Origin of the sequence: Variovorax sp. VaC1 (assembly GCF_043658315.1) — a bacterium.
Lineage (GTDB): Bacteria > Pseudomonadota > Gammaproteobacteria > Burkholderiales > Burkholderiaceae_C > Variovorax.
On sequence record NZ_JBIGLT010000003.1, the window covers coordinates 223,701 to 280,271 of the forward strand.

Genomic DNA, 56,571 nt, shown 5'->3' on the forward strand with positions numbered 1-56,571 from the left:
ATTGCGCACGAGGTTGTTCAGCAGCACCTGCAGTTCATGCGGGTCTGCCAGCACCGAGGCATTGGACGCGGCGGCAGCGCCCAGGTCGATCTGCCTGCGCGAAGCGGCGGCCGCGTGCGCCGACACCGTGTCGCGAACCAGTTGATCGAGGTCCACCGGCTGCAGGCTGTTGTCGTCGCAGCCGGGCTCGGCGCGCGAGAGCGCGAGCAGTTGCTCGACCATGCGCTGCAACCGGTCGATGCCTTCGCGCGCATCTTGGAACGCCGCCACGCGGGCGGGTGCGTCGTGCGTGTGCTCCAGCAGACCGATCTGCAGGCGCAAGGCGGTCACGGGCGAGCGCAGTTCATGCGCCGCATCGGCAACGAACTGCTGCTGCACCGCGAATGCAGCGGCCAGCCGGTCCATCAGGCCGTTGAACGCGCCGACCAGCGGCTGCAATTCGCGCGGCATCTCGGCACCGTCGATCGGCTCCAGCGTGAGCGCATTGCGCTGCGCGATTTGTGTCGTCGCCTCGTGCAGGGGAGAGAGGCCACGGCGCAGCGCCAGCACCAGCAGGCCCGCGATCATCAGCGCCAGAAGGAGCAGGGGAAACAGCAGCTTGGAGGCCGCCTCCACCGCCATTTCCTGCCGGGCCGCGGTGCGCTGTGCGGCGAGCACGACGAAGTCGCCTTCGATCACGGTGCAGGTGCGCCACTCCACGCCGTCGAGGGTTGTGCGGCGGGCGCCCGCGGCCGTGGGAAACGGGAACGCGAAGGCACTGTCGGGCACGGTGACGGGTTGGCCGTCGCGGCGCCATACGCGCGTGATCAGGTCCGATTGATCGGGTGCGCGCGCACGTGGCTGCGTGGCCTGGGAAATCGTCGGAAAAGACTGCCCTTCGGCGTGATAGCGCCCGACCGCCGCGGCGACTTCGCGCAGGTTGTCGTCCAGCACCTCGTTCATTTCGTCGAGCACGAAGACATACGCCACGAGCACCAGCACGATCGAGCCGAACGCCAGGGCGCCGAGCGTCCATTGCAGCAGTCCGCGTCGCAGCGAGCGCAAGATCAGTCCGCGACGCGGTAGCCGACGCCGCGAACATTGACGATGACGGCGGCACCGAGCTTCTTGCGCAGGTAGTGCAGGTGCACCTCGACGGCATTGCTGCCGATCTCTTCGCCCCAGCCGTAGAGCGATTCCTCCAGCTTCTCGCGCGAGAGCACCACGCCGGGCCGCTGCATCAGCGTCTCGAGCAGGGCGAATTCGCGTGCCGACAGCGCCACGGGCTGGCCGCCCTGTGTGACGGTCTTGCGCAGCGGGTCGAGCAGCAGGTCGCCCGCGGCCAGCAGCGAAGAGCCCCTGCCGGCATGCCGTCGCAGCAGGGCGTGCACGCGTGCCACCAGTTCGTCCATGTCGAAGGGCTTGACGAGGTAGTCGTCGGCGCCCGCATTGAGCCCGGCGATGCGGGCCGAGACGGCATCGCGCGCTGTCGCGATCAGCACCGGCAGGTGGTTGCCGCCGCGCCGCATGCTATCGAGCAACGCCATGCCGTCCTTGGTGGGCAGGCCCAGGTCGAGGATGGCCAGGTCGTACACGCCGTTGCGCAGGGCCAGTTCGGCGGCCGGGCCGTCGTGCGTCCAGTCGACGGTAAAGCCCGCGTTGAGCAGGCCCTGGCGAACGGCCTTGCCGATCATGGGATCGTCTTCGACGAGCAGCAGACGCATGGATGGACGGAGCCTTCAGTCGCGGTGCAGGAAGCGGAGCGCGGCGCGCTCGCAGGCATCGTAGCGCTTCAGCAGCGCCACCATCCACTTTCCGAGCCGCTCGCGCAGGCCCCACGCGGCAGCCGCGCCGAGCGCCGCCACCGGCAGCGCCGCGGCCACGTCGAAGGGAAAGTGCACCCCCAGGTAGACGCGGGACCAGCCGACCAGCAGGCCGAGGGTGAGCAGCGGAAACATCAGCCACGACCCGCGCGCGGAAACCAGCGTGGCCAGCGCGACCGCCCATATCAGCGTGACGTGATCGCTGGGCAGGCCCGGGTCGTCGACATGCGCCAGGTACTGGTGGCCCATGTGCAAGGCGAACGGCCGTGGCGAGGGCCATGCCAGGCCCACGAGCTGCGCGAGGCCGAGTGCGATGAATACGGACAGCGCCACATGCAGAAGGTCGAGCCGGGTGCGCTGGCCACCGCGCAGCCAGAGTACGCCGCCGACGAGCGGAAGGGCGACGATCAGCCATTGCGCGACGAAGCGCGCGAACGCGAGCGTCAGCGGCGCCGGTTGCGTGCCTGCGTTGAAGAGTTCGAAAAGGTGTGCGTTGCTCAGGACCATGGGGTCGGGCATCGTCGATGGCCGACCCTTAAGTGCGCCTTAAGCCCTTGCGCGCGTGCCGGCGTTGGCTGACTGCATGGATGACTGCACGGCCGGCGCCACCTTGCCCGCACGCTCCAGCGGCAACCACAGCATGAACCGCGTTCCGGTCGCTCGCGATTCCCATGTCACCGTGCCCTTGATCGCCTGCGCCCGGCGCAACTGGTTCTGCAGGCCGCGGCCCGAGGCGGATGCATTGCCCAGCGCCTTGTCGACATCGAAACCCTGGCCGTTGTCTTCGATGGTCACCTGCACGCCCGATGCCGACAGCGCGGTGCCCACGCGGATCTCGGTGGCGCGCGTGTGGCGCAGGATGTTGGCGATGCTCTCCTGCACGATGCGCAGGATGTGCAGCGCGCTGGACGGGTCGAGCCACGGCAGGTCGGGCAGCTCCTGCACCTCCCATTGCAGCGACACGCCCGTGCCTTCGAGCCGTGGCTCCAGCCGGTAGCGCAAGGTGGCGAGCAGCAGCAGCAGGTCGGCCTCGACGGGCTCCAGCGAATCGAGCGTGAGCTTCAGGTCGTCCAGGCAGCTCTTGAGAATCTGCGAGACCTTGGTGTCGCTCATGCCGCCGCCTTCCACCGAGCGGATGGCGCTGATCAGCGACGAGCCGAGCCCGTCGTGCATGTCCTGCATGAGGCGCTGGCGTTCGTCGCTGATGGTCTGGCGGCGTTCCACCTCGCGCAGTCGGCGGTGGCTGTCTTCGAGTTCGGCTTCGCGCTTCTGCAGGCGCTCGGCCAGGCTGGCATTGAGGTCTTCCACCTCGGCGATGGCATCGACATAGCGCCGGTACATCAGGGCACCGAACACGCTGAACGCCACCGCGCTGGTGTAGGCGCCCAGGTACCAGGATTCGGGGCTGATGAAGTTGTTCTGCAGCAGCCAGTCGGTCACGCCGAGCAGCGTGCATACGCCGATGCCGGCCGCGACCAGCCGGCCTTCGTTGGAACGGCGCCAGGCGCTGATGCCGCCCACCAGGCAAACGGCGGCGCCCATCAGCGCGGCAACGGAGTAGATGAGCGGCGTGACCTGCGGCGTGTTCCGCAGGACGGCGAGGTTGGGCATCGTCAGCACCGCGATGGTGGCCGTGATGCCCACCACGCCATAGGTCAGCCATTTGAGCGGCCGGCCATGCAACTGGCGCAGGAAGAAGTGGACCACCATCACCAGCCAGAACAGCGCGTTGACGGTCAGCCAGGCAAACCAGTCGTTGGCGACCGGCAGGCCCACGTAGAAATGCAGGCCCCGCAGGAAGGACGTGGCGGCGAGGTTGAAGAACAGCAGGTAGCCCATTTCATGCTGCCGCTTGAACCACACGAACAGCGCGAACACGCCCACGGCCATGAAGGCCGCGCCGAGCATCGCGGGCAGCTCCTGCTGGAGCCATTCGCGCAGGCGGTAGCTGCTTCGCAGCGCTTCGGGAGGGCCCAGCCACAGGGAAGACAGCGCCACCTGCGCGCTCTGGGTGTGCTCCAGGCGAAGCAGGATTTCTTTCAGCGGCGTGCCGTCGGCGTTCTTTTCCAGAATTACCCACAGCGGGGTGCGGGTGCTGTTCCACAGCGGGCCCTGTTGCTGCGCGCGGTGCACGAGGTGGCCGTTGGCGTAGACCGCAATGGTGCCGTCCGTCTTGACCCGCACGCCGTACAGCGCCAGGGGGCCCGAAGTGGGCGGCAGGTCGCGCGCGGACAGCCTGATCCACGTGACGCGGGTGGCACCGGTGGAGGCGCCGTCCTTGGCCTGGCGCAGCAGCGCGATGGGCAGCGCCAGCGGCAGTTCCACATGCGCCCAGGTGTCCGGCAGGGCCGTGCTGTCCTGCGTGAGCGGTGGTGCGCTGAAGCCCGATGCATCTTCGACCTGCCAATCGGCCTGCGTCATGTGCAGCAGCGCTTCGGGATGGCGCTCGCCACCGGCTCCGCCGAACAGGGCGCCCATGGCGGCCAGCAGAGCCATGGAAAACACAAGCACCACGATGGCGAGAAAGGGCGCGGGGCGATGGTTCAAGGGGCGTTGGGAAGGGCGCGTTCGGAGTTGACGCACCGCATGTGTAACTTATTTTGTCGCGATGTTACTAATCGGCGAGTATTCCCTGGGTCCTTGCTTCGTAGATCGCTTCTGCCTTGGACGTGACTTTCAGCTTGGTGTAGATGCGCCGCACGAAGGTCCGCACCGTGAAGTGGGACAGCTGCATGAGCTTGGCGATCTCGTGCGCGGTGAAGCCCTTGGTGATGAGGTCGAGCACTTCTTTCTCGCGGGCCGACAGCGGCGCCGAATCGCTGCCCGCAGGCGCTGCCTGTGAACTGGTGGCGGTGCCGCTGCCCGACACGCCTTGCCGGAAACGCTCCAGCACCTGCCGCGCGATGAGCGGGCTGATCGGGCTGCCGCCGCTGGCAAGGCTGCGGATTTCGTCGACGGTCTTGGTGGGGGAGCTGTCTTTCAGCAGGTAGCCGGCGGCGCCGGCCTCGATCGACTGCATCACGTGCATCTCGTCGCCGAAATTGGTGCTGACCATGATGCTGCAGCTGGGCCATTGCTGCGCCGCGGCCCGGATGATGTCGATGCCCGAGCCGTCCGGCAGGCCCAGGTCGACCAGCAGCACATCGGCCGGCGGCCCCTGGAGCATGGCCAGCCCAGCGGCGCGCGTGCTGGCGATGCCTGCCAGGCGCATGTCCGGTGCGTCCCGCACGACCTTGCTCAGCGCATCGCTGAAGCAGGGGTCGTCCTCGACGATGACGACGTGGATGGGGGGCTGGTCCTGTTCGGTGCGCGCGCGTTGCATCGGGGCGCCATTTTGCGACGGATTCAAGAGGGAGGCCGTAGCGCATTCGTTCTACGGACAACCGCTGCTGTCGCTCATAGCATCCGGCCGCAGCCATGGAGCCGACGCCGGCCATGCGCACGACATTGCCGCGCAGCGCCTCGGGCGCCCCCTATTTCCATCTTTAAGTTTCGTTGAGGTCCTGCCTTGAACCACGCCTATCGCCTTGTCTGGAATCATGCGGCCCGTCGCTGCGTTCCCGCGCCTGAAACGGCCAAGGGGCGCGGCAAATCGGCAGGGCGGGGCGCCGTTGTCGTGGCCTTCTGCGCGGCCGTGTGGGGTGCGGGGGCGTGGGCTGCACCCAGCGGCGGCAGCGTCAGCGCGGGCAGCGGGAGCATCACGCAGAACGGCAGCACGACCACCATCGTCCAGGGCAGCCAGAACCTGTCGATCAACTGGGCCCGCTTCGGCATTGCGGCGGGCGAGAGCGTCAATTTCATCCAGCCGGGCAGCAGCGCGATCGCGTTGAACCGCGTCACCGGCACGGAGGCTTCGGCCATCCACGGCAGCCTCAGTGCCAACGGGCAGGTGTGGATACTGAACCCCAATGGCGTGCTGTTCGGCAACGGCGCCAGCGTCAATGTCGGCGGGCTCGTGGCCTCGACGCTGTCGTTGAGCGATGCCGACTTCATGGCCGGCAAGCGCAGCTTCTCGGGTGACGGCACGCAGGGCGCCGTGGTCAACCAGGGCCACCTGACCGGCGGCTACGTGGCGTTGCTGGGCAAGCAGGTGCGCAACGCCGGCACCATCACCACCGCCAACGGTACTGCCGCACTGGCCGCCGGCGACAGGGTGTCGCTGGACTTCAGCGGCAACCGCCTGCTGTCGGTGCAGGTGGACGAAGGCACGCTGAACGCGCTGGCCGAGAACAAGGGGTTGATCCGCGCCGACAACGGCACGGTGATCCTGAGCGCCAGCGCCAAGAATGCGCTGCTGGACACGGTGGTCAACAACGAGGGCGTGATCGAGGCGAAGGGCATCGACAGTAGTGGCGGCACCATCCTGCTGCTGGGTGGCATGAACGGCGGCACGGTCAAGGTGGCGGGCAGTCTCGATGCATCCGCCGCGGGCAGCCGCAACGGCGGCTTTGTCGACACCAGCGGCGCCCATGTGCAGGTGGCCGAAGGCGCAAGTGTCAGCACGCGGTCGGACAGCGGCAAGACCGGCACCTGGCTGATCGATCCGACCGACTTCACCGTCAGCGCGGGCAGCGCCGCCGGCACGACCAGCGGCATCGGCGCCGTCACGCTGGCGAACAACCTCGCCAACAACAGCGTGACGCTGCGCACCAGCAACGGCGCGGGCAGCGACCCGGGCGACATCAACGTGAACGCGGCGGTGAGCTGGAGCGCCAACACGGTGCTCACGCTGGAGGCCTGGCGAAACATCAACATCAATGCGCCCATCACCGCCACCGGCGCCACCGCGGGCCTGGTGCTGAACTTCGGCAACTACGCCAGCACCGGGAGCATCGCGAGCGGCACGGACTACCAGCTGGGCGCGCCGGTCACGCTCAGCGGCGCCAACGCGTCGCTGGTCATCAACGGCAATGGGTACCGGCTGATCCACAGCATGGCCGACCTGCTGGCCATCAACAGCCAGGGCCTGGGCGGGCGCTATGCGCTGGCGCAGGACCTGGACGCGGCCGGGACGACCTATGGCGATGCGCTGGTGGCGTCGGGCGGCAACGCCTTCGGCGGGACCTTCGCGGGGCTGTACCACACCATCTCCAACCTGAAGATCGTTTCGACGAACGGGGCCGTGGGTCTGTTCGGCACCACGGGTGCCGGCTCGATGATCCGAGACATCGGCCTGGCGGGCGGCAGCCTGAGCGCGGGCGGCACCATCGGCGGGCTGGTCGGGCGCAACGGCGGCAGCATCTTCAACGCCTACAACACCGGCACGGTCAGCGGGGCCGCCGATGCGGTGGGCGGACTGGTCGGCGAGAACAGCGGCAGCGGCAGCATCCGCAATGCCTACGCCACGGGCCAGGTGAGCGGCAGCGCGCGGTACGTCGGCGGACTGGTCGGCCGCAGCTACGGCGCGATCGACAGCGCCTATGCCACCGGCGACGTGAGCGGCGACCGCGGCATCGGCGGGCTGGCCGGCGGTGGCGACGGGCACATCGACAACGCCTACGCCACGGGCGCGGTGAGCGGCAACAACTACATCGGTGGGTTGGTCGGCATCACCACCGGCGGCGCCAGCCTCAGCAACGTGCGCGCGGGCGGCCAGGTGACCGGCACCGCCAGCTTCATCGGCGGGCTGGTGGGGCAGAGCGCCGGTGCGATCAGCAACGCCTATGCCACGGGCTTCGTGACAGGCACTGGCAGCAGCGGCAACCACGTGGGCGGGCTGGTAGGCCAGAACTCCGGCAGCGGGTCTGTGCGCAACGCCTATGCCACGGGCGATGTGCGTGCGGCGGGCCATTCGTACGTCGGCGGGCTGGTGGGCTCCAGCCTTGGCACGATCGACAGTGTCTACGCCAAGGGCAACGTCGAGGGCCAGCAACGGGTGGGTGGACTGGTGGGGCAGAACCAGGGGGCCAGCCTCTCCAACGCCTATGCAACGGGCACCGTGACGGGCACTTCCTACGCGATCGGTGGCCTGGTCGGCACGAACACCAGCGGCGGCACCATCACCAGCGCCTTCGCCACCGGCAACGTGAGCGGCCAAGGGGCGAGCGTCGGCGGGTTGGTGGGTGAAAACACGAGCGGCACGATCGACACCGCCTATGCCACGGGCAGCGTGAGCGGCGGGGGCGACGGCACCGGCGGGCTGGTCGGGCAGAACCAGGGCAGTGTCAACAATGCCTACGCCAGCGGCCAGGTCAACGGCCCCTCCGCGACGGGCGGCCTGGTGGGCTGGAACCTGGGGGGAAGCACCAGCAACAGCTACTGGAACACCGAGACCACCGGGCAGGGCGGCAGCGGCGGCGGCGGCACCGGGCTGAGCAGCGCGCAGATGATGCAGGCCAGCAGCTTCGCCGGCTGGAACATGGCAACCACCGGCGGCAGCTCGGCGGTCTGGCGCATCTACCAAGGCAGCACCGCGCCGATGCTGCGCGCGTTCATGACCGGGCTGACGGTGAGCGCCGACAGCGCCACCAAAACCTACGACGGCACCACCGCCTTCGGCAGCGGCAGCGGCTATGCGACCAGCGACCCCGGCGCGAATCGCGGCCTCATCCTCGGCACGGTGGCCTACGGCAACAGCAGCAGCAAGAACGTGGGCAGCTACAGCATCGGCATCGGCGGGCTGTACTCGTCGCAACTGGGCTACGACCTGAGCTTTGCCTCCGGCACGGCCACCATCACCGCCGCCACGCTGACGGTGAACGGCACGACGGCGAGCAACAAGACCTACGACGGCACCACGGCCGCGACCGTCGGCGGCGGCAGCCTGGGCGGGCTGGTCGCCGGCGACAACGTCACGCTGAGCCAGAGCGGCACGTTCAGCGACAAGAACGCGGGCACGGGCAAGTTGGTGAATGTGGCCAACAACCTCTCCGGCAGCGACGCCGGCAACTACATCGTGGTGGCGGGCCTCACGCCCACCACGGCCGACATCCGCGCCGCCACGTTGACGGTGAACGGCACGACGGCCGCCAACAAGACCTACGACGGCACCACCGGTGCCGTGCTCAGCGGCGGCAGCCTCGGTGGCCTGATCGGTGGCGACGTCGTCACGCTGAGCCAGAGCGGCAGCTTCAGTGACAAGAACGCGGGCACGGGCAAGACGGTGACCTACGCCAGCAGCATCGCGGGCGGCGATGCGGGCAACTACGTGCTGGCATCGAGCAGCGGCACGGCCACCGCCAACATCGGCGCGGCGACCTTGACGGTGAACGGCACGACGGCCGCCAACAAGACCTACGACGGCACCACCGGCGCCGTGCTCGGTGGCGGCACGCTGGGCGGCCTGATCGCCGGCGACACCGTCACGCTGAGCCAGAGCGGCAGCTTCAGTGACAAGAACGCCGGCACGGGCAAGACGGTGAGCTACGCCAGCAGCATCGCAGGCAGCGATGCCGGCAACTACGTGCTGGCGTCGAACAGCGGCACGACCACGGCCGACATTGCCCGCGCCGCGTTGAGCGTCAGCGGGACCACGGCCGCCAACAAGACCTATGACGGAACGACCGCTGCCACGCTCAGCGGTGGTACCTTGGGCGGCGTGATTGGCGGCGACATCGTCACGCTCAGCCAGAGCGGTGCCTTCGGCAACAAGAACGCCGGCATCGGCAAGACAGTGACCATTGCCAACAGCCTTGGCGGCAGCGACAGCGGCAACTATTTCGTGGTGGCGGGCAGCACCACCGCGGACATCGGTGCGGCGACCTTGACCGTCAGCGGCACCACTGCAGCCAACAAGACCTACGACGGCACGACAGGCGCTGCGCTGAGCGGCGGCGCGCTGGGTGGCGTGATCGCCGGCGATACCGTGCTGCTCAACCAGAGCGGCAGCTTCAGCGACAAGAACGCGGGCACCGGCAGGACGGTGAACTACGCCAGCAGCCTGTCGGGCGGCGACGCCGGCAACTACGTGCTGGCGTCGAGCAGCGGCACGACCACGGCTGACATTGCCCGCGCCATGCTGTCAGTCAACGGCACCACCGCGGCCAACAAGACCTACGACGGCACGACCGCGGCCACGCTGAACGGCGCCAGCCTCGGCGGGCTCATCGCAGGCGATACCGTCGTGCTCAGCCAGAGCGGCAGTTTCGGTGACAAGAACGCGGGCACGGGCAAGACGGTGAGCTACGCCAGCAGCATCACGGGCAGCGACGCCGGCAACTACCTGCTGGCGTCGAGCAGTGGAACCACCACCGCCGACATTGCGCGCGCCACGTTGTCGGTCAATGGCACTGCGGCGCTCAACAAGACCTACGACGGCACGACGGCCGCGACGTTGAGCGGCGGAGCCTTGGGTGGCGTGGTCGCTGGCGACGCCGTCACGCTGAGCCAGAGCGGCACGTTCGGCGACAGGAACGCCGGCACGGGCAAGACGGTCAACTACGCCAGCAGCATCACGGGCAGCGACGCAGGCAACTATGTGCTGGCGTCGAACAGCGGCACGACCACCGCGGACATTGCGCGCGCCATGCTGTCCGTCAACGGAACGACGGCTGCCGACAAGATCTACGACGGCACGACCGCCGCCACGCTGAGCGGCGGTGCGCTGGGCGGCGTGGTCGCGGGCGACACCGTGGTGCTGAGCCAGAGCGGCAGCTTCGGCGACAAGAACGCAGGCACGAGCAAGACCGTGAGCTACGCCAGCAGCATCACGGGTGGCGATGCCGGCAACTACGTGCTGGCATCGAACAGCGGCACGACCACCGCGAACATCGGCGCGGCGACCTTGACGGTGACCGGCACGACGGCCGCCAACAAGACCTACGACGGCAACACGTCCGTCACGCTCAGCGGTGCAAGCTTGGGTGGCCTGATCGCCGGCGACAGCGTGGTGCTCGGCCAGAGCGGCACGTTCAGCGACAAGAACGCAGGCACGGGCAAGACCGTCAGCTACGCCAGCAGCATTACGGGCGGCGATGCCGGCAACTACGTACTGGCATCGGGCAGCGGCACGACCACGGCCGACATCGCCCGCGCCACGTTGTCCGTCAACGGCACCACCGCCGCCAACAAGACCTACGACGGCACCACGAATGCCACGCTCAACGGTGGCGCGTTGGGTGGCGTGATCGCCGGCGACACCGTCACGCTGAGCCAGAGCGGCAGCTTCGGCGACAAGAACGCCGGCACGGGCAAGGCGGTGAACTACGCCAGCAGCATCGCAGGCAGCGACGCCGGCAACTACGTGCTGGCGTCGGGCAGCGGCACGACCACGGCCGACATTGCGGCAGCCACGCTGATCGTCAGCGGCACGACCGCTGCCAACAAGGTCTACGACGGCACCACGGGCGCCACGCTGAGTGGTGGCGCATTGGGCGGTGTGATCGCAGGCGATACCGTCACGCTCAGCCAGAGCGGCAGCTTCGGCGACAAGAACGCCGGCACCGGCAAGACGGTGAGCTACGCCAGCAGCCTGTCGGGCATGGATGCCGGCAACTACGTGCTCGCGTCGGGCAGCGGAACGACGACGGCCGACATCGCGCGCGCGACCTTGTCCGTCAACGGCACGACCGCGGCCAACAAGACCTACGACGGCACCACCGCCACCACGCTGAGCGGCGGCACGCTGAATGGCCTGATCGCCGGCGACAACGTGGTGCTGAGCCAGAGCGGCGCATTCGGCGACAAGAACGCAGCGATGGGCAAGACCGTCAGGTACGCCAGCAGCATCACCGGCGGTGACGCCGGCAACTACGTGCTGGCATCGAGCAGCGGCACGACCACGGCCGACATCGCGGCGGCCACGCTCACCGTCAGCGGCACGGCTGCCGCCAACAAGACCTACGACGGCACCACCACGGCCACGCTCGACGGCGGCGCGTTGAATGGCCTCATCGCGGGCGACAGCGTGGTGCTGCAGCAGAGCGGTGCGTTCGGCGACAAGAACGCCGGCACCGGCAAGACGGTCCACTACGCCAGCAGCCTGTCGGGCAGCGACGCAGGCAACTATGTGCTGGCATCGAACAGCGGCACGACCACCGCCGACATCGGCCGCGCCGCGTTGACCGTGACGGCCAACGACGACAGCAAGACCGCCGACGGCCGCGCCTACAGTGGCGGCAACGGCGTGCGCTACAGCGGCTTCGTGGCCGGCGAGAACAGCGGCGTGCTGACCGGAAGCCTGGTCTATGGCGGCACCGCGCAGGGCGCGACCGGCGCGGGCAGCTACGGCATCGCCGTCAGCGGGCTCGGCGCGGACAACTACGCCCTGAGCTTCGCGGACGGCACGCTGCTCGTGCGTGCCGCGCCCGTTGTGCCTGTCGTGCCGGCGGTGCCTGTCATGCCGGTCAAAACGACCGATCCGTTGCTGCGCGTCGTCCAGCAGCGCTTGCAGGCCGACCCACCGGGTTCGGTGTTTGAGCCACCGGAGCGCGCCGCGCCGAACAGCCAGACGGCGGTGTTGAACGTGCAGGACTGCGGCCTGCGACTGGCTCCGGGCCAGACCTGCAATTGATGCCCCTTTCGCGAGACACGCCCTGATGCCTTCCATGTTCCGCGCCTGCCGTCTTCCGCAGGCCCTGTTGTCCAGCGCGCTGGCGCTTGCCGCAGCGCAAGCCTTCGCCGCACCGCCCGATGCGGGCCAGATCCTGCAGGAGCCGCGCGGCCCGGTGCCGTTGCCGCCTGCGCCGGCACCCACGCTGTCGGTTGCAGACCCTGTCGCCGGCCGGGTGCCTGAAGGCGGTCCGCGCGTGGCGCTGCTCGCCATCCGTTTCAGCGGCAACACGGCCTTCACCACCGATGCTCTTCAGCGTCTCGTGGCCGACGCCGTGGGCAAGGAGCTGAGCTTTGCCGAACTCACCGGGCTGGCCGAACGCGTCACCCGCCACTACCGGGAAGCCGGCTACCTTGTCGCGCGTGCCTACCTGCCGGCACAGGAGGTCAAGGGCGGCGTGCTCGACATCGCCGTGCTCGAAGGCACGCTGGGCCAGGTCGAACTGCGCAACGCAGCGGGGCTCGAAGCTTCGGCGCTGGCGCCGCTGCAGCGCCTGCCGCTGCAGTCGGCCGTGCAGGAACAGACGTTGCAGCGCAGCCTGCTGGCGCTGGCCGACCTGCCCGGCGTGGCAGTCCAGTCCACCCTGCGGCCGGGCACGGCGGTCGGTGCATCGGACCTGCTGGTCGAGGTGCAGAAGACCCGCTCGTTCCAGGGCAGCGTCGACCTCGACAACTACGGCAGCGTCTACACCGGCCAGTACCGCGTGGGCACCAGCCTGTACTGGAACAACCCGCTCGACCGCGGCGACCAGCTCAGCCTGCGGCTGCAGGCCAGCGACGCGCGGCTGCACTACGAGCGCATCGGCTACCAGTTGCCGCTGGGCGAGTGGGGCACGCGGGTGGGCGTGGCGTACTCGAACATGCACTACCGGCTGGGCAAGAATTTCGAGGCGCTCGACGCGGACGGCAGCGCCCGCATCGCCAGCATCTACCTGCGCCAGCCCTTGCTGCGCAGCCAGACGGCAAACTGGTACGCGCAACTGCAGTTCGACGACAAGACCCTGCGCGACACCGTGGGCCGCACCGCGACCACGACGAAGAGCGATCTGCGCAACGTCGTGCTCGGCCTCAATGGCGACTGGCAGGACGACGTGGGCGGTGGCGCGCGCAACGCGCTGGCGCTGAACCTCACGACGGGGCGGCTCCAGCTCGACGCGGACAGCCTGCTGCAGGACGCGGCGAGTGCAAAGAGCGCGGGCAGCTTCAGCAAGTCCAATTACCAGCTGCAACGCCTGCAGGCACTGACGCCGGGGCTCGCGCTGGCGCTGAACCTGAGCGGTCAGCAGGCGAATCGGAACCTCGCGTCGGCGGAGAAGTTCAGCCTGGGCGGCAGCCAGGGCGTGCGCGCCTATGCGCAGGGCGAAGCGAACGGGGACGAAGGCTGGCTGGCCACGGCGGAACTGCGCTGGCAGGCCGCACCGGGGTGGCAGGTGCTGGCCTTTCATGACTCGGGTTCGGTGAAGACCAACCGCCGCCCCTGGACCCGCGACAGCAATCGCCGTCACCTCGAAGGCGCGGGGATGGGCGTGCTCTGGAGCACGGAGCGGCTGAGCTTTTCGTTCACCGCGGCGTGGCCGATGGGGCGTGATGCGGCCCAGCCCGATATGAACCGCGGGCCGCGCCTGTGGGGTCAACTCGCCGCCATGTTCTGAATCTGCCGCTGGTCGAGCCGCCGGCTGCTGCCCAACTTCCACAGGCGCAGCGCGATGACATATTCGTCATGTTCACGACGGATGACTGTCAGTTGCCTTTCCTAGAGTCGCGTCGCTCCCTATCGACGCCGTTCCGCATACCGTGACTGGCGTGCAAATGGCGGATCGGGGGCCATCGATGCCGTCCCGGTATCGCAGCGCCTCCCGGACTTCAATGAACCTGCTCTCATCGCAACTGCTTCGGTCGTCGGGTGGCCCGCAGCCGTCGGTCTCGCTCAGTGTCGTGGTGCCTGTCTTCAACGAACAGGCGGTGCTCGCCGAGTTCCATCGGCGATTGCGTCGTGTGCTCGAAGGCATCGGCTTGCCGTATGAAGTGGTGTATGTCGATGACGGCAGCGACGACGATACGCCGCGTTTGCTGCAACAGCTGCACGCGAGCCATCCGGAGATCGCATATGCACGCCTGACCCGCAATTTCGGCAAGGAAGCCGCCATGAGCGCCGGCTTGGAACTGGCCAGGGGCAGGGCGGTCGTCGTCATCGATGCCGACCTGCAGGACCCGCCCGAGCTGATTCCCCTCATGGTGGAGGCATGGCAGGACGGCTTCGATGTCGTCAACATGCGCCGCCGCAGCCAGGACGGGGTGTCCTGGCTGCGGCGCGGCATTGCCAGGGCCTTCTATCGTTTCATCGAACGCATCAGCGAGGTGTCGATTCCTCGCGATGTGGGCGACTTCCGCTTGCTGAGCCGCCGTGCAGTGGACGCGTTGAACCGGCTTCCGGAGCGCGGGCGCTTCATGAAGGGCTTGTTCGCGTGGATCGGATTTCCGCAGACGACCCTCGACTTCGACCGCGATGCGCGCGCGGCCGGCACCACCAAATGGCCTTTCCTCAAATTGGTCGGTCTTGCTGTCGAAGGCGTCACTTCGTTTTCGGCCATGCCGCTGAGGCTCGCCACCTGGCTCGGACTGGCCACTGCTGGTGGCGCCTTCGCCTATGCCTTCTACTTTTTCGTCAAGGCCCTGATCGTGGGCGACTCGGTGCACGGGTTTCCTACCCTCATCGTGAGCCTGCTTTTTCTTGGCGGGCTGCAACTGCTCTGCATCGGTGTGCTGGGCGAGTACGTCGCGCGAATCTTCACCGAGGCGAAGCATCGCCCGATCTTTCTCATCGATGTCTTCCTGCCGGCGAAAGCACCGAAGATGGACAGCCACATCGCCAGCAGCCCGTGCTGACCCCGGTCGTCCGTGCCTGGCGCGTCGCACGCCTGTCTCTCGGCGGCGGTGTCGCCGGCCTGCTGGTCGTGCTGGCCTTGCTGCGCCTTGCATCGCTGGGTGCCTATCCGTTGATGGACACGACCGAGGGGCGCTATGGCGAGATCGCGCGCCGGATGGTCGAATCCGGCGACTGGATCACGCCTTGGATCGCGGACGGCGTGCCGTTCTGGGGCAAGCCGCCGCTGTCGTTCTGGCTGTCCGCCGGCAGCATGCGGGTGTTCGGCATCGACGAGTTCGCGGTCCGGCTGCCGTATTTCCTGATGGCCGTGGCGATTGTGCTGCTGGCCTTCGACTGGGCTCGCCGCACCGGCATGCGTCGCGCCATCTACGTGCTGCCTGTTCTTGGAAGCACTGTTCTTTTCTGGGTATCCGCCGGGGCCGTGATGACCGACATGGTGCTGTGCTTGGGCGTGCTGCTGTCGACGCGCAGCTTCTGGCTGGCATTGCACGGATTGTCCGAAGACAGGCGGCGCGAAAGCTGGCTGTTCTTTGTCGGGCTCTGGATCTCTGCCCTGGCAAAGGGGCCGGTGGGGTGGGTGCTGGTGCTTCTGCCGCTCGGGGCCTGGTCCTTGTGGACGGGCAATGTCCGGCTCGCATGGCGCGCGATGCCATGGCTGCGAGGTGGCCTCCTGCTGCTCGCCGCCGTTGCTCCGTGGTATTTGCTGGCCGAGTGGAAGACGCCGGGATTCCTGTCGTATTTCTTCGTCGGCGAGCATTGGAGCCGCTTCGTGGTGGCCGGTTGGCAGGGCGATCGCTACGGTTCGGCGCATGCCTTTCCGCGCGGAACCATCTGGCTCTTCGGCCTGATCGCCAGCTTGCCGTGGAGCATCGTGTTGCCGTGGGTCGTATGGCGGGCGAGAAGGCAGGGGCGGTCCGTTGCGCAACAACATGGGCGCGAGTCGGCGCAGCGTTCCTTTGGCCTCTACTTGTTGATGTGCGGTATGGCGTCGTGCGTCGTCTTCACCGCGGCCGGCAACACCCTCTGGACCTATGTGCTCCCCGGCCTGCCGCCCATGGCACTGTGGGCCGCGCGGTACCTTGGCAGCCTTGATGCGCGGCTCGCGCGGCGGGCATTGTTGGCCGGTACGCTGGCCAGTACCACGCTGCTCGGCGCAGGACTGACGGCACTGACTCTGGGTGGCCGCGCCGACAGCGAGTCGGCGAAAGCGGTGGTGCAACTCCACGCCGCGCAACGGCGTCCCGACGTTCCGTTGGCATTCATGCAGGCGCACATGCTCTCGGCGTCTTTCTATTCGAGCGGGCGTGCGCTGCAGATTCCAGATGTCCGGCAACTGGCCACTGTGCTTGGCGAGCCATCGCCAGCCCCCTTGTTCATTGCGGTGCCGCTTTCCGTTCTGCCGCGCCTGCCGCCGCTTTATATGCATGGCCTGCGGACCGTGGGCGATGCGGGAGCGTATCGCCTGTTCCTGCGAGAGGGCGTATCCGGCGGCTGATGCCGCCGGGCAAAAAAATACCCGCCGAAGCGGGTATCGCGAAGAGCGGGCGAAGGTACCGCAAAGGCGCGGTACCCGTCCGGCTTCATCAGAAGCTGAAGCTGCCCGTCAACGAGGCCGAGCGGCCTGCGCCCACGGTCGCGTAGTGCGATGCGTACGCCTTGTCGAAGTAGTACTTGTTGGTCAGGTTCTGGATGTTCAGTTGCAGGCTGAAGTTCTTGTTGACCACGTAGCTCACCATGGCGTCGTACTTCACGTACGACGGAATCCACTTGGTGTTGTTGACGTTGCCGTACTGCTTGCCCATGTACGTGGCGCCGCCGCCGATCGTCAGGCCCGGCATGATGGTGTAGGTGGTCCACAGCGTCGCGCTGTTCTTCGGCGTGTTCGGGAAGAAGTTGCCGTTGAAAGGCGAGGGCGTGCCCGTTGCCGTGTAGCCGTTGTCGGTGAGCTTGGCGTTCAGGTGCGTGAAGCCGCCGAAGACCTGCCAGTCGCGCGTGATGCTGCCGGCCACGCCGAACTCGATGCCTTGCACGCGCTTCTTGCCGACGTTCTGCGTCGAGCCGTCCGCGGCGGTGGTGCGGGCATTGTTCATGTCCGTGCGGAAGATCGCCGAGGTCAGCACGAGGCGGCGGTCCAGCACTTCCCACTTGGTGCCGATCTCGAAGCTGCGGCTGTCTTGCGGCTTCAGGTTGCGGATGGCGGCGGAAATGCCGTCAGCGCCGTCGCCACCGTCGGTGCCGGGCGGCGTCGACGAGGTGCCGTAGGACACGTAGATGCTGCCGTTGGGCGCCGGCTTGTAGACCGCGCCGACCTGGTAGTTCAGGAACGAGGCCTTGTTAGCCAGTTCGATGCCGGGCACGAGACCACGGGATGCGACATCCACGTTGGTCGATCCGCTGGCGGCGAGGCTCGGTACTGCGGCCGTGATCTTTGTCGTGAAGGGGTTGAAGTAAGCCGGCGTGACTGCATTCGTCCTGTAGTCGTCCCAGCGCAGGCCCAGGTTCAGCGACCACTGCGGGTTGAACTCGATCGTGTCGAAGGCGTAGATCGAGGTGGTTTTGGTCTTGACCTCGGTCACGGCTGGCGAGCGCACGATGCCGCCCATCCACGGGTCGTAAGGCGTCGGGCTGTAGGCCGAGGTGCAGTTGAAGTCGCTGCGGATGCCCGAACCCACGGCGCAGTTCAGCGCGCCGGCGGGTGCGCCGGGGACCGTTGCTCTCGGGTAGCTCTCGAAGCCCGTGCGGGCGTTCTGCAGGAACAGGTAGCTGGCCTTGGTCGTGGCTTCCTTGCCGATCTCCAGGCCCGCCACATAGGTGTGCTTGATGCCGGCGGCTTCGAACTTGCCCGACAGGCTGGTCTGGTTGACCAGCGATTCGGAGTCCGACACGCGGCTGTTGGGCCGGCGCCAGACCGTGCCGTTCAGCAGGAAGTTGCCACGGCTGTCGTCGGGCTGCGTCCAGATGTAGTCGTTGCCCGACTTGCTGGAGCGCGTGACGTTGCGCAGCACCAGGCCGCCGCCGAAGTCGTGCTTCACGTCGACCGTGCCGGCATCGACCTTGGTGCGCTGGTAGTCGCGGTTGACCACGCCGTAGTAGGTGCCGCGCGGCACCACGATCGGCTGGCCGTCGCCGTTGCGCAGTTGGTTGACGCCGGAGGTGAACGGGTTGTTGTACGGAATGCCCGAATCGGGCAGGTCGTTGGTCTCGTAGTGGTAGTAGCTCAGCGTGACCTGGGTCGGCGTGCCGAGGCCGAAGGTGACGCTCGGCGCCACGCCCCAGCGCTTGACGTTGACCGGGCCGCGGCCGGCGACGTCCGACTTGAAGTTCATCACGTTCAGGCGGGCGGCGATCGTGTCGGACAGCTTGCGGTTGATGTCCAGCGTCTCGCGCTGGTACGAGTCGGTGCCCAGGCCGATGCTGCCGCTGAAGAAGTTTTCAGCTTGCGGCGTCTTGCTGATGATGTTGACCGAGCCGCCGGCCGAGCCACGGCCGCCGAACGCGGAGCTGGGGCCCTTGACGACCTCGACCGACTCCACGTTGAAGATTTCGCGCGTCTGCGCGGCGCCGTCGCGCACGCCGTCCACGTAGGTGTCGCTTTGCGAGTCGAAGCCGCGGATGAAGGGGCGGTCGCCGACGGGGTTGCCGCCTTCGCCTGCACCGAAGGTGATGCCGGGCGTGGTGCGCAGCGCGTCGACCAGCGTGGTCGCGCCGGTCTGGCGGATGACTTCCTGGGGAATGACCGTGACCGACTTGGGCGTGTCCAGCAGCGGGGCGGTGAATTTCGGGGAGGCGGACTTTTCGACCTTGTAGTCGGTCGTGGCTTCGACGCGGACTTCGTTCAGCGTGCTTTGCGCCTGGGCCGACATGGAGGCGCCGAGCGCAACCAAGGTGGCAGTGGTGGCCGCGCGGCCAGGAATGTAACGCGCAGGCGAATGCTTGCGGCTCTTGATGTACGCCATGAATGCTCCAGAAGACAGGATGAGGTCGTGAACCTCTTGAATGGCTGTCCGGCGCGGAGCTCGGAGTGGCTAGAGGCGTGGCCGTGGGGCCAGACGACACGGAATGATAATGACTAGCATCTGACTTGCTCTCTGATTTTTGAGAACTTTACAATTCAGACGCAAAAAAACTGGAACCAAACATCCAAATTAAGACAGCAAGCGCTACTTGTTTGCCATTGCCGCAGGGATGCGAACCTTCTTTTGCGATTGACAACATCCTGGCCGCACGCGCATCGTCGGCGCCCGAACTACCTGCAAAGCGAGGGCCTCCATGACACACAACGATGTGCGCCGTTCGAGAACCCGGGCCAGCGCCCCGCGCCTTCCCTACGACGGCATCGCGCTGTTCGCCGTGCTGGTTTCGCTCGGTTCCTGGCTGTTCTTCTGGTTCGGGGACTGAGCCGGCAGTGACTGACGCGCCACGGTGACGAGCCGGTTGCCGGCCCGGTTCAACCCGGCGATGGCTGCGACAGCACCCAATGCGCCAGGGCCTGCGCGTCGGCAGGCGAGACCTGCGTTTGCCGCGGCATGATGACCCGCCCCCACGTGCCGACACTGCCATCGCGGATCTTGTCGGCGAGCCGTGCGGGCGCTTCGGCGTCTTTCCGGTAACGCTGCGCGATCTGCGCAAAGCCCGGCCCCACCTGCTTGTGGACCAGGCCGTGGCAGGCCATGCAGCCGTTCTTTCTGGCCAGTGCCTCGGGTGCAACCTGGGCCGTGGCCGAGAGCGAGAACGCAGCGAGCATTGCCGCGATTGCGATGAAGTGCCCCTGAAAGCGTGGGAACTGCGCCGCCATCACGCAACCCCCGTCTTTTCGTTTTGCCCGATCTTCCTGAGGAGCCATGCGAAGCCGAGGAACACGGCACCGATGACACCCGCGATGGCCGCGCCGCCCCACAGTTCGAACAGGTCATTGAGCAGTGCATTGTTCGGGTTCGATGGCTGATAGAACACATCGACCTTCTCGCCGATCTCGTAGCCCGGCGAGCCGCTGCTGCTCGAAGTCGTGAAATCGACGATCGCGCCCGACGGCAGCCGGAACTGAACGACCGGCCGCCACGTGCCGTCGGTGTTGTTCTTGTTGGTGCTGCGCACGTGCTGTAGATCGGTCACCTGGCCCTGCACCGGCTGGGCCGATGCAATGAAGGCCACCCGCTGGTAGAGCAGCACGGCGCACAGCGCGAGCAGCGCAATGCCGATGAGTCCGAAAAGGAATTTGGCGAGGGTCTCGAACTTCATGCGGCAGGCTTCGGCACTTTCTTTTCTTGTCCGAGGCCGCAGGGCGCGGCCGGCCGCCGCATCGTCGCATGGCTTTGCTGGAGGGCCTGAAACAGCCTCCGTTCGCGCCAACGCGGGCCGTCGTGCATTCGCGACAAGGCGATTCAAGAGTAACTATATGTATGGTTAAATCCCCGCAACTATCGCGAAGAAGACGAGGGAATTCCATGAAGCTGATGCTGAGCGTTGCGTTCGCCGCCATGGCGCTGGTGGGCTGTGCAAGCACGCAGCCACCGACCGAACCCGGCACGGGCTCCGGCAAGTCCTACGTGCCCATGGTCGCGATGCAAGGCGTCGACAAGGTCCGCTACGACAACGACGTGGCCGAATGCCGGGTCGCGGCGAACCGCATCGAGGCTCGCAGTGACACCAACGATGGCGGCTGGGCTGCATTGGGCCTCGGCCTCGTGACCTGGTACAGCCGTGGCCTGGCCACGGGTGCCGCGGTGGCCGGCATCGGCGCTTCGATTGCCGACTGGGTCGGCCGCCCGCCGGACAGCGTGATCGCCGAGCACCAGCAGATCGCGATCGTGCATTGCATGGCCAAGCGCGGCTACCGCAACCTCGACCCGAACGTGCGGGACACCTTCTACGCGCACAACAACTTCGACCCCGCCGCCGTCACGGCCAAGCCGCGCCGCACCGGCGTCGACACGTACAACGTCGAGACCCTGGCCAAGGCCGGCCGCTGCAACCTGCAGCCGCGCGCCGAGCTCACGGCCAAGGGGCCGGGCTTCGAAAACTACAACGTGCCTTGCGACAACGGCGGCACCTGGGCCGTGCGCTGCGAATTCGGCAAGTGCCGCGTGCTGGCGCAGGCGGTAATTCGCCGCTCGTGAACTGAGTGAATCAGCGACGCCGCGTCTTCACGCACTTCGCGTCGCTTTCACCGGGCCGGGTCACCCGCGCCGGGCTCACTTGACGATCATTCCCTTCAGCGCCGGGTCTGGCGGCGGCGCCTTGAGCTTCATCTGCCGCAGAGTCTTCACGAGCAACTGCGCAACCATCACATTGCGATGCCGCTTGCTGTTGGCGGGCACCACGTGCCAGGGTGCGTGGTCGGTCGACGTCGCGCCGAGCGCGTTCTGGTACGCCTGCTGGTAGGCGCTCCACTTGGTGCGCACCTCCAGGTCGTCCATGCTGAACTTCCATTGCTTGCCCGGCGTGTCGATGCGGGCCTGCAGGCGTTCGCGCTGCTCGTCCTTGTCGATGTGCAGCATGCACTTGACGATCACCGTGCCGGTCTCGGTCAGCAGCCGCTCGAAGTCGTTGATCTGCGCATAGCGGCGCTTGGCCTCGGCCTTGTCGATCCAGCCTTCGACCACGGGCACCAGCACGTCTTCGTAGTGGCTGCGGTTCCACACCATGATCTCGCCGGTGCGCGGCACCGCGGCATGGCAGCGCCAGAGGTAGTCGTGCGCGCGCTCCAGGTCGTTGGGTGCCTTGAAGGCCGTCACGCGCACGCCCAGCGGCGAAGTCCGCGAGAACACCCAGCGCACCGTGCCGTCCTTGCCGCTGGTGTCCATGCCCTGCAGCACCAGCAGCAGCTTGCGCCGGCCTTCGGCGTGCAGCAGGTCCTGCAGTTCATCGAGTTCGACGGCCAGTGCGTCGACCTCCGCACGCTGCGATGCCTCGTCGCCCTGGCAGAAAGGCGTGTCGTCAGGATCGATGTGCGAGAGCTTGAACTTGCTGCCGACGCGGTACTTCTTGAAGCTGGCCATGTCCCGGATCTCCGTGAGAAAGGAAAGCCGACAGCGTACGCGAATCAGCGATCGGCTTCGTCAGGGTCGAGCGATGCGCTCCAGCGGTTGTCCCATTCGGCATGGCGCACCGCGCCATCGAGGTCGCGCCGGTCGCGCTTGGTCGGGCGGCCTTGTTCGATGGCCAGCGCCGGTTCGCTGCCCATGCGGCGCTGCTCGCGAATGGCGGCCTGCGCCGCGATGCTCTCGGCGGTTTCTTCATAGAGCAGTTGGGCGACGGGTGCCGGCCCGCGCTGGGCGCTGATGCCGCGCACCGTCACGGTCCGCGTCTGCACGCCCTGGCGCATCGTCACCGTGTCGCCGGCCTTGACCTCGCGCGAGGCCTTGGCGATGTCGCCGTTCACCTGCACGCGGTTCTTGCCGATCTCCTCCGCGGCCAGCGAGCGCGTCTTGAAGAAGCGGGCGGCCCAGAGCCATTTGTCGATGCGCAGACGTTCCAGAGGTTCCATAGATCAGGAATTGTGCCGCCAGAGCGGCAGGTGCACCACGGCATCGAGCCCGATGACCCGCGCGGCGTTGTCCGGCGCCGTGCGGTTGTCCAGGCTGATGCGTCCGTTCAGCGCCAGGACGATCTCGCGGCAGATCGCCAGCCCCAGGCCCGAACCGCTCGACGTGCTGCCGGCCGAGAAGGGCGCGAACAGCCGCTGGCGCAGCTCGGGCGAGATGCCGGGGCCGCCGTCGCGCACGGTGAGCACCGCGTCGTCGCCCACGGGGCGCACCGAGATCGACAGCGCCGCGCCCGTGGGGCTGAGCTTGATCGCGTTGTGCAGCAGGTTGCGCGTGAGTTCCTGCAGCATCCACTGGTGCGCGCGCACTGTCACCGGCTCGTCGATCGCCAGCTCGAAATCGAGCGCCTTGTCGGCCACCAGCGGCGACAGGTCGAGCGCGATGTGGCGCACCACCTCGCCCAGGTCGAGCGCCACCGACTCCGGCTGCTGGCGCAACTGCTCGACCTTGGCGAGCGACAGCATCTGGTTGGCGAGCATGGTGGCGCGCTCGACCGTCTGGCTGATCTCGCGGAATGCCTGCTCGGGCGCGACGTCGCCGCGCCGCGCCGACTGCACCTGCGCCTTGAGCACCGCCAGCGGCGTGCGCAACTGGTGGGCGCTGTCGCGCACAAAGCGCTTCTGGTGATCGAGCAGCCGCTGCAGCCGCCCCATGACCTCGGTGGTGGCGTCGATCAGCGGGCGCAACTCGCGCGGCGCATCGGGCGCGTCGATGGGCGAAAGATCGTCGGCCGCGCGCTTGCCGATGGCTTCGCCCAGCTCGCGCACCGGCCGGGTGGCGCGCTGCACCACGAACACCGTCACCAGCGCGATCACGCCCATCAGCAGCAGTTGCCGCCACAGCGTGTCGACCAGCAGCTTGCGCGCCAGCGTTTCGCGGATCTCCAGCGTCTCGGCCACCTGCACCACGGCCATGCCGCGCCCGCGCGCGCTGGACACGGGCTGCAGCAGCACCGCCACCCGCACCGGCTGGTTGCGGAACTGCGCGTCGTAGAAATCGACCAGCGCCGCGTAGGCGCTGCGGTCCGGGATGCGGCCGCGCCAGAACGGCAGCTCGGCAAAGCCCGAGATCATTTCGCCGTCGAGCGCCGAGACCCGGTAGAACAGGCGGCTGCGGTTGTCGGCCTCGAAGGCTTCGAGCGCGGAGTAGGGCACGATCGCGCGCAGGTGCGCCAGCTCGTCGTAGCCCTCCACGTCGAGCTGCTCGCCGATGGTCTTGGCCGAGGCGAGCAGCGTGCGGTCGTAGGCCGTGGTGGCCGCCGCCAAACTTTGGCGGTACAGGCTCACGCTGTTGATCACGATGAACACCGCAATCGGCGCGAGGATGCCCAGCAGCAGCCGCGCGCGAAGCGACAGGATGCGGGTCATGCTTCCGGTCGCACCAGGTAGCCGAGCCCGCGCATCGTCATCAGCACGGCCCCGGTGCCCGCGAGCTTCTTGCGCAGGCGATACACCACCACCTCGATGGCCTCGTACTGCACCTCGGTCTCGCCCGGAAACACCAGCTCGAACAGGCGTTCCTTGGTGACCGCATGGCCCGGTTTCATCATCAGCGCCTTCAGCAGCGCCAGCTCGCGCGGCGTGAGTTCGAGCAGCTCGGCGCGGTTGTAGATGGCGCCGTTGTCGGGCTCGAAGCGCAGCCCGCCGATCTCCTGCGGGTTGAGCCCGGCGTCCGGCCCGATCGCGCTGTGGCTGCGGCGGCGCAGCGCGCGGATGCGGGCTTCGAGTTCGTCCAGGTCGAAGGGCTTGGGCAGGTAGTCGTCGGCGCCGGCATTCAGGCCGACGATGCGGTCGCCCACCGTGCCGCGCGCGGTCAGCAGCAGCACCGGCGTGCGCAGCCCTTCCGAGCGGGCCTGGGCCAGCACCTGCAGGCCGTCGAGGTTGGGCAGGCTCAGGTCGAGCGCCACCACGTCGGGCTCGATGGCGCGCCACTGGGCGACCGCCTCGGCCCCGTCACCGCAGACGCGCACGTCGATCCGCCGGCGCCCCAGCGTGCGCTGCAGGGTGATTTGCATCGAGGGGTCGTCTTCGACCAGCAGCAGCTTCATACGGTGGCGGCAGGGGTGTGTACTTTGGTGTTTTCCCCAGTCTGGCGGACAGCCAACTGACAGCGGGGCGGCGCATGATAGCGCTCAGGTTCAAGTCAGGTTCCTTTCAAGTTCCTTCCAGTTTCAGGAGACAACAATGCGTCGCGACACCTTTTTGAAGTCATTGGCCGCACTGGCCGCCGCCGGGGCGCTGCCGCTGTCGGCCCGGGCCGCCGCCAACGTCAAGATGATGATTCCCGCCAACCCGGGCGGCGGCTGGGACACCACCGGCCGCGCGCTGGGCAAGGCGCTGAACGACGCCAAGGTGGCCGACACCGTCACTTATGACAACAAGGGCGGCGCCGCCGGCGCGCTGGGCCTGGCCCAGTTCGTGAACGGTTCCAAGGGCGACGCCAACGCGCTCATGGTGATGGGCTCGGTCATGCTGGGCGGCATCATCACCGGCAAGCCGCCGGTCAAGCTCGAGCAGGCCACGCCCATCGCGCGCCTGACCACCGAATACAACGTGTTCGTGCTGCCATCCAACTCGCCTTTCAAGACCATGAAGGACGTGATCGACCAGCTCAAGAAAGATCCGGGCAGCGTCAAGTGGGGCGGCGGTTCGCGCGGTGCCACCGAGCACATCGCCGCGGCCATGATCGCGCAGAAGGTCGGCGCCGATCCGTCCAAGATCAACTACGTGGCCTTCCGTGGCGGCGGTGAAGCCACGGCCGCCATCCTGGGTGGCAACGTCACCATCGGCGGCAGCGGCTACAGCGAATTCGCCGAATACATCGCCGCCGGCAAGATGAAGGCCATTGCCGTCACCTCCGGCCAGCGCCTGCCGGGCATCAACGTGCCGACCCTGAAAGAGCAGGGCATCGACGTCGAGATCGGCAACTGGCGCGGCGTGTACGGTGCGCCCGGCATCTCGGCCGAGCAGCGCAAGGCGCTGACCGACATGGTGCTGGCCGCCATGAAGAGCGCGTCGTGGGCCGAGTCGCTCAAGAAGAACGACTGGACGCCGGCCGTGCTGTCGGGCGACGCCTTCGCCAAGTTCGTCGACGACGACTTCGCCAGCCTGCGCGCCATCATGACCAAGTCCGGCATGGTTTGAATTGGGCTCGCCCCCAGGCTGCGCGCACTTCGTGTCGCTTCGCCAACCCCCTACCGGGGGCAACACCTGAGGCCCGGCAAAGCCGGTTCCTCGGTGTTTCCCGAGGGGGATCACCTTCCCCTGACTCCGGGAGCAAAAAATGACAACTCCAGATTCCTCGGCCTTGCCGCAACCCGCGGTCACGTGGCCGCAAACCCTGGTCGGCGCCGGCGTGCTGCTGACCGGCCTGGCGCTGGCCTTCGGCGCCATCGGCATTTCTTCCGAGGCCGGCTACGGCGGCGTCGGTCCCAACTTCCTGCCCTGGCTGGTGTCGGGCGTGCTCATGCTCTGCGGCGCATGGATCCTGTGGGAAGCGCGCACCGGCGGCTTTCGCGAGCTCGATGCGCCTTCGGGCGCCGCGCATGCCTACTGGCCCGGCTTCATCTGGGTCTCGGCGGGGCTGCTGCTCAATGCCGCGCTCATCACCACCCTGGGCTTCATCCTCAGCTGCACGCTGTGCTATGTGCTCGCGGTGCAGGGGCTGCGCCGCGCCAGCGGGCAGACGGGCGCGAACGCGCCGCGCACCTGGCTGACCGACTTCATCGCCGGCGCGCTGATCTCCGCGCCCGTGTTCTGGACATTCACGCAATTCCTGGCGATCAACCTGCCGGGCCTGACTTCCTCCGGCTGGTTCTGACATGGACATCTTCAACGCACTCATGGCGGGCTTCGCCACGGCGATCACCCCGATCAATCTGCTCTGGTGCCTCGTGGGCTGTGCCCTGGGCACCGCCGTCGGGGTGTTGCCCGGCATCGGCCCGGCGGTGGCCGTGGCGATGCTGCTGCCCATCACCGGCAAGGTCGACATCACGGCCTCGATGATCTTCTTCTCGGGCATCTACTACGGCGCCATGTACGGCGGCTCGACCACCTCGATCCTGCTGAACACGCCCGGCGAAACCGCCAGCATGGTGACCGCGATGGAGGGCAACAAGATGGCCAAGAGCGGAAGGGCGGGCGCAGCGCTTGCCACGTCCGCCATCGGCTCCTTCGTGGCCGGCACCATCGCCACCGTCATCGTCACGCTGTTCGCGCCGTTCGTGGCCGAGTTCGCGGTCAAGCTCGGCCCGCCTGAATATTTCCTCTTGATGCTGCTGGCCTTCACCACGGTGAGCGCGGTGCTCGGCAAGAGCACGCTGCGCGGCATGACGGCGCTGTTCGTCGGCCTGGCGGCCGGTTGCGTCGGCCTCGACCAGATCTCGGGCCAGGGCCGCTACACGGGCGGCGTGCCCGAGCTGCTCGACGGCATCGAGATCGTGCTGGTCGCGGTCGGCTTGTTTGCCGTGGCCGAAGTGCTCTACGCCGTGCTCTACGAGGGCCGGGTGGTCGAGGGCCAGAACAAGCTGAGCCGCGTGCACATGACCAAGCGCGACTGGAAGCGCTCGATTCCCGCATGGCTGCGCGGCACCGCCATCGGCACGCCGTTCGGCTGCATCCCGGCCGGCGGCACCGAGATCCCGACCTTCCTGAGCTATGCGATGGAAAAGAAGCTCGTGAAAGACCCCGAGGACAAGGCCGAGTTCGGCACCAAGGGCGCCATCGAAGGCGTGGCCGGCCCCGAGGCCGCCAACAACGCCACGGTGACGGCCGCGCTGATTCCGCTGCTCACGCTGGGCATTCCGACGTCGAACACCACGGCCATCCTGCTGGGCGCGTTCCAGAACTACGGCATCCAGCCGGGCCCGCAACTGTTCACCACCTCGGCCGCGCTGGTGTGGGCGCTGATCGCCTCGCTCTACATCGGCAACGTCATGCTGCTGGTGCTGAACCTGCCGATGGTCGGCCTGTGGGTCAAGCTGCTGAAGATTCCGAAGCCGCAGCTGTACGCCGGCATCCTGATCTTCGCGACGGTGGGTGCCTACGGCATGCGCCAGAGCGCGTTCGACCTGTTCCTGCTGTATGCCATCGGCCTGCTGGGCGTGGTGATGCGGCGCTTCGACTTCCCGACCGCGCCCGTGGTGGTCGGCATGATCCTCGGCCCGCTGGCCGAAGCGCAACTGCGCAACGCCATGTCGATCGGCGAAGGCAGCGCGGCGGTGTTCTTCCAGCGGCCGATGTCGATCACGCTGGTCGTCATCGTGGTGGCTGTGCTGGTGCTGCCCCGCGTGGCCAAGCGCATGAGCGAACGCAAGGTGGCGAGGCTCGCGGCTTCCACCTGACGACGGCAGCTTCCGGAACGAAGGGCGCGACGCGGAAAGGCATCGCGCCCTTTTTGCTTTTTCGACGCCAGAGTTTTTCGGGCCAATGGATGGATCGAATCGGTGTGTTCACCGGCTGTCGCCTGGATGCGGAGAGGGCTGCATCGGCATCGCTTGCCCCAGGAACCGCACGGGGCGCCCCGCCGGCGCGGCGGACAACTCGCCATCGCGCATCACGACCCTGCCGCGCACGACGGTGGCCATCGGCCAGCCGGTCACCCGCAGCCCGTCGTACGGCGTCCAGCCCACCACGCTGGCGATCCACCGGTTCGTGATTTCCCGGCGCGCCGCGAGGTCGACCAGCGTGAGGTCCGCGTCGAAGCCCACCGCGATGCGTCCTTTTCCCTCGATGCCGAAGACGCGGGCCGGCCCCGCGCTGGTCAGGTCCGCCAGCCGCTGCAAGCTCAGGCGGCCGTGGTGCACGTGATCGAGCATCACCGGCAGCAGTGTCTGCACACCCGTCATGCCGCTGGGCGAGCGCGGATAGGGCAGTGCTTTTTCCTCGCGCGTGTGGGATGCGTGATCGCTGCCGAGCACGTCGACCACGCCATTGCGGACCGCTTGCCAGAGCGCCTCCTGGTGGCGTGCGCGGCGGATCGGCGGATTCATCTGCGCCAACGTGCCCAGGCGTTCATAGCACTCGGGCGCGCTCAGCGTCAGATGGTGCGGCAGCACCTCGACGGTCACGCGCGCCTTGTGCTGCGCGAGAAACTCGATCTCTTCGGCCGACGAGATGTGCAGCAGATGAAGGCGTCGGCCGCTTTCCCGCGCCAGCGCCACGATGCGCCGGGTGGCGCGCAGCGCGCTTTCGATATCGCGCCAGACCGGGTGGTTGCGCACATGGCCCAGGGTCTCGGCGATGCTCCTGCGCTCGCGAAGGCGCGCCTCGTCCTCGGCATGCACCGCCATGCGCCGGTGGCCGTGGCGCAGGATGCGGCGCAGCACCGCGTCTTCATCGGCCAGCAGGTCGCCGAACGAGCTGCCCATGAAGACCTTGACGCCGGCGCAGCCCGGCAGCATTTCGAGCGACGCCAACTGCTCGGCGTTGACGCCGGAACCGCCGATGTAGAAGGCGTGGTCGCACCAGGCTTGCGCCTGTGCAATGGCGAGCTTGGCGTTCAGGTCGGCTTCGTGCAGCGTCAGCGGATGCGTGTTCGGCATCTCGAACACGGCGGTGACGCCACCGAGCACGGCGCCGCGCGTGCCCGCTTCGATGGTTTCCTTGTGCGTGAGGCCCGGCTCGCGGAAATGGACCTGGCTGTCGATCACGCCCGGAAGCACGTGCAGGCCCCGTGCATCGAGCGTTTCATCGGCGCTCCAGCCGGTGGCGTCGAGCGCCGCGATGCGGCCGTCCACGCAGGCGATGTCGGTCGTCTCCGCGCCGTTGGGCGTGAGGACCGTGCCGCCACGAACCAGCAATTCGGCGTGACGCGTGCGCAGGCGCAGGCGTTGCTGCGCATCGAGGGGCATGGCGCGGCGTTCTTCTCCCGCGCCGCAGAAGCGTTCGCGCTCAGAACTCATTCTGGATTCGCTTGTAGCCCTCGACCAGGCGGTTGTTGGTGCGCGCCACGTCCTCCGAGAACTCGGAAGCCCTCGCGGTGACCTTGGGGATGGTTGAAAGATCGGTCTTCGCGCCGATGCGCTCGGTCGACGGGACGTAGAAATCCGGCGGCAGATGGCAGTCGTCGAGCACCGCGTTGTGCCGCACCACGCAGCCGCGCGCGACGGTGCAGTTGAAGAGCACGCTGTTGAATCCGATGAAGACGCCGTCGCCCACGGTGCAGGGGCCATGCACGATGGCGCGGTGCGCGATCGAGGTCCGCTCGCCGATGGTCACGGCGGCGCCGGACTTGGAGTGGATGACCACGCCGTCCTGGATGTTCGAATGCGCGCCGATCACGATCGGGTCCATGTGGCCGTCCTCGTCGACCTCGTCGGCGCGGATCACCGCGTATGGGCCGATGAAGACGTTCTCGTGGACCACCACGCGGCCGCACAGGATGGCGGTGGGGTCGACAAAGGCGCTCGCATGGACCTGGGGCAGGTCGCCTCGTGGGTTGCGGCGGATCATGCAGACACCTCCCCGGCGGATGCGTTGGAAACCCGCGCGAAGGCATCGTGCGGATGCAGGCTCTCCAGGTGGCGCACGTCGATGCGCGTGACCGCGAAAGACCCGGCGAGCGCCGCCTGCAGCCTGCGCGCCGCGTCCTCGACGTACATGAGGTTCTGGCCGTTCAGCCGAGCGAAGGCCTGTTCGTCGGCACGTTTCACGGCCGCTTGTGCCGGCGTGCCGAGCGCGGCTTCCGCAAGGTCGATGAACCGCAGCAGGCCCAGGTCGGGCGCATCGTGCGGCAGGCGGACCCGGATGTCGGCAATGCTTCGCTGGCTGTGCGGCGTTGCCAGGGTCGCGTTGTCTTGCAGCCAGGTCAGGGCATCCGCTGTCGCCACGGTCTTGTGCGTGGCGAACTGTGCATCGAAAGCCTCCGCGATCAGTTGCCGGGACAGCGCGGCCGAGCAGGGGCAGGTGGAGGCGTAGGTGACGCGGACCTGCGCGTCGAGCGTGAAGCTTCCGTTACGCCAGAGGGCCTCCAGCCGCACCGGATAGGCGTTCCAGCCGTGAAGCCCCGGCGTGACGAGCGCGGGGCGCTTGCACAGGAGCTCGAACGACAGCACGAGGCGCGCACGTGCCGAGCCGCAGTCGGCGTGGCTCTCGACCATCGCCCGCAGCAGTTTTTGGAGCGAGGGCGCGCCCAGCTTCTGGCTTTCGGCGCTGTCGCACAGCAGGCGGTACAGGCGCGACATGTGGATGCCTTTGACCTGTGGGTCAGGCAGGTCGACTTCGACGTCGGCGCGCGCATGGACCGGGTGGCGCACGCCGGGATCGTCGGGCCAGACTGGCAGTTCGATACCCCGCATGCCGACTCCATCGAGCGGCAGGGGCATGGGGGAGGCTTCGGTCAGGGCAATGTCGGGTAGTCGCGCGGTCATGATGAGGTGTCGTCAATTAATGCAATTATGTTGCATTAATCGACGGCGGCGCAACGAAGCTCCTTTACCCGGATTCGCGCTGCTCGAGTGCGAGCGCGAGTCCCCTCATCAGTGCTGAGGCGTTTCGACCAGGTCGTCGTCGATGTGTGGATCGGCCGGCTGCCCGCGCAGCTTGCGCACGGTGCGCCGCAGCCAGTGCTCGATGTCGTCCACGTAGGTGAACACGGCCGGCACCACCAGCAGGCTCAGCACCGTCGAGGTGATCAGCCCGCCGATCACTGCCATGGCCATCGGCGAGCGGAAGCTCGAATCGGCGGAGCCGAAGCCCACGGCGATCGGCAGCATGCCGGCGCCCATGGCGAGCGTGGTCATGATGATCGGCCGCGCCCGTTTGTGGCAGGCGTCGCGCAGCGCGTCCCAGCGGTTCATGCCGTGGTCGCGGCGCGCCACGATGGCGTACTCCACCAGCAAGATCGAGTTCTTCGTCGCGATGCCCATCAGCATGATCAGGCCGATCAGCGAGGGCATCGACAGCGCCTTCTGCCCGATCAGCAGGCCCACGAAGGCTCCGCCCAGCGCGAGCGGCAGCGCGCACAGGATGGTCACCGGGTGCAGGAAGTCCTTGAACAGAAGCACCAGCACGATGTAGATGCACAGCACGCCGGTCAGCATCGCCAGGCCGAAGCTGTTGAACAGTTCGGTCATCACTTCGGCGTCGCCCACTTCGGCCACGCGCACGCCGGGCGGCAGCTTCTGGATCGAGGGCAGCGCCGCCACCGCGGTCTTGGCGTCGCCCAGGCCCACGCCCGACAGTTCGATCTCGAAGTTGACGTTGCGCGAGCGGTCGTAGCGGTCGATCACCGCCGGGCCGCCTTCCATGGTGAGCGAAGCCACCTGGCTCAGCATCACCGGGCCGCGCGCGCCGGGCACCGAGAGCCGGCCGAGCAGGTCGAGGTCTTGCCGCGCCGAGTCTTGCAGCTTGACCACGATGGGCACCTGCCGCTGCGCGAGGTTGAGCTTGGCCAGCGCCTGGTCGTAGTCGCCCAGCGTGGCCACGCGCAGCGTCTCGGCGATGGCGGAGCTGGTCACGCCCAGGTCGGCGGCGCGCGCGAAGTCGGGGCGCACCGCGATCTCGGGCCGGATCAGGCTGGCGGTCGAGGTGACGTTGCCCAGGCCGGGGATGGTGCGCAGGTCTTTCTCGACCGCGCTGGCGGCAGCGGCCAGCGCCAGCGGGTCTTCGCCGGTCAGCGCCAGGATGTACTTTTCGCCCGAGCCGCCGAGGCCCACGGTGCTGCGCACGCCGGGCAGCGTTTCGAGCGCGGCGCGGATCTGGTTTTCGATCACCTGCTTGCGCGGCCGGTCGCCGCGCGGATCGAGCTTGATGGTGAGCGTGGCCTTGCGCGTCTCGGGCGTGCCGAAGTTCGCGAACGGGTCGCCGCCCGCGCTGCCGCCCGCCACCGTGGTGTAGACGCTCTTCACGTGGTCGAGCTTCATGACCCGGTTGCGCGTTTCTTCCGCCGCGGCAGTGGTCTGCGCCAGCGTGGAGCCGGGCGCGAGCGACAGGTACACCTGCGTCTGCGAGTTGTCGTCCGGCGGAATGAAGCCGGTCTTGAGCAGCGGGATCATGGCCAGCGAACCGAAGAAGAAGAGGGTGGCCAGCACCATCGTCTTGAAGCGGTTGTGGGTGCTCCACGTCACTGCACGCATGTACCAGCGCAGCCAGCCGGGCTCGGTTTCCTGCGTGACGATGGGCTTGAGGATGTAGGCCGCCATCATCGGCGTGAGCACCCGTGCCACCACCAATGATGCGAACACCGCGAGCGACGCGGTCCATCCGAACTGCTTGAAGAACTTGCCGGCCACGCCGCTCATGAAGGCGGTGGGCAGGAACACCGCGATCAGCGTGAAGGTGGTGGCGATCACGGCCAGGCCGATCTCGTCGGCCGCTTCCATGGCCGCCTGGTAGGGCGTCTTGCCCATGCGCAGGTGGCGCACGATGTTCTCGACCTCCACGATGGCGTCGTCCACCAATATGCCCACCACCAGCGAGAGCGCCAGCAGCGAGATCACGTTGACCGAGAAGCCCAGCAGGTACATGCCGATGAAGGCCGGAATCGCCGACATCGGCAGCGCAATCGCCGAGACGAAGGTGGCGCGCCAGTCGCGCAGAAACAGCCACACCACGATCACCGCCAGGATGGCGCCTTCGTACAGCAGGTGCAGCGAGCCGTTGTATTCCTCTTCCACCGGGTCGACGAAGTTGAAGGCCTCGGTCAGCTCCACGTCGGGCCGCTGCGCGCGCAGGTCGGCCAGCGCCTTCTGCACCGCGTGGCCCACTTCCACCTCGCTGGCGCCGCGGCTGCGGGCCACCTCGAAGCCGACCACCGGTTTGCCGTTGAGCAGCGCGGCGGCGCGCGGCTCGGCGATGGTGTCGCTGATGCGCGCCACCTGGTCGAGCCGAACGCGGCGGCCGTCGCTCAGCGCGATCTGCATGTCGGCGAGCTGGTCGGCCGACTGCACCGTGGCCATGGTGCGAACCGGCTGCTCGCTGCCGCCCAGGTCGAAGCGGCCACCCGCGCTTTCGGTCTGCACCTGGCGCAGCTGGCGCGAGATGTCGGCCGCCGAGGCGCCCAGCGCCTGCAGCTTGGCCGGGTCGAGGTCGACGTGCACCTGGCGCGTGACGCCGCCGACGCGGTTCACCGCGCCCACGCCGGGCAGCGCGAGCAGCTTCTTGGTGACGTCGTTGTCGACGAACCAGCTCAGCGCCTCGTCGTCCATGCGCGACGACGCGATGGTGAATGCCAGCACCGGCTGCGCCGCGAAGTCGAGCTTGGTGACAACGGGGTCGCGCACGTCGGCCGGCAGGTCGGCGCGCACGCGCTGCACGGCGGAGCGCACGTCGTCCACGGCCTCCTGCACCGGCTTTTCGAGACGGAATTCGACGATCAGCGTGGCGGCGCCGTCCTGCACCTTGGTGGTGATGTGCTTGAGGCCCTGCACGGTGGCGATGGAGTTCTCGAGCTTGCGCGCGACGTCGGTTTCGAGCTGCGAAGGCGCGGCACCGGGCAGCGACGCCGAGACCGTCACGGTCGGCAGGTCGATGTCCGGAAAGTTCTGCACCTTCATCGCGTTGAACGACAGCAGCCCACCGAAGGTGAGCAGCACGAACAGCATCACCGCCGGAATCGGGTTGCGTATGGACCAGGCGGAAACGTTCATGGGCGAGTCCTTGTTGTCTTACTTGGCTGCATTGGCCGCGGCGGCGGATGCGGCAGCCTTGGCGGGCCGTACCCCGGCGGCGGGCGCGTCGACCACGCGCACCAGGTCGCCGTCGTTCAGGAAGCCCGCGCCCTGCACCACGACCTGCGCGCCGTCGGGCAGTGCGCTGGTGATCTCGATGCGGTCGTTCAGGCGGCGGCCGATCTGTACCTTCAGCTGCGACACGTGGTTGTCGGGGCGCAGCAGGAACACGTTGTTGAAGCCGTCGCGCGGCACGATGGCGCTTTGCGGCACCGTGGGCGCCGAGCTGCGGCCGAGTTCGAAGTCGCCGCGCGCGAACATGCCGGCCTTGACGCCGGTGTTCTGCAGCACGTTCGGCAGGTCGACATAGACCAGCGCCGCGCGCGTCTGCGGATCGACCGTGGGCGCGATGCTGCGCACGGTGCCGCGCACCTGCGCGCCGGCGGCGCTGACCACGAAGGCCGGCGTGCCCACCGAGATGCGGCCGAGTTCGGCCGAGGTGACTTCGGCGCGCCATTCGAGCCGGCCCTGGCGGATCAGGCGGAACAGCTCCGTGCCCGCCGAGACCACGCTGCCCACCGTGGCGGTGCGCGCCGAGATCACGCCGTCGTCGGGTGCCAGCACCTGCGTGTTGCGCCCGCGCACCTGCTGCGCGGCCAGCACCGCTTCGGCCGCCTCGACGCGCGCCTTGGCGGTCTGTTCGGTGGTCTGGTATTGGTTGATCTGCTGCTGGCTCAGTGCGCCGGTGGCTTCCAGCGTGCGGGCGCGCGCGGCGTTGCCGGCGGCGTCGGCGGCGGTGGCGCGGGCTTCCGCCAGCGAGGCGCGCGACTGCGCGATGTCGGCCTGCACTGTCTCGGGCGAGAAGACCGCGAGCACCTGGCCCTTCTTGACCACGTCGCCCACGTTCACCCGCACTTCGGCCAGCTTGAGCCCGTTGGATTCGGAGCCGACCACGGCCTCTTGCCAGGCGGCCACGTTGCCGTTGGCCGCGAGCGTGAGCTGCAGTTCGGTGGCTTCGGGCTTCGCCACGGTGACGGTCAGGGCCGGCTTGGGCGGATGGGCGCCGTCCTTGGCCTTGTTGTCCGCCGTGGCGGATTCGGCGGCCTTGTCGGCGGGCTTGCGCGACATCCACGTGGCCGCGCCGCCGACGACGAGCAGCGCCAGCAGCGCGATGACGAGAGTGGAGCGTTTCATTCTTTTCATGGCGACTTCGCAACCTTGGCGGCCGGTGTGAGGGTCATGGGGGACGATTCGGGGCGGCTCCAGCCGCCGCCCATCGAGCGGTAGAGCGCAACCCAGGCTTCGGTGCGCTCGCGTTGCAGCGAGACGCGCGCGGTCTGCGCGGCGTACAGCGTGCGGCGCGAATCCTCCAGCTCGAACAGGCTGGCCAGGCCACTGCTGTAGCGGGCCTGCGTGGCATTGAACGAGGCCTGGTAGTTCTGCACCGCGCTGTCGGCGTCGGTGGTGCGGGCGGCGGTGGCGTCGAGGTTGACGAGGGCTTCTTCCACCTCGCGCACCGCCTGCCGCACGCTCGCACGGTAGGTCGACACGGCCTCGGCGTAGCGCGCCTTGGCCGCCTCGCTGTTGGCAATGCGCGAACCGCCGTCGAGCAGCGGCACGCTGAGCGACAGCGGGCCGATGGTCCAGGTGTCGAGCGACTGCCTGAAGCCGTCGGTGCGGTACTGCAGGCGGCCGATGGAGCCCGACAGCGTGAGCTTAGGGTAGCGCTCGGCCTCGGCGGAGCCCACGTCGGCGCTGGCCGATGCCACGCCGAGCTCGGCCGCGTACACGTCGGGCCGCTGCGAGATGGCTTGCGCCGGCACGCTGGCGATGCTGCCCACGACCGGCAGCACGCGCTGCGCGGGCGAGGCCGCGAGCTTTTGCTCGAGTGCGGTTTCGTCGATGCCGCTGAGCGCCACCAGCGCCTTGCGCTGCACCGCGCACTGCGCGCGCTGCTGGATGAGCCGGCCCGACGCATCCGAAGCGCTGGCACGCGCCAGCGCCGCATCGGCCGGCGAGGTGAAGCCGGCGCGCGCCGACAGCTCGGTCAGCCGCGAAGTCTCGGCGCGCGAATGCGCGTCGGCCTGCGCCACGCGCAGCTGCTCCTGGCAGGCGCGCTCGGCGAAATAGGCATTGGCCGTTTCGGCCGCCACCGACACGCGCGCGTCGTGCCACTTGGCGTCGGCGCTGTTCTGCTTGGCCTCGGCGGCGTCGCGGTCGGCGCGCAGGCGGCCGAACAGGTCGATCTCCCACTTGGATTGCAGGCCGGCCTGCAGCGTGGTGAGCGGCGCCACGGCCACGCTGCTGCTGCTCGTGGTGCTGCCGGCGCCGCCCGCGCCGAGCGCCGAGCCCGAGACGCCGCGGCTGGCCGACGCCGTGCCGTCCAGGCTCGGCAGCAGCGCGGCACCGGCCTGCACGCGGGTCGAGCGCGCTTCGGCCACGCGCGCCGCGGCGCTTGCGACATTGGGGCTGACGGCTTCGGCCGCGGCGATCAGCTCGACCAGCAGCGGATCGTTGAGCTGGCGCCACCAGTCGGCCAGCGAGGCGAGCGAGCCGCCGTGGGGCAGGGGGGCGTGCCATTGCGCGGGCACGGGCGCCTCGACCTGCGCGGGCGGGCGCGTCAGGGCGCAGCCCGAAAGGCCCAGGCCCAGCCCGACCGGCAGGCAGAGGGTGGCGATCAGTCGGAGTCTTCTCATTTCTTCTTTCTCGCAGCAGGTGCGGGAGCCGGAATGCTGGCGGCGGCCGCGGTGCGGCGGCGTGCCTCTTCGGCCTGTACCAGTGCCAGCGCATAGCCCGTCAGGCGGTCGGCCCAGGTGTCGACGCCGCGCGCCGTGCGAAGCAGCGAAGGGCGGATCGCCTCGATGAAGTCCTGGCTCACGTAGAGCTGCATCGACAGGCCGGTGATGGCGAAGGTCAGGCGGTGGATGTCGTCGTCGGCCCGGTCCACCTTCAGGTGGCGGCACAGCAGGTCGGCAATGGCGCGGTGCGGGCCCTTGATGTCCTGTTCGAGCTCTGCGGCCCAGCGGCTGGAGGGCTCCAGCATCTCGCGCATGTGCAGCTGGATGCATTGCCGCACGATCTCGCCCTGCTTGAGCGGGTCGATCATGGACGACATGCAGATGCGCAGCGTGGTTTCGAGCGACTGGCCGGGCACGTTGCAGGCGGCCACGAGATCGCTCGAATCGCCGCCCATCGGCTCGTTGAAGGTGGCGGAGTAAAGCCCCTCCTTGTCGCCGAAGTAGTAGCTGATGGCCGAGATGTTGACCTCGGCCTCGCGGGCGATCTCGCGCGTGGACGTCTTGGCAAAGCCCTTTTGCGCGAACAGCCGCAGCGCGGTGTGGAGCAGCCGGTGGCGTGCCTCGGCGCCGTCGCTGCGCGGTGCGCGGCGCGGGGCCTGGGTGATGGTGGCTCTCGCATTCATGGGCGGCATTACACCACGCGGGAAATCAAACGATTGATTAACTTAAGGCTTTATGAAGGCTTTGTTGCAAGGCTTGCAACCTGAGCATTTCATGAACGCCGGCAGTGCCCGGTTTTCCCTGTGTGAGGGCGCGCTACGATCCGCGCATGCCAGCCGCCCCCACAGTCGCCGCACCGCCCGCCTTGCCCCTCGATGCAGAGGGCATCCTCGCGCTTGCCGCGCGCTCGATGTTTCATTTGTTTTCCAGCATCAGCCAGGGCATGTTCCTGGTGGACAGCAGCGGGCGCATCGTGTGGGTCAACGAAAGCTACCGGCGCTTTCTTCCGGCGCTGGGCTTTTCGTCCATCGACCAGTTCATGGGCCACATGGTCGAGGACGTGATCCCCAACACCCAGATGCGGCGCGTGCTCGAAACCGGCGAGCCGATATTGATCGACCTGCTGACCAACAAGGCCGGCACCTTCGTCGTGAGCCGCATCCCGCTGCGCGAGGAGCGCGGGGGCGGCGAAGGCGGCATGGGCGAGGTGATCGGCGCCATCGGCATCGTGCTGTTCGACCAGCCCGAGACCACGCTGCAGCCGCTCATCAGCAAGTTCGCGCTGCTGCAGCGCGACCTCGACGATGCGCGGCGCGAGCTGGCCAGCCAGCGCAACAACCCGCTCTACCAGCATGCCGACGGGCAGCGCCGTTCCAAGTACACCTTCGCGAGCTTCATCGGCAGCAGCCCGGCGGCGGTGGAGGTCAAGCGCCATGCGCGCCGGGCCGCGCAATCGGCCAGCCCGGTGCTGCTGCTGGGCGAGACCGGCACCGGCAAGGAACTGCTGGCGCATGCCATTCATGCGTCGTCCGCGCGTGCCAAGGGCCAGTTCGTCAGCGTCAACATCGCGGCCGTGCCCGACACCTTGCTGGAGGCCGAGTTCTTCGGCTTCGCACCCGGCGCCTTCACCGGAGCGGACCGCAAAGGCCGCGAAGGCAAGTTCAAGCTCGCCGATGGCGGCAGCCTGTTCCTCGACGAAATCGGGGACATGCCGCTCGGCCTGCAGGCCAAGCTGCTGCGCGCGCTGCAAGAAGGCGAGATCGAGCCGCTCGGCTCCAACAAGCTCGTGCCCTTCGATGCCCGCGTGATCGCCGCCACCTCGCGCGACCTGCCGGAGCTGGTGCGCCGCGGCCTGTTTCGCGAAGACCTTTATTACCGCCTCAACGTGCTGCCGCTGCGCGTGCCGCCGTTGCGCGAACGGCGTACCGACATTCCGGCGCTGGTCGAAGCGCTGGGCGAAGACATGGCCCTGCGCAGCGGCGAGGCGCCGCCCGAACTCACGCCCGACGCGCTCGCGCTGCTCGCCGGCCAGCACTGGCGCGGCAACATCCGCGAGCTGCGCAACGTGCTGGAGCAGGTGACGATGCGCAGCGATTCGCAACGCATCGACGCCGCGCAGCTCGAACGCATCCTGCGCGAAGCGGGGCTGGAGCAGATCGAGCTGCCGGATACCTCGTTGAACGCGCCCGATGCCGATGAAGAAGCGGCCCTGTTGCGGCCCCTGGCGCAGCAGGTCGCGGAGTTGGAGCGCAAGGCCATTGCCGCAGCGTTGGCATCGACCGGCGGGAACAAGCTGGCGACCTCGCGGCTGCTCGGCATTTCGCGTGCGACCCTGTACGAGCGGATGACGAGCCAGGAGCGGCCGGCGTGACGATGCAGGGCCACTTGCGCCAGATCGATCTGGCCGACATCGGAGTCGGCGAGCCCGTGATCAGCGTCAAGATGCCGTACGAAGCGTTCGTGACGCGATTCGGCGAAAAGCACTCGGACCATCCGGCCGACTGGGATGCCCCCGGCCCGGTGGAGCTATGGTTCTTCGAGCTTCCATGGGGACACAAGATCATCCTGGAATACCACTTGGCCATCAGCCACTTCAGCATCCATCTCGAATCTCTTGAGGTCGATGCGGTGCTCGACTTCCTCGATCTGAGAGGCTTTGAAGTTCACGTAAGTGCATTCGTGGGGGACTTGTTGAGAGAGCAGGGCACCAAGCGATACTCCGGCCCCTGAACGCAACCCAACCCCCACGACCCATGAAAGCTCTTGCCCGTATCGCTGCCTGCCTCGTCCTTTGCTCCGTGGCAGGCATCGCCAGCGCAGCGCCGCCGCAATGCGCGAGCGAAGCCGTCGTGCAGGCCAAGAAGCTCCTGACCTTTCACTTCGGGCCCGACGACCGCATCCAGATCGACCCCGAGGTCAAGGAGCTTGCGCCCATCCGCAACCCGGCTGACAAGAAGCAGCAGTTCAAGGTGCTCGAGGTCTGGGGCTCGATCTACAAGGGCAACTACCGGATGCGGCTGATCTACTTCCCTATGGACAAGAGCTGCGTGCTGATGGGGCAGGAGATCCTGGAGCTGGCGCGGCTGTGAGCGTCCGGGCCCTCCGGTCGAGCTTCGGCCCCAATTGCCACTGGTGCGGCCTGCCCATGGATTTCGACGAGCCCTGCGGCCGCTCCGAGTCCGCGACCATCGAACACCTCATCGATGCCACGCTCGGTGGCGTGCGCACGCAGAAGCACCGGCGCCTGGCCCATGCGATCTGCAACCACACGCGCAACGAATTCCGGATGCAGGCCGAGCGCGAGTTCCAGCGCTGGATCGCCGCGCGGCAGGGTGCTAGTAAACCCTGACTGATAAAAATACAGTTGTCCGAAAATTGAACACACGAAGTGTTCTGAAATAAGGCGAATCGGGTTTCTCTCCAATGAAGAAACCTTTGTTATCAATGAGTTGGGCGGGTGGCACGAACTGTGCAATATTCAGTCACCATTTTCAGGAGACAAAGAATGAACCGTCGCCACCTCGTCGCCCTGGCCGCGCTCGCCACGTGCGCTGCCGCCGCTCCCGCCTGGGCCCAGTCCAACGAAATCCGCATCGCCCACGTCTATAGCAAGACCGGCGCGCTGGAGGCCTACGGCAAGCAGACCCAGACCGGCTTCATGATGGGCCTGGACTACGCCACCGGCGGCACGATGATGGTCAACGGCAAGAAGCTCGTGGTCATCGAGAAGGACGACCAGGGCAAGCCCGACCTGGGCAAGTCGCTGCTGGCTGCCGCGTACTCCGACGACAAGGCCGCGCTGGCCGTCGGCCCGACCGCCTCGGGCGTGGCGCTGGCCATGCTGCCGGTGGCCGAGGAATACAAGAAGATCCTGATCGTCGAGCCCGCCGTGGCCGACTCGATCACGGGCGACAAGTGGAACAAGTACATCTTCCGCACCGGCCGCAATTCGAGCCAGGACGCCATCTCGAATGCGGTGGCTGTCGACAAGGCCGGCGTCACCGTCGCCACGCTCGCGCAGGACAACGCCTTCGGCCGTGACGGCGTGAAGGCCTTCGGCGCCGCGCTCAAGAAGGCGAAGCTGGTGCACGAGGAATACCTGCCGCCCGCCACCACCGACTTCACCGCGGGCGCGCAACGCCTGATCGACAAGCTGAAAGACCAGCCGGGCCGCAAGATCATCTGGATCGTCTGGGCCGGCGCGGGCAATCCGTTCAAGATCGTCGACCTCGACCTGAAGCGCTACGGCATCGAGATCGCCACCGGCGGCAACATCCTGCCGGCCATGACGGCCTACAAGGCGCTGCCGGGCATGGAAGGCGCGGCGTACTACTACTTCGGCATCCCGAAGAACCCGGTGAACGAAGCGATGGTCTCGGCGCACTACAAGCAGTTCAAGGCGCCGCCGGACTTCTTCACGGCCGGCGGTTTCTCCGCCGCGATGGCGGTGGTGACGGCGCTGAAGAAGACCAACGGCGACACCAACACCAACAAGCTCATCAGCACGATGGAAGGCATGAGCTTCGACACGCCCAAGGGCAAGATGACCTTCCGCAAGGAAGACCACCAGGCCATGCAGTCGATGTACCACTTCAAGATCAAGGTCGATCCGGCGTTCGCTTGGGGCGTGCCCGAGCTGGTGCATGAGATCAAGCCCGAAGAGATGGATATCCCGATCAAAAACAAGCGCTGACCACGGCGCAGATCGTCACCTGAACCCCGCGGCGCAAGGAAAGGCGCCGCTCCCTTTTTCGCCCCGGATGGCCGCCGGGCGAAGCGCCAGCCTGCGCTCATTTCTTTCTGCATGAGCGCGGGCCGGAGCGATCCATGGCCGATTCGTGAGCAAGCAAGCGTTCGACAAACCACAACAGAAGGAGACAGCGATGCCAGCGATGCGATTGAACTGGAAGGGCCTTGCCGCAGCGGCGGCGATGACGGTGGCGGCGCACGCCGCAACGGCGGCGGTGCCGCTGCCGGCGCTCGGCGCCAACCCGGCGGAGGTGAGCGTGTCCGGCCTCTCGGCCGGCGGTTTCGCGGCGGTGCAACTGCACGTGGCTTACTCGGCCACCTTCAAGCGCGGCGCCGGCGTGGTGGCCGGCGGTCCGTACTACTGCGCCGAGGGTTCGGTGCTCAATGCCACCGGGCGCTGCATGACGCACAGCACGAGCATTCCGGTGTCGTCGCTCGTGAGCACCACCAACAGCTGGGCCGCCAGCGGTGCGATCGATCCGGTCTCGAACATGAGCGGATCGAAGGTGTACATGTTCTCGGGCACCTCCGACAACACCGTCAAGCAGCCGGTGATGGACGACCTGAAGACCTACTACCAGAGCTTCGTGCCCGCGGCCAACATCGTCTACAAGAACAACATCGGTGCGGGCCATGCGATGGTCACCGATGACTACGGCAGTGCCTGCAGCACCACCGCCGCGCCCTACATCAACAACTGCGGCTTCGACCTGGCGGGCGAGATCCTCACGCAGCTCTACGGTCCGCTGAGCCCGCGCAACAACGGCACGCTGGGCGGCACCTTCACCGAGTTCAACCAGTCGGAGTTCATCACCGGCCACGGCGTGGCCGCCACCGGCTGGATCTACGTGCCGCAGGCCTGCACCACCACCTCGTGCCGCGTGCACCTGGTGCTGCACGGCTGCAAGCAGAACTACACGGACGTGGGCGACCAGTACGTGAAAAAGACCGGCTACAACCGCTGGGCCGACACCAACAACATCATCCTGATCTACCCGCAGACCAGCACCGCTGCCACCAACAGCTGCTGGGACTGGTGGGGCTACGACAACGCGAACTACGCGAAGAAGTCGGGGCCGCAGATGGTGGCGCTGAAGGCCATGGTCGACCGCGTGGTCAGCACCGGCGGCGGTTCGTCGCTGCCGGCCCCGACCGGCGTGGGCACCTCGGGCGCGACCAGCAGCAGCATGACGATCGCGTGGACCAGCGTGTCGGGCGCCAGCGGCTACAACGTCTATCGCGGCGGCAGCCAGGTCAACAGTGCGGCCGTCACCGGCACCAGCTACACCGACACCGGCCTGGCCCCGTCCACCAGCTACAGCTGGACCGTGGCCGCGCTCGACGCCAACGGTGCCGCGGGCGCGATGTCGGCCGCGGCCACGGGCACCACGTCCGCGGACAACGGCGGCGGCGGAACCTGCTATACCGCGAGCAACTACACGCACACCATTGCCGGGCGCGCCTATGCGCTGTGGGGCCTGACCTATGCCTACGGCTCGGGGCAGTCGATGGGCCTGTGGAACATCTACGCCATCACCACGCTGAAGCAGACCGGCCCCAACTACTACGTGATCGGCAGCTGTTGACGCCGATCGTCATCGACACACTTTTCCATCTGCAATGACCAACGATGCTTGAGACCCGAGACCTGACCATCCGCTTCGGAGGGCACGTGGCCGTCAATGGCGTGAGCTGCGCTTTCGCGCCGGGCACGCTGACGGCCATCGTCGGCCCCAACGGGGCGGGCAAGACCACTTACTTCAACCTGATCTCGGGCCAGCTCAAGGCGAGCGCGGGCACGGTGTCGCTCGACGGGCAATCGCTGTCGGGCCTGTCGCCGTCGGCGCGCACGCACGCGGGGCTGGGGCGGGCCTTCCAGCTCACCAATCTGTTCCCGAACCTTTCGGTGCTGGAGAACGTGCGGCTGGCGGTGCAGGCCACGCGCGAGGGCGCGCACCGGCGCGGGCTCAATCTGTGGAGCATCTGGAGCGACCACAAGGCGCTGACCGAACGCGCGGACCAGATCCTGGCCGACGTCGCGCTCAAGTCGCGCGAGCACGCGACGGTGGCGAGCCTGCCGCACGGCGACCAGCGCAAGCTCGAAGTGGCATTGCTGATGGCGCTGGAGCCCAAGGTCTTCATGTTCGACGAACCCACGGCCGGCATGAATGCGGCCGAGGCGCCGGTCATCCTCGACCTGATCCGCAAGCTCAAGCAGGACAAGACCAAGACCATCCTGCTGGTCGAACACAAGATGGACGTGGTGCGCGAGCTGGCCGACCGCATCATCGTGCTGCACAACGGCACGCTGGTGGCGGACGGCGAGCCGGCCGAGGTGATCGCCTCGCCGGTGGTGCAAGAGGCCTACCTGGGCGTTGCGAAGGAGGCCGCTGCATGACCCGCCCGACGATGAATTTGAATTTCTCCCTCCCCCGCTGGGGGAGGGCCGGGGTGGGGGCAAGCGGCCTTCACGTCGCCGCAGCCCTTCAAGCGCTGCTCGCCCCCATCCCGACCTTCCCCCGGAAGGGGAAGGAGCAAGACCGATGACTGCTCAGAACCTCCTGACCCTCGAAGGCGTGCAGACGCACATCGGGGCGTATCACATCCTCCACGGCGTCGACCTCGCCGTGCCCCGCGGCCAGCTCACGATGCTGCTGGGCCGCAATGGCGCGGGCAAGACGACCACGCTGCGAACCATCATGGGCCTGTGGCATGCGTCGCAGGGCAGCGTGCGATTCGGTCACGACAAGGCCGTGGACATCACCGCGCTGCAAACCCCGCAGATCGCCAGCCTCGGAATCGCCTACGTGCCCGAGAACATGGGCATCTTCTCGGACCTCACGGTGAAAGAGAACATGCTGCTCGCCGCGCGCAGCGCCAAGAACGCCGCGCAGATCGACGACACGCGGCTGAAGTGGATCTTCAAGCTCTTCCCCGCGGTCGAGAAGTTCTGGAACCACCCGGCCGGCAAGCTGTCGGGCGGGCAAAAGCAGATGCTGGCCGTCTCGCGTGCCATCGTCGAGCCGCGCGAGCTGCTGCTGATCGACGAGCCCAGCAAGGGCCTGGCGCCCGTGATGATCAACAACATGATCGACGCGTTTGCCGAACTCAAGCGCAGCGGCGTGACGATCCTGCTGGTGGAGCAGAACATCAACTTCGCCCAACGCCTGGGCGACACCGTCGCGGTGATGGACAACGGCCGCGTGGTGCACAGCGGTTCGATGGCGGCGTTCTCCGAGGACGCGCAATTGCAGCAATCTCTCCTGGGTCTCGCGCTATGAAGTATTCGACGTTTTTCTCCCTCCCCCTCTGGGGGAGGGTTGGGGTGGGGGCTCGCGGCCTTCGATGCAGCGCGGGCCTGCAAGCGCCGTCAGCCCCCATCCCTGCCTTCCCCCAGAGGGGGAAGGCGCAAGAGAAGGGGGCGCTGCAATGAAGGCTCTCGACTTCGACTGGAAGCCGCTGCTGCTGGCCCCGGTGCTCGCGCTCATCGCGCTGCCGCTCACCGGCTCCTTCTCGACCTGGCTCACGCTCACGGTCGCGGGCCTGGCGATGGGCATGATCATCTTCATCATTGCCTCGGGCCTCACGCTGGTGTTCGGCCTGATGGACGTGCTGAACTTCGGCCATGGCGTGTTCATCGCGCTCGGTGCCTTCGTGGCGAGCAGCGTGCTCGGCCTCATGGGCGACTGGACGGGCTCGGGCGAACTCTGGCGCAACCTCGTGGCCGTGTTCCCCGCGATGCTGGTCGCGATGCTCGTGGCCGGTGCCGTGGGCCTCGCGTTCGAGCGCTTCATCGTGCGGCCGGTGTACGGCCAGCACCTGAAGCAGATCCTCATCACCATGGGCGGCATGATCATCGGTGAAGAGCTCATCAAGGTGATCTGGGGCCCGGCGCAGATTCCGCTGCCGCTGCCCGAGGCGCTGCGCGGTTCGCTGCTCGTCGGCGACGCCGCCATCAGCAAGTACCGCCTGCTCGCGGTGGCCGTGGGCGTGGTGGTGTTCGGCCTGCTCGCATGGACGCTGGGCCGCACCAAGATCGGCCTGCTCATTCGTGCCGGCGTGCAAGACCGCGAGATGGTCGAGTCGCTCGGCTACCGCATCGGCCGGCTCTTCGTCGGCGTGTTCGTGGTCGGCAGCGCGCTGGCCGGCCTGGGCGGCGTGATGTGGGGGCTGTTCCAGCAGAACCTGGTGCCGCAGATGGGCGCGCAGGTCAACGTGCTAATCTTCATCGTCATCATCATCGGCGGGCTGGGCTCGACGGGCGGTGCACTCATCGGCGCACTGCTGGTGGGCCTCATGACCAACTACATCGGCTTCCTGCTGCCGACCCTCACGCAGTTCGCGAGCATCTTCCTGATGGTGGCCGTGCTGTTGTGGCGTCCGCAGGGTGTGTACCCCGTGGCGAATCGTTGAGAAAGAGAAAGCCGTCATGTTCCTGAAACGACTTCTCTCCAACGACACCCCGCGCAGCCGCCTGCTGGCGCTGCTGCTGGTGGCCGTGTTCCTGGCGCTGGCGTTCGCGCCTTTCATCTTCCCGGGCGTCAAGGCGCTCAGCGTCGCGGCCAAGATCCTGGTGTTCGTGGTATTGGTCGCCAGCTTCGACCTGCTGCTGGGCTACACCGGCATCGTGAGCTTTGCGCACACCATGTTCTTCGGCATCGGTGCCTATGGCATCGCGATCTCGGCTTCGCGGCTGGGCCCCAACTGGGGGGCAGTGCTGGTGGGGTTGGGCGCATCGCTGGCGGTGTCGCTGGTGCTCTCGTTCGCCATCGGCCTGTTCTCGCTGCGGGTGCGCGCGATCTTCTTCGCGATGATCACGCTGGCCGTGGCCTCGGCCTTCCAGACGCTGGCCTCGCAACTGTCGGACTTCACCGGCGGCGAAGACGGCCTGACCTTCAAGCTGCCCGAGCTGATCTCGCCGAGCTTCGAGTTCTCGGAAGAGCCTTTCCTCGGCGTCTCGCTCGACGGACGCCTGCTCTGCTACTACCTGCTGTTCGTGGCGGCCGTGGTGCTGGTGCTGGCGTTGCTGCGCATCGTCAACTCGCCCTTCGGCCGCGTGCTGCAGGCGATCCGCGAGAACGAGTTCCGCGCCGAGGCCATCGGCTACCGCGTGGTGGTGTACCGCACCACGGCCGCCGTGCTGTCGGCCCTGTTCGCCACGCTGGCCGGCGCGATGCTGGCGATCTGGCTGCGCTACAACGGGCCCGACACCTCGCTGAGCTTCGAGATCATGATCGACGTGCTGTTGATCGTGGTGATCGGCGGCATGGGCACCATCTACGGCGCGGCCATCGGCGCGGTGCTGTTCGTGGTGGCGCAGAGCTATCTGCAAGACCTGCTGCGCCTTGGCAACGAGGCCGCCAGCGGCCTGCCGTGGCTGGCGGCGCTGCTGTCGCCCGACCGCTGGCTGCTGTGGCTGGGCGTGCTGTTCGTGCTCTCGGTGTATTACTTTCCCACCGGCATCGTGGGCAAGCTGCGGGCGAGGGCGGCACGATGAGCGACAGCAACGTCATGACGCCCCTGTCGCGCTATGCGCAACTCGCGGGCCGCGAGATCCACTGGCTCGAATGGGGCGCACCCGAGGCGCCGGTGGTCATCGCCTGGCACGGCCTGGCGCGCACCTGCCGCGACATGGACGAGCTGGCGCAGCACTTCGCGTCGCGCGGCTTCCGCGTGATCTGCCCCGACACCATCGGCCGTGGCCTGAGCCAGTGGAGCCCGCTGCCGGACGAGGAATACCAGCTGTCGTTCTACGCGCGCATCGCCAATGCGCTGTGCGACGAGCTGCGTATCGGCCGCGTGCACTGGGTCGGCACCTCGATGGGCGGCGCCATCGGCACGGTCTGCGCGTCGGGCCTGTTCGAGCCGCGCATGAAGGCGCGCATCGCGAGCCTGGTGCTCAACGACAACGCGCCGCAGCTGGCGCAGGCGGCCATCGAGCGCATCCGCGCCTATGCGGGCCAGCCGCCTGCGTTCGACACCGTGGCCGAGCTGGAGGCCTTCTTTCGCACCGTCTACAAGCCCTATGGCTGGCTCAGCGATGCGCAGTGGCGCCGCCTGACCGAAAGCTCGACGCGCCGCCTGCCCGATGGCCGCGTCACACCGCACTACGACCCCGCCATGGTTCGCCAGTTCAGCGCGCACGACAACGACTACCTGATCTGGCCGCACTACGACGCCATCGAGGTACCGGTGCTGTGCCTGCGCGGCGCCGAGTCCGACCTCGTGCTTCCCTGCGTGGTCGAGGAGATGGCGCGGCGTGGTCCCGGTGCGGCCGGGCGGCTGCAGGTGATCGAAGTGCCTGACTGCGGCCACGCGCCCGCGCTCAACGTGCCGGCACAACTGGAGCCGATCGAAGGGTTTATTCGCGCCGCCAGTCGTTGAAGACACGGCGGCGAGACAATCGCCGCCGACTCCAACCACCACAAGGCTCACCTCCCATGGCGCTCTCGATGTACGACCTGTCCGTGCCGGTCTTTGCACGCGGACTCGGACAACTCACCCACCTGCTCGACAAGAGCCTTGCGCACGCACAAGCCAACGGCATCGACCCGGCGACGCTGGTCGAGGCGCGGCTTGCGCCCGACATGCTCACGCTGGCCGGCCAGATCCAGCGCGCAAGCGATGCATCGAAGCTCGGCGTGGCGCGCATCGCGGGCATCACGGCCCCCAGCTTTCCCGATGAGGAGAAGACCTGGGACGACCTGCAGGCCCGCATCGCGAAGACGCAGGACTTCCTGAAGACCGTCGAGCGCTCGCAGATCGAGGGCCAGGAAGAACGCGCCGTGGTCATCAAGCAGCGCGAGGGCGAAGCGCATTTCACCGCGCAGCGCTACCTGCTGCAGTTCGCGCTGCCGAACTTCTTCTTTCATGTGACCACCGCCTACGACGTGCTGCGTCACAAGGGCATGCCGGTCGGCAAGATGGATTACCTCGGCAAATTCTGAGCCGGCTACCCGGCCTTCACAGCGCCGGGACAAACTTCAAATTGCCGTGACACATGCGCGCATGCGGGGCGCGCGGCAAACAATCGCGCCTGACCGCTGTCGGTCTGACATGCACGAGGTTCGCGATCATGAAGATGTTGTCCAGAAGGGCGTTCTCGGGGCTGGCCGTGGGGTCGTCCGCACTCGTTGCGGCGGCTGGTGGCGGCTGGCCCGTGCGCAGTGCTTTCGCCGCGTCGCCGGGCTTGCAGGACTACGGCCGCGCGCCCGAGTTCGCGGGCATCGACAAGTGGCTCAATTCGGAGCCGCTCACCATGCAGGGGTTGGCCGGCAAGGTGGTGCTGGTCGACTTCTGGACCTACTCGTGCATCAACTGCATCCACACGCTGCCGCACGTGGTGCGCTGGTACGAGAAGTACAAGGACCAGGGCTTCGTGGTGGTGGGCGTGCATTCGCCCGAGTTCGCGTTCGAGAAGTCGACGCGCAACGTGCAGGACGCGATCGGCCGCTTCAACATCCGCTACCCGGTGGCGCAAGACAACAGCTTCGCCACATGGAACGCCTACAGGAACCAGTACTGGCCCGCGTTCTACCTGGTCGACAGCAAGGGCCAGGTGATGCGGCAGCACTTCGGCGAAGGCGAATACGCGGAGATGGAAGCCGCGATCGAGGCGCTGCTGGCGCGCAAGGCTGCGGTCTGAGACGGGGCCTGCAGCTTATCGAGTGCGGCCTATCGCGTGCGAGCCACAGGCGGTGACGCCAGGATGCGCCGCACGGCCGCCTTGCCTGCGGGCGTGAGCACCGGGTCGAGGTCCGCGTAGGGCACTTCGACCGTGATCTCGCAGCCGTCGCCGTTCGCGGGTTGAGAAAAGCTCATGCCTTTGGTCTCCAGCGTCAGGTCGTACGGGTTGCCGTCCGCGTAGTTGTCCTTGCAGTTCTTTTCCGCCTGCGAGGGATCGATCTTTCCGTAGGCGAACAGAAAGCGCCGCAGCTTCGGAGTGAGCATTCCGCGGCCCGTGCCGCTCTTCTCGTGCGGGTCGCTATGTTTCTGTGTGCGTGCGCCGAACCATGTCCACGGGTCGACCTGCTTGCCGGTCTTCAGGTCCCAGGTCCGAAAAAACCACGAGATGCCGCGGCTGCCGGTGCCCGCCGTCCAGCTGTAGTTGCGGATGCTGAGCCATTCGGAGGTCCAGTGATCGGGCGAGGCGGTTTTCTCGTCTTCGGCCGGCACGCCGACCTGGCCGAGGAACTCGCGCCGCGTGTCGAAGTAGGCCTTGACCGCCTCCTTGCTGGTGTCGAAGTCGCCGCGAAGCTCGCGGTTGATGGCGGCGAGCGTGGGCTCGGGGCCGAAGAGTTCCAGGGTTTCCTGTCCCGCGAAGCGGAGCGCGCGGAAGCTGCGGCCTGGCGCGTACTCCTCTTTCTTGCCGGTCTCGATCTTCGGCGGTGCTTCGAGCAGGCCCGCATAGCCGTCGGTGCCGCAGGCCGTGTCGCCGCCCGTTGCGTCGGCCAGGTTCAGCTGGATGGGCAGCGTGACGGGCTTGCCCTTCGCGCTTTTCCAGGTGCCCGTGAGCGTGGAGCCCTTGGCGGGGTCGAGCGACCAGAGGCCGGTGTCGTCGGCCTCGTGCCAGAACTCGTCCTTCTCGAGGCGGCGCAACTGGATCGGCTTCTTGTACTGCCGGTAGAAGTAGCTGCCGCTCGCAAACTGCGCGTTGAAGCAGGCCACGATGGCCTTGGTACCGAGCGTGCCTTCCCAGATTCCCTTGGGCACGTCGACCGTCTTCGCGAAAGCAGCGAACGGCAGCAGCAGGCCGCAGATGCAAAGTGCGGGAAGGCGGCTCATGGCTTGCGCGCGGCGAGCGAGTACATCAGCGGAATGCGGGCCATGCCCTCGGGCGCTGCCATGCGGCGGCCACCGATGTCGCGCATGCCTTCGAAGGGCTTCCAGCCGTTGGCGTACGGGTACTCGCCGAGGTGCTCGACGATCAGCCCGGACTGCCCGAGCGCGGTCGTCACCTGGCCCACGCCCCATGCGAACTCGAAGCTCGGATGCGGGTTCTTGAAGTCCTGCACACCGGTCTGGTAGCCATCGGGGACGAGGCCATCGCCCGACTGGGCCACGTAGTCGCCCACGCCTTCTTCCGGCACCGGCGCGTCGTTGAAGTAGTCGTAGTGAAACTTCCACGACGGGTCGAACACCATCGCGACGGGATGGAAGTCGATGAAGACGAAACGCCCGCCGGGCTTGAGCATCTGCGACACGCCACGCGCCCAGGCCGACAGGTCGGACAGCCAGCAGAGCGTGCCATAGGAGCAGAAGACGATGTCGTAGCGCTCGCCGCGCGCCTGCGCATCGCGAAAGTAGTCGTAGACATCCGATCGCTCGAAGCGCGCCGGAATGCCCGACTGCGTCGAGAGCTGCTTGGCGAAAGCGATGGCTTCGTCGGAGATGTCCACGCCCGTCACCTGCGCGCCGAGGCGCGCGATGCTCAGGCTGTCTTGCCCGGCGTTGCATTGCAGGTGCAGCACGGCCAGGCCCTTCACGTCGCCGAGCAGTCCGGTTTCTTCAGGGAAGAGCGTGGAGCCGCCGTTGCGGAAGAAGGCGGCCTGGTCGCCCTTGTGGCTGTTGTGCGCGACGGTTGCCGCGTTCCACGAGAGCCGGTTGGCTTCGTGCAGTTCTTTCTTCATGGTGTGGGTGCTTGTGTGGGCCAGCCCGCCAGGTTGCGTTCGGCAATGCCCGCGAGCGCGGTGATCCATGCCGGGCTGTCGTTGAGACAGGGGATGTAGCTGAAGGCCTCGCCGCCCGCATGCAAGAAAGCCTCGCGGCCTTCCATGGCGATTTCTTCCAGCGTCTCGAGGCAGTCGGCCGGAAAGCCCGGGCACACCACGTCGACCCGCTTGACGCCGGCGGCGCCGAGTTCGCGCAGGGTCGGTTCGGTGTAGGGCTCCAGCCATTTGGCGCGGCCGAAGCGCGACTGGAAGGTCACGCGGTATTGCGTGTCCGACAGGCCGAGCCGTGCCGCGAGCAGCCGCGCCGTGGCAAGGCACTGCGCCTGGTACGGATCGCCGAGCGCGATGTTGCGTGCGGGAATGCCGTGGAAGCTCATCAGCAGCACCTGGCCGCGGCCTTCGGTCTTCCAGTGGCGCTCGATGCCTTGTGCGAGCGCTTCGATGTAGAGCGGATCGTCGTGGTACTGGTTGACGAAGCGGAACTCGGGCACGCGGCGCTGGCGGCGGCTCCAGTCGTTCACCGCATCGATCACGCTGGCCGTGGTGGTGGCCGAATACTGCGGATAGGCCTGCAGCACCAGCACGCGCGTCGCGCCCTCGGCCTGCAGTGCATCGAGCCGCGAGGCAATGGACGGGTTGGCATAGCGCATGGCGTCGCGCACCATCACGCGGTGGCCGCGCTCGCCGAGCCAGCCGGCCAAGAGCGTCGCCTGCTTCTGCGTCCACACCTTGAGCGGCGAGCCTTCGGGCATCCAGATGCTGGCGTACTTGGCGGCCGACTTGGCGGGCCGCGTGCGAAGGATGATGCCGTGAAGAATCAGAGCCCAGAGCACCTTGGGAATTTCAACCACGCGCGGGTCGCCCAGAAAGTCGGCGAGGTACGGGCGCACGGCCGCGGCGGTGGGCGCATCGGGCGAGCCCAGGTTGCACCAGAGCACGGCGCTTCGTTCGACGGTCGATGCGACCTTCTCGTTGTCTTGAGGCATGCGATATTCTCAGGCAAATGACTTCCGCTCCTACGGCGCCTGCGAGCCCCGCGCCTCTCGATCTCTCTCGCATCTCGGCCATCTCCCTCGACCTCGACGACACCCTCTGGCCGATCTGGCCGACCATCGAACGCGCCGAGGTCGCGCTGCAGGAATGGCTGCTGCGCGAGGCACCGAAGACGGCCTCGCTGCTGCTGAAGCCGGGCATTCTTCGCGAGCTGCGCGAAGCTACCGCCAAGGAGCGCTCCGACCTCGCGCACGACCTGAGCGCGCTGCGCCGTGAATCGATCCGCACCGCACTTACACGCGCGGGCGAAGACCCGGCGCTGGCCGAGCCGGCCTTCGATGTCTTCTTTGCCGAGCGCCAGCGCGTGACGCTGTACGACGACGCGCTGCCGGCGCTCAAGTGGCTCAGCGAGCGCTATCCGCTGGTCGCGATCTCGAACGGCAACGCCGACATCCACAAGACCGGCGTGGGCCGCTGGTTTCGCACGGCCTTCAATGCGCGCGCCTTCGGCAGCGGCAAGCCGCATGCGCCGATCTTTCGTGCCGCCGCGGCCTCGATCGGCCTGTTGCCGAAAGACGTGCTGCACGTGGGCGACGACGCCGAGCTTGACGTGGTGGGCGCGCTCAACGTCGGCATGCAGGCGGCGTGGCTGGTGCGCGACGAGCGGCCCTGGGTGCATGGTGCACGGCCGCAACTGATCGTGCCGAACCTGCACGCCCTGTGCGTGGCACTGGGCGCTTGATAAGGCGCCGCCTTACTTGAAAACAGGCCGGAAGAAGCTGCGCTCGTAGCTGACGATGCAGCGGGTTTCTTCTGCATAGCGGAAGGCCGCCTGGCACTCGGCGTCCTGCATCGAGTCGGCGCGGTAGCGTTCGTACGCGGCGAGGCTGGGGAAGGTGAACATGGCCAACGCCACGTTGTTCGTGCCCTCCGAGGGCAGGAAGTAGCCATGATGCTGGCCGCCGAACTTCTCGACCAGCGGAATCCAGAGCTTGCCGTAGTGCTCGAACTCCTTGAGCTTGTAGGCATCGACGATGTAGCGCAGGTAGCAGGTGACCATGTTCTTTCCGTAGGTGAGGGGTAATCGGCGCGGCCCCGGCGGGCGGCGGGCCGTCGGACTATAGTTTCCCGCTCTCCGTCTTGTTCTTCCTTTCGCGCAGGAAATCCGAAAGTGCATCTCTCCAACTGGCTTATCTTCTGCGGCGTGACGCTGCTCGTCGCCTTCACACCCGGTCCGGCGGTGCTGCTCGCGGTGTCGAATTCGATCTCTGTCGGGCCGCGACGCGCGATGATCAGCTCGCTGGGCAATGCGATGGGGCTGTTCATGGTGTCGGCCGCTGCCATGGCGGGGTTGGGCGTGGTGCTGACCACGTCGGCCCATGCCTTCATGGCGCTGAAGCTGGCCGGCGCGGCCTACCTGATCTACCTGGGCATCAAGCAATGGCGCAGCCGGGGCAGCGTGTTCTCGGACCTGAGCCCGTCCGCCGCGATGGGTGCGAACCGCTCCTCGTCATGGCGCCTGTTCGGCCACGGGGTGACGGTGGCGCTGACCAATCCCAAGGGCATCCTGTTCTTCTCGGCGCTGTTCCCGCAGTTCCTGACGCAGGACGCGCCGATCCTCGAACAGTTCGCGGTGCTCACGACCACCTTCGCCATGGGCTCGGTGCTGTCGCATGCGTTCTACGTGCTGCTGGCGCGCATGCTGAAGAAGCAACTGGGCGACCCGCGCCGCTCGCGGATGTTCAACCGCGTGTCGGGCGGTGCATTCGTGCTGCTGGGCCTGAGCCTGCTGCGGCTGCCGAACAAGGCGGCCTGACGCGGGCGCGCTGCGGCGCCTTCCTCAGTCGAGCGCGAACCGTTCGCGCAGCGCGGCGCAGAAATCCTCGGTGCCGACCAGCGAGAACGTGACCGTGTCGAAGCGCGGCGTTTCGCGCGTCTGCTGCAGGTCGTAGTCCCACGTCGCGCCGTCGTCGAGCGCACCGCGCCCGTCCGGGAAGGTGGCTTGCGCCCAGGCCAGCACCTGCTCGATTTCCGCGAGCACCTCATGCGTTTTTTCTGGCGCGGTCGACGCCATGGCGTCGAAGGTGCCGTGGCCTTCGGTGTCTTCGCTGTAGTCGAAATCCAGATAGCGCAATTCGGTCATGGTGTCTTCTTCAACGCCTGGGCGACGGCGAGCCCGCCGAGCACCGCGCCTTCGAGCGTGGCGGGGTAGGGGCCTTCGGTGTAGTCGCCGCAGGCCAGCAGGCCGGGCGCGATGGATGTGGGTGGCCGCGCGAGTGCGGGCGTGCAGGCGAAGGTGGCGCGCTTCTCGACCACGGTCTGTATCAGTTCCAGCCCGGTCTGCCCCAGTTGCGTGGCCGCCTGCGCGATGACCTGCCGCTCCAGGGTTTCGCGCGAGGCTTCATTGGCGCTGATGACCAGCGCGAGCACGCCTTGCGGGCCGCCGAGTTGGCTCCGGTCGAAGACGAACTGCGCGGGTGCCGTGGCCGGGTTGCTGCGTAGCGCCAACATAGGTTCGGCCATCGGCGACGCGCCACGCACGTAGACCGTGGCGATGGCTTCGAAGCGCAAGGCCTCGGTGGTTTCACACCACGAATCGGCCGGCACGCCCGAGGCCCGGACCAGTCGCGCGGCGTCCCATGGCGCGCAGGCCAGCACGACCTGATCGAAGGCTTCTCCGTCGACATGCCACTGGTCGCCTTTATGCGCGATGGCCCGCACGCGGGTGCCGATGCGCAAGGTGGCATCGTGCGCGGCGAGCCAGCGGATGGCCGCATCTGGAAACAGCGCGCCCAGATCGACCCGCGGCAGCAGCAGGTCGGCGCCGCCGCTGCCGCTGAAGAGGGCGTCGTTGAGCACGCGCAGGAACACCTCGCCGCTCGATTGGGCGACCGGCGTGTTGAGCGCGGAAACGCACAGCGGCTCGATCAGCTCCTGCATGACGCGCGGTGTGAGGCCCGCGCAGAGCGCGGCCACGGTGGTGTCGCTGGCGCAGCGGAATCCGGCAAGGCGCCATCCGATGGCCGTGCGCAGCAGCGAGGACTTGTCGCGCCACGTCCAGCCGCGGGCCGTGAAGATGCCTGCCAGCAGGTCGAGCGGTGCAGGCAGTCGCGGCAGCTTCAGCCCGCCGCCGTCGGCGAACCGCAGCGAGAGCGGGAGGCGCTGCAAGGCGGTGTCGATATCGACGCCCACCTCGCGCATCAGCTTCAGCGTGGCGGTGTAGGCGCCGATCAGGATGTGCTGCCCGTTGTCCAGCGCCAGGCCGTGGATGTTGTCGACCCGCCGCGCGCGGCCGCCGGGCATGTGCGCGGCCTCGAAAAGCGTGACGGTGTGGCCCAGGCGAGTGGCTTCGACGGCGCAAGCGAGGCCGGCCCAGCCGGCGCCGATGACGGCGAGCTTTTTCATCCGGGGATGCGGGGAAGCCGGACTCGGTCGCCGTAGGGATACAGGTCGTCGTCCGGCTTCTCGCAGCGGATGAAACACCTGTGAGTGAGCAGCTCGATGCGCTCGGCAACTGTCAGGTCATCGTCGGAGGCCGGCAATCCGGGCGCGGCCAGATCGTGCTTGCCGTCCGCATTGAAGAGCAGTTCGTCGCCAACGACATAGTCGCGGCGAAAGGTCGTTCTCCATTGCGAGTTGGAGCCCCAGCCATCCGACAGGTCCGAGGTGCGCCGGTGCTTGCGTCGGCATGCCCAAAAGAGAGTCGAGGACGTGGCGATCTCGGAATGCAGGGCGCCAAAGGCACAACTGACGGCGACGCCCGCGCGCGAGAACAACATCGTGCCCAGCATCAGCGCGGGCCAGTCGACCCTTGCCAGTTCAACGGCCTTGCGCCGCGACGAGCGATTTCTTTCTTCGCTGACTTCGACAATTTCATGGAAGAACGGCGAGTAGTCCGCTTCATCGGCCACGCGGCAACCCAGTCCGGTCATGAAGGCCAGGTAGTCCGGCAGGCTCAGGGCCGGGCCTGCCCAGCCTTCGCCTTCATCGCGTTGAAAGGCCAGCAGCAAGACCTGGTTGACGCGCGAGAGTGCGTAGAGGCGCCACGAGTCCTCGATGGCGATGGGGGCGTGCGAGGTGCTGTGCGCGAA

The 56,571-nt window shown here is 67.5% G+C and carries 50 protein-coding genes (2 of these 50 running past the window's edge); 24 read left to right on the forward strand and 26 right to left on the reverse strand.

Going from position 1 to position 56,571, the window contains the following annotated elements; genetic code table 11:
* The 5 genes from ACGLHS_RS13180 to ACGLHS_RS13200 form a co-directional block, all read right to left on the reverse strand.
* Nucleotides 1-1,044, reverse strand: partial view of a sensor histidine kinase gene (locus ACGLHS_RS13180; RefSeq protein ID WP_394480260.1) — the 5' portion only. Its footprint begins 318 nt before the window's first position; the window shows 1,044 of its 1,362 coding nt (coding positions 1-1,044); it begins with the start codon at nt 1,042-1,044; the stop codon falls past the left edge of the window.
* 2 nt (nt 1,045-1,046) lie between these two features.
* Nucleotides 1,047-1,703 (reverse strand): response regulator, encoded by a 657-nt coding sequence (locus tag ACGLHS_RS13185; protein WP_394480262.1) that lies wholly within the window; start codon nt 1,701-1,703, stop codon nt 1,047-1,049.
* Nucleotides 1,704-1,718: 15 nt separating this feature from the next.
* Nucleotides 1,719-2,309, reverse strand: coding sequence for an undecaprenyl-diphosphatase (locus ACGLHS_RS13190; protein WP_394480264.1), 591 nt, complete (start codon nt 2,307-2,309; stop codon nt 1,719-1,721).
* Nucleotides 2,310-2,348: 39 nt separating this feature from the next.
* Nucleotides 2,349-4,298, reverse strand: a complete 1,950-nt coding sequence (locus tag ACGLHS_RS13195; RefSeq protein ID WP_394481438.1) for a sensor histidine kinase — start codon at nt 4,296-4,298, stop codon at nt 2,349-2,351.
* Nucleotides 4,299-4,416: 118 nt separating this feature from the next.
* Entirely contained in the window at nt 4,417-5,124 is a 708-nt protein-coding gene (locus ACGLHS_RS13200) for a response regulator (protein ID WP_394480266.1), read from the reverse strand.
* A gap of 186 nt (nt 5,125-5,310) precedes the next feature.
* On the opposite strand from ACGLHS_RS13200, the gene ACGLHS_RS13205 reads away from it, so the two are divergent.
* From ACGLHS_RS13205 to ACGLHS_RS13220, 4 genes are all read left to right on the forward strand, one after another.
* The gene (locus tag ACGLHS_RS13205; RefSeq protein ID WP_394480268.1) at nt 5,311-12,252 is read left to right on the forward strand and encodes a YDG domain-containing protein; all 6,942 of its coding nucleotides are present in this window, start codon (nt 5,311-5,313) and stop codon (nt 12,250-12,252) included.
* Nucleotides 12,253-12,277: 25 nt separating this feature from the next.
* The gene (locus ACGLHS_RS13210) at nt 12,278-13,942 is read left to right on the forward strand and encodes a ShlB/FhaC/HecB family hemolysin secretion/activation protein (protein ID WP_394480271.1); all 1,665 of its coding nucleotides are present in this window, start codon (nt 12,278-12,280) and stop codon (nt 13,940-13,942) included.
* 142 nt (nt 13,943-14,084) lie between these two features.
* Nucleotides 14,085-15,176 carry a glycosyltransferase family 2 protein gene (locus ACGLHS_RS13215; RefSeq protein WP_394480273.1) on the forward strand — a complete coding sequence of 364 codons (1,092 nt, stop codon included), beginning with the start codon at nt 14,085-14,087 and terminating at the stop codon, nt 15,174-15,176.
* A complete protein-coding gene (locus ACGLHS_RS13220; protein ID WP_394480276.1) occupies nt 15,170-16,672 on the forward strand; it encodes an ArnT family glycosyltransferase in 1,503 nt (500 codons plus the stop codon). The genes ACGLHS_RS13215 and ACGLHS_RS13220 overlap by 7 nt, the downstream gene beginning before the upstream one ends.
* A gap of 88 nt (nt 16,673-16,760) precedes the next feature.
* Here ACGLHS_RS13220 and ACGLHS_RS13225 read toward each other — a convergent pair whose 3' ends face one another.
* Entirely contained in the window at nt 16,761-19,133 is a 2,373-nt protein-coding gene (locus tag ACGLHS_RS13225) for a TonB-dependent receptor (protein ID WP_394480278.1), read from the reverse strand.
* A gap of 313 nt (nt 19,134-19,446) precedes the next feature.
* Between ACGLHS_RS13225 and ACGLHS_RS13230 the strand changes: the two genes are divergently transcribed.
* Nucleotides 19,447-19,575 (forward strand): hypothetical protein, encoded by a 129-nt coding sequence (locus tag ACGLHS_RS13230; RefSeq protein WP_256327328.1) that lies wholly within the window; start codon nt 19,447-19,449, stop codon nt 19,573-19,575.
* A 49-nt stretch (nt 19,576-19,624) separates the two neighbouring features.
* Here the strand turns inward: ACGLHS_RS13230 and ACGLHS_RS13235 are convergent, their stop codons facing one another.
* Nucleotides 19,625-19,921 carry a c-type cytochrome gene (locus ACGLHS_RS13235; RefSeq protein WP_394480282.1) on the reverse strand — a complete coding sequence of 99 codons (297 nt, stop codon included), beginning with the start codon at nt 19,919-19,921 and terminating at the stop codon, nt 19,625-19,627.
* Between the two features lie 50 nt (nt 19,922-19,971).
* The gene (locus tag ACGLHS_RS13240) at nt 19,972-20,415 is read right to left on the reverse strand and encodes a DUF3592 domain-containing protein (protein WP_394480284.1); all 444 of its coding nucleotides are present in this window, start codon (nt 20,413-20,415) and stop codon (nt 19,972-19,974) included.
* A gap of 206 nt (nt 20,416-20,621) precedes the next feature.
* On the opposite strand from ACGLHS_RS13240, the gene ACGLHS_RS13245 reads away from it, so the two are divergent.
* Nucleotides 20,622-21,293, forward strand: coding sequence for a hypothetical protein (locus tag ACGLHS_RS13245; RefSeq protein WP_093241520.1), 672 nt, complete (start codon nt 20,622-20,624; stop codon nt 21,291-21,293).
* 75 nt (nt 21,294-21,368) lie between these two features.
* On the opposite strand, the gene ACGLHS_RS13250 is transcribed toward ACGLHS_RS13245, so the two are convergent.
* From ACGLHS_RS13250 to ACGLHS_RS13265, 4 genes are read right to left on the reverse strand one after another with little or no spacing between them, the layout of a single operon-like run.
* Complete coding sequence (locus ACGLHS_RS13250) at nt 21,369-22,175, reverse strand: PPK2 family polyphosphate kinase (protein WP_394480288.1); 807 nt, start codon at nt 22,173-22,175, stop codon at nt 21,369-21,371.
* A 44-nt stretch (nt 22,176-22,219) separates the two neighbouring features.
* Nucleotides 22,220-22,663, reverse strand: a complete 444-nt coding sequence (locus tag ACGLHS_RS13255; RefSeq protein ID WP_394480291.1) for an RNA-binding S4 domain-containing protein — start codon at nt 22,661-22,663, stop codon at nt 22,220-22,222.
* Nucleotides 22,664-22,666: 3 nt separating this feature from the next.
* On the reverse strand, nt 22,667-24,088 hold the full coding sequence (locus ACGLHS_RS13260; RefSeq protein WP_394480293.1) for a sensor histidine kinase: 1,422 nt from the start codon (nt 24,086-24,088) through the stop codon (nt 22,667-22,669).
* Complete coding sequence (locus ACGLHS_RS13265) at nt 24,085-24,768, reverse strand: response regulator (protein ID WP_394480295.1); 684 nt, start codon at nt 24,766-24,768, stop codon at nt 24,085-24,087. Before ACGLHS_RS13265 ends, ACGLHS_RS13260 begins: the two co-directional genes overlap by 4 nt.
* A 136-nt stretch (nt 24,769-24,904) precedes the next feature.
* Here ACGLHS_RS13265 and ACGLHS_RS13270 point away from each other — a divergent pair, with 136 nt between their 5' ends.
* From ACGLHS_RS13270 to ACGLHS_RS13280, 3 genes are all read left to right on the forward strand, one after another.
* Nucleotides 24,905-25,864 (forward strand): tripartite tricarboxylate transporter substrate binding protein, encoded by a 960-nt coding sequence (locus tag ACGLHS_RS13270; RefSeq protein WP_093241507.1) that lies wholly within the window; start codon nt 24,905-24,907, stop codon nt 25,862-25,864.
* A 139-nt stretch (nt 25,865-26,003) separates the two neighbouring features.
* Entirely contained in the window at nt 26,004-26,540 is a 537-nt protein-coding gene (locus tag ACGLHS_RS13275) for a tripartite tricarboxylate transporter TctB family protein (protein WP_394480298.1), read from the forward strand.
* A 1-nt stretch (nt 26,541) separates the two neighbouring features.
* Nucleotides 26,542-28,062, forward strand: coding sequence for a tripartite tricarboxylate transporter permease (locus tag ACGLHS_RS13280; RefSeq protein ID WP_093241502.1), 1,521 nt, complete (start codon nt 26,542-26,544; stop codon nt 28,060-28,062).
* A gap of 108 nt (nt 28,063-28,170) precedes the next feature.
* Here ACGLHS_RS13280 and ACGLHS_RS13285 read toward each other — a convergent pair whose 3' ends face one another.
* From ACGLHS_RS13285 to ACGLHS_RS13315, 7 genes are all read right to left on the reverse strand, one after another.
* Nucleotides 28,171-29,571 carry a dihydroorotase gene (locus ACGLHS_RS13285; RefSeq protein WP_394481440.1) on the reverse strand — a complete coding sequence of 467 codons (1,401 nt, stop codon included), beginning with the start codon at nt 29,569-29,571 and terminating at the stop codon, nt 28,171-28,173.
* A gap of 40 nt (nt 29,572-29,611) precedes the next feature.
* Nucleotides 29,612-30,172 carry a carbonate dehydratase gene (locus ACGLHS_RS13290; RefSeq protein WP_093241497.1) on the reverse strand — a complete coding sequence of 187 codons (561 nt, stop codon included), beginning with the start codon at nt 30,170-30,172 and terminating at the stop codon, nt 29,612-29,614.
* Entirely contained in the window at nt 30,169-31,089 is a 921-nt protein-coding gene (gene folE2 / locus ACGLHS_RS13295) for a GTP cyclohydrolase FolE2 (RefSeq protein ID WP_394480301.1), read from the reverse strand. The genes ACGLHS_RS13290 and folE2 overlap by 4 nt, the downstream gene beginning before the upstream one ends.
* A 108-nt stretch (nt 31,090-31,197) precedes the next feature.
* On the reverse strand, nt 31,198-34,308 hold the full coding sequence (locus ACGLHS_RS13300) for an efflux RND transporter permease subunit (RefSeq protein ID WP_093241492.1): 3,111 nt from the start codon (nt 34,306-34,308) through the stop codon (nt 31,198-31,200).
* An 18-nt stretch (nt 34,309-34,326) separates the two neighbouring features.
* Nucleotides 34,327-35,532, reverse strand: a complete 1,206-nt coding sequence (locus tag ACGLHS_RS13305) for an efflux RND transporter periplasmic adaptor subunit (protein ID WP_394480304.1) — start codon at nt 35,530-35,532, stop codon at nt 34,327-34,329.
* Nucleotides 35,529-37,025 (reverse strand): efflux transporter outer membrane subunit, encoded by a 1,497-nt coding sequence (locus ACGLHS_RS13310; protein ID WP_394480306.1) that lies wholly within the window; start codon nt 37,023-37,025, stop codon nt 35,529-35,531. Before ACGLHS_RS13310 ends, ACGLHS_RS13305 begins: the two co-directional genes overlap by 4 nt.
* Entirely contained in the window at nt 37,022-37,759 is a 738-nt protein-coding gene (locus ACGLHS_RS13315; protein ID WP_394480308.1) for a CerR family C-terminal domain-containing protein, read from the reverse strand. Before ACGLHS_RS13315 ends, ACGLHS_RS13310 begins: the two co-directional genes overlap by 4 nt.
* Nucleotides 37,760-37,896: 137 nt before the next feature.
* Between ACGLHS_RS13315 and ACGLHS_RS13320 the strand changes: the two genes are divergently transcribed.
* The 13 genes from ACGLHS_RS13320 (at nt 37,897) to ACGLHS_RS13380 (ending at nt 49,461) form a co-directional block, all read left to right on the forward strand.
* Nucleotides 37,897-39,438 carry a sigma-54 interaction domain-containing protein gene (locus ACGLHS_RS13320; protein WP_394480310.1) on the forward strand — a complete coding sequence of 514 codons (1,542 nt, stop codon included), beginning with the start codon at nt 37,897-37,899 and terminating at the stop codon, nt 39,436-39,438.
* The gene (locus ACGLHS_RS13325; RefSeq protein ID WP_394480312.1) at nt 39,435-39,797 is read left to right on the forward strand and encodes a hypothetical protein; all 363 of its coding nucleotides are present in this window, start codon (nt 39,435-39,437) and stop codon (nt 39,795-39,797) included. The genes ACGLHS_RS13320 and ACGLHS_RS13325 overlap by 4 nt, the downstream gene beginning before the upstream one ends.
* 23 nt (nt 39,798-39,820) lie before the next feature.
* A complete protein-coding gene (locus tag ACGLHS_RS13330; RefSeq protein ID WP_093241482.1) occupies nt 39,821-40,156 on the forward strand; it encodes a hypothetical protein in 336 nt (111 codons plus the stop codon).
* 56 nt (nt 40,157-40,212) lie between these two features.
* The gene (locus ACGLHS_RS13335) at nt 40,213-40,416 is read left to right on the forward strand and encodes a hypothetical protein (RefSeq protein WP_394480315.1); all 204 of its coding nucleotides are present in this window, start codon (nt 40,213-40,215) and stop codon (nt 40,414-40,416) included.
* A gap of 156 nt (nt 40,417-40,572) precedes the next feature.
* Entirely contained in the window at nt 40,573-41,760 is a 1,188-nt protein-coding gene (locus tag ACGLHS_RS13340; protein WP_394480317.1) for a substrate-binding domain-containing protein, read from the forward strand.
* A gap of 190 nt (nt 41,761-41,950) precedes the next feature.
* Nucleotides 41,951-43,402 carry a fibronectin type III domain-containing protein gene (locus ACGLHS_RS13345; RefSeq protein ID WP_394480319.1) on the forward strand — a complete coding sequence of 484 codons (1,452 nt, stop codon included), beginning with the start codon at nt 41,951-41,953 and terminating at the stop codon, nt 43,400-43,402.
* A 44-nt stretch (nt 43,403-43,446) separates the two neighbouring features.
* Nucleotides 43,447-44,214, forward strand: coding sequence for an ABC transporter ATP-binding protein (locus ACGLHS_RS13350; RefSeq protein ID WP_093241472.1), 768 nt, complete (start codon nt 43,447-43,449; stop codon nt 44,212-44,214).
* A gap of 145 nt (nt 44,215-44,359) precedes the next feature.
* Nucleotides 44,360-45,097: an ABC transporter ATP-binding protein gene (locus tag ACGLHS_RS13355; RefSeq protein ID WP_394480321.1), complete on the forward strand. Its 738-nt coding sequence runs from the start codon at nt 44,360-44,362 to the stop codon at nt 45,095-45,097.
* A gap of 148 nt (nt 45,098-45,245) precedes the next feature.
* Complete coding sequence (locus tag ACGLHS_RS13360; protein WP_394480323.1) at nt 45,246-46,229, forward strand: branched-chain amino acid ABC transporter permease; 984 nt, start codon at nt 45,246-45,248, stop codon at nt 46,227-46,229.
* Between the two features lie 16 nt (nt 46,230-46,245).
* Nucleotides 46,246-47,313, forward strand: a complete 1,068-nt coding sequence (locus tag ACGLHS_RS13365) for a branched-chain amino acid ABC transporter permease (protein ID WP_093241465.1) — start codon at nt 46,246-46,248, stop codon at nt 47,311-47,313.
* 14 nt (nt 47,314-47,327) lie between these two features.
* Nucleotides 47,328-48,200 carry an alpha/beta fold hydrolase gene (locus tag ACGLHS_RS13370; RefSeq protein ID WP_093241792.1) on the forward strand — a complete coding sequence of 291 codons (873 nt, stop codon included), beginning with the start codon at nt 47,328-47,330 and terminating at the stop codon, nt 48,198-48,200.
* Nucleotides 48,201-48,256: 56 nt separating this feature from the next.
* Complete coding sequence (locus tag ACGLHS_RS13375) at nt 48,257-48,763, forward strand: DUF1993 family protein (protein WP_394480326.1); 507 nt, start codon at nt 48,257-48,259, stop codon at nt 48,761-48,763.
* A 134-nt stretch (nt 48,764-48,897) separates the two neighbouring features.
* Nucleotides 48,898-49,461, forward strand: coding sequence for a thioredoxin family protein (locus ACGLHS_RS13380; RefSeq protein WP_394481442.1), 564 nt, complete (start codon nt 48,898-48,900; stop codon nt 49,459-49,461).
* A 29-nt stretch (nt 49,462-49,490) separates the two neighbouring features.
* On the opposite strand, the gene ACGLHS_RS13385 is transcribed toward ACGLHS_RS13380, so the two are convergent.
* The 3 genes from ACGLHS_RS13385 to hemH are packed head-to-tail and all read right to left on the reverse strand — an operon-like array spanning nt 49,491 to nt 52,473.
* The gene (locus ACGLHS_RS13385; protein ID WP_394480328.1) at nt 49,491-50,600 is read right to left on the reverse strand and encodes a hypothetical protein; all 1,110 of its coding nucleotides are present in this window, start codon (nt 50,598-50,600) and stop codon (nt 49,491-49,493) included.
* Nucleotides 50,597-51,445 carry a class I SAM-dependent methyltransferase gene (locus tag ACGLHS_RS13390; protein WP_394480330.1) on the reverse strand — a complete coding sequence of 283 codons (849 nt, stop codon included), beginning with the start codon at nt 51,443-51,445 and terminating at the stop codon, nt 50,597-50,599. The genes ACGLHS_RS13385 and ACGLHS_RS13390 overlap by 4 nt, the downstream gene beginning before the upstream one ends.
* Nucleotides 51,442-52,473: a ferrochelatase gene (gene hemH, locus ACGLHS_RS13395; protein ID WP_394480332.1), complete on the reverse strand. Its 1,032-nt coding sequence runs from the start codon at nt 52,471-52,473 to the stop codon at nt 51,442-51,444. Before hemH ends, ACGLHS_RS13390 begins: the two co-directional genes overlap by 4 nt.
* A gap of 17 nt (nt 52,474-52,490) precedes the next feature.
* On the opposite strand from hemH, the gene ACGLHS_RS13400 reads away from it, so the two are divergent.
* On the forward strand, nt 52,491-53,222 hold the full coding sequence (locus ACGLHS_RS13400) for an HAD family hydrolase (RefSeq protein ID WP_394480334.1): 732 nt from the start codon (nt 52,491-52,493) through the stop codon (nt 53,220-53,222).
* Nucleotides 53,223-53,234: 12 nt separating this feature from the next.
* On the opposite strand, the gene ACGLHS_RS13405 is transcribed toward ACGLHS_RS13400, so the two are convergent.
* Complete coding sequence (locus ACGLHS_RS13405; protein ID WP_394480336.1) at nt 53,235-53,540, reverse strand: NIPSNAP family protein; 306 nt, start codon at nt 53,538-53,540, stop codon at nt 53,235-53,237.
* Nucleotides 53,541-53,651: 111 nt separating this feature from the next.
* On the opposite strand from ACGLHS_RS13405, the gene ACGLHS_RS13410 reads away from it, so the two are divergent.
* Nucleotides 53,652-54,296, forward strand: a complete 645-nt coding sequence (locus ACGLHS_RS13410; protein WP_394480339.1) for a LysE family translocator — start codon at nt 53,652-53,654, stop codon at nt 54,294-54,296.
* A 24-nt stretch (nt 54,297-54,320) separates the two neighbouring features.
* On the opposite strand, the gene ACGLHS_RS13415 is transcribed toward ACGLHS_RS13410, so the two are convergent.
* The 3 genes in view from ACGLHS_RS13415 to ACGLHS_RS13425 are tightly spaced (each overlapping or abutting the next) and all read right to left on the reverse strand, a layout consistent with a single transcriptional unit that may run on beyond the window.
* Entirely contained in the window at nt 54,321-54,623 is a 303-nt protein-coding gene (locus ACGLHS_RS13415) for a hypothetical protein (protein ID WP_394480341.1), read from the reverse strand.
* Entirely contained in the window at nt 54,620-55,885 is a 1,266-nt protein-coding gene (gene hpnE, locus ACGLHS_RS13420) for a hydroxysqualene dehydroxylase HpnE (protein ID WP_394480343.1), read from the reverse strand. Before hpnE ends, ACGLHS_RS13415 begins: the two co-directional genes overlap by 4 nt.
* Nucleotides 55,882-56,571 carry the 3' portion of a hypothetical protein gene (locus ACGLHS_RS13425; protein ID WP_394480345.1) on the reverse strand. It continues 135 nt past the right edge of the window, so only the last 690 of its 825 coding nucleotides appear in the window; its start codon lies off the right edge, out of view; it ends in the stop codon at nt 55,882-55,884. Before ACGLHS_RS13425 ends, hpnE begins: the two co-directional genes overlap by 4 nt.

Bases quoted from the DNA above. Each gene is read 5' to 3' on its own strand.
- ACGLHS_RS13185 (WP_394480262.1), bottom strand. From the start codon at position 1,703: ATGCGTCTGCTGCTCGTCGAAGACGATCCCATGATCGGCAAGGCCGTT.
- ACGLHS_RS13190 (WP_394480264.1), bottom strand. From the start codon at position 2,309: ATGGTCCTGAGCAACGCACACCTTTTCGAACTCTTCAACGCAGGCACG.
- ACGLHS_RS13195 (WP_394481438.1), bottom strand. From the start codon at position 4,298: ATGGCTCTGCTGGCCGCCATGGGCGCCCTGTTCGGCGGAGCCGGTGGC.
- ACGLHS_RS13200 (WP_394480266.1), bottom strand. From the start codon at position 5,124: ATGCAACGCGCGCGCACCGAACAGGACCAGCCCCCCATCCACGTCGTC.
- ACGLHS_RS13210 (WP_394480271.1), top strand. From the start codon at position 12,278: ATGCCTTCCATGTTCCGCGCCTGCCGTCTTCCGCAGGCCCTGTTGTCC.
- ACGLHS_RS13225 (WP_394480278.1), bottom strand. From the start codon at position 19,133: ATGGCGTACATCAAGAGCCGCAAGCATTCGCCTGCGCGTTACATTCCT.
- ACGLHS_RS13230 (WP_256327328.1), top strand. From the start codon at position 19,447: ATGACACACAACGATGTGCGCCGTTCGAGAACCCGGGCCAGCGCCCCG.
- ACGLHS_RS13235 (WP_394480282.1), bottom strand. From the start codon at position 19,921: ATGCTCGCTGCGTTCTCGCTCTCGGCCACGGCCCAGGTTGCACCCGAG.
- ACGLHS_RS13240 (WP_394480284.1), bottom strand. From the start codon at position 20,415: ATGAAGTTCGAGACCCTCGCCAAATTCCTTTTCGGACTCATCGGCATT.
- ACGLHS_RS13245 (WP_093241520.1), top strand. From the start codon at position 20,622: ATGAAGCTGATGCTGAGCGTTGCGTTCGCCGCCATGGCGCTGGTGGGC.
- ACGLHS_RS13250 (WP_394480288.1), bottom strand. From the start codon at position 22,175: ATGGCCAGCTTCAAGAAGTACCGCGTCGGCAGCAAGTTCAAGCTCTCG.
- ACGLHS_RS13255 (WP_394480291.1), bottom strand. From the start codon at position 22,663: ATGGAACCTCTGGAACGTCTGCGCATCGACAAATGGCTCTGGGCCGCC.
- ACGLHS_RS13260 (WP_394480293.1), bottom strand. From the start codon at position 24,088: ATGACCCGCATCCTGTCGCTTCGCGCGCGGCTGCTGCTGGGCATCCTC.
- ACGLHS_RS13265 (WP_394480295.1), bottom strand. From the start codon at position 24,768: ATGAAGCTGCTGCTGGTCGAAGACGACCCCTCGATGCAAATCACCCTG.
- ACGLHS_RS13270 (WP_093241507.1), top strand. From the start codon at position 24,905: ATGCGTCGCGACACCTTTTTGAAGTCATTGGCCGCACTGGCCGCCGCC.
- ACGLHS_RS13275 (WP_394480298.1), top strand. From the start codon at position 26,004: ATGACAACTCCAGATTCCTCGGCCTTGCCGCAACCCGCGGTCACGTGG.
- ACGLHS_RS13280 (WP_093241502.1), top strand. From the start codon at position 26,542: ATGGACATCTTCAACGCACTCATGGCGGGCTTCGCCACGGCGATCACC.
- ACGLHS_RS13285 (WP_394481440.1), bottom strand. From the start codon at position 29,571: ATGCCCCTCGATGCGCAGCAACGCCTGCGCCTGCGCACGCGTCACGCC.
- ACGLHS_RS13290 (WP_093241497.1), bottom strand. From the start codon at position 30,172: ATGATCCGCCGCAACCCACGAGGCGACCTGCCCCAGGTCCATGCGAGC.
- folE2 (WP_394480301.1), bottom strand. From the start codon at position 31,089: ATGACCGCGCGACTACCCGACATTGCCCTGACCGAAGCCTCCCCCATG.
- ACGLHS_RS13300 (WP_093241492.1), bottom strand. From the start codon at position 34,308: ATGAACGTTTCCGCCTGGTCCATACGCAACCCGATTCCGGCGGTGATG.
- ACGLHS_RS13305 (WP_394480304.1), bottom strand. From the start codon at position 35,532: ATGAAAAGAATGAAACGCTCCACTCTCGTCATCGCGCTGCTGGCGCTG.
- ACGLHS_RS13310 (WP_394480306.1), bottom strand. From the start codon at position 37,025: ATGAGAAGACTCCGACTGATCGCCACCCTCTGCCTGCCGGTCGGGCTG.
- ACGLHS_RS13315 (WP_394480308.1), bottom strand. From the start codon at position 37,759: ATGCCGCCCATGAATGCGAGAGCCACCATCACCCAGGCCCCGCGCCGC.
- ACGLHS_RS13320 (WP_394480310.1), top strand. From the start codon at position 37,897: ATGCCAGCCGCCCCCACAGTCGCCGCACCGCCCGCCTTGCCCCTCGAT.
- ACGLHS_RS13330 (WP_093241482.1), top strand. From the start codon at position 39,821: ATGAAAGCTCTTGCCCGTATCGCTGCCTGCCTCGTCCTTTGCTCCGTG.
- ACGLHS_RS13335 (WP_394480315.1), top strand. From the start codon at position 40,213: ATGGATTTCGACGAGCCCTGCGGCCGCTCCGAGTCCGCGACCATCGAA.
- ACGLHS_RS13340 (WP_394480317.1), top strand. From the start codon at position 40,573: ATGAACCGTCGCCACCTCGTCGCCCTGGCCGCGCTCGCCACGTGCGCT.
- ACGLHS_RS13345 (WP_394480319.1), top strand. From the start codon at position 41,951: ATGCCAGCGATGCGATTGAACTGGAAGGGCCTTGCCGCAGCGGCGGCG.
- ACGLHS_RS13350 (WP_093241472.1), top strand. From the start codon at position 43,447: ATGCTTGAGACCCGAGACCTGACCATCCGCTTCGGAGGGCACGTGGCC.
- ACGLHS_RS13355 (WP_394480321.1), top strand. From the start codon at position 44,360: ATGACTGCTCAGAACCTCCTGACCCTCGAAGGCGTGCAGACGCACATC.
- ACGLHS_RS13360 (WP_394480323.1), top strand. From the start codon at position 45,246: ATGAAGGCTCTCGACTTCGACTGGAAGCCGCTGCTGCTGGCCCCGGTG.
- ACGLHS_RS13365 (WP_093241465.1), top strand. From the start codon at position 46,246: ATGTTCCTGAAACGACTTCTCTCCAACGACACCCCGCGCAGCCGCCTG.
- ACGLHS_RS13370 (WP_093241792.1), top strand. From the start codon at position 47,328: ATGACGCCCCTGTCGCGCTATGCGCAACTCGCGGGCCGCGAGATCCAC.
- ACGLHS_RS13375 (WP_394480326.1), top strand. From the start codon at position 48,257: ATGGCGCTCTCGATGTACGACCTGTCCGTGCCGGTCTTTGCACGCGGA.
- ACGLHS_RS13380 (WP_394481442.1), top strand. From the start codon at position 48,898: ATGTTGTCCAGAAGGGCGTTCTCGGGGCTGGCCGTGGGGTCGTCCGCA.
- ACGLHS_RS13385 (WP_394480328.1), bottom strand. From the start codon at position 50,600: ATGAGCCGCCTTCCCGCACTTTGCATCTGCGGCCTGCTGCTGCCGTTC.
- ACGLHS_RS13390 (WP_394480330.1), bottom strand. From the start codon at position 51,445: ATGAAGAAAGAACTGCACGAAGCCAACCGGCTCTCGTGGAACGCGGCA.
- hemH (WP_394480332.1), bottom strand. From the start codon at position 52,473: ATGCCTCAAGACAACGAGAAGGTCGCATCGACCGTCGAACGAAGCGCC.
- ACGLHS_RS13400 (WP_394480334.1), top strand. From the start codon at position 52,491: ATGACTTCCGCTCCTACGGCGCCTGCGAGCCCCGCGCCTCTCGATCTC.
- ACGLHS_RS13405 (WP_394480336.1), bottom strand. From the start codon at position 53,540: ATGGTCACCTGCTACCTGCGCTACATCGTCGATGCCTACAAGCTCAAG.
- ACGLHS_RS13415 (WP_394480341.1), bottom strand. From the start codon at position 54,623: ATGACCGAATTGCGCTATCTGGATTTCGACTACAGCGAAGACACCGAA.
- hpnE (WP_394480343.1), bottom strand. From the start codon at position 55,885: ATGAAAAAGCTCGCCGTCATCGGCGCCGGCTGGGCCGGCCTCGCTTGC.